This window comes from Herpetosiphon sp. (assembly GCF_003512625.1).
Classification (GTDB): Bacteria; Chloroflexota; Chloroflexia; order Chloroflexales; family Herpetosiphonaceae; genus Herpetosiphon; species Herpetosiphon aurantiacus.
The window spans coordinates 57672-115342 of the sequence record NZ_DOPT01000094.1; the positions used below are offsets into that span (position 1 = coordinate 57672).

A 57671-nucleotide genomic window follows, 5' to 3' on the forward strand; every position below is an offset into this window, starting at 1 on the left:
GTGAATCGTAAGTGGCTTCAGCAATTGAGTGTAATGAAGCTTGCTGCTCACGTCAAGCGAGGATTGAAGGGCGAGGGGTTGGGGTTCAGCAGCTAGCGGATTGAGCTACGAAGATCACAAAGGACTGCTATGAACCAATAAACTCCTGAATTAATCAAATCGCTGATTATGAGGCTCCATCATGAAGGAAATCGGCCATCAACAATTCTGCATACGCTCAAAAGCCTTGGAGTTGGCAGAGAAATGGCCGATTACCGGTATCTGCTGCTGGAGCTTAATCCTGATGCCGTTACCTATGTTTATGCTTGGTTTCATGGATCAAGCTCCGATCAGCGACTTGATTAATTGAACATGTAGCCCATCGGTAAATCACGGCTTGTAACGTAGGATCATGGGTTCAGCAAATTTGACAATACAATCAGATCGTGCTATAATCCTCACGGCTTACGAAACAAGCCAATATAAATATGGTGGCTGTAGCTCAATGGCAGAGCGCCTCACTGTGGCTGAGGATGTTGAGGGTTCGAGCCCCTTCAGCCACCCCACAGAAGCAAAAACCACGTCAATGAACATTATTCATTGACGTGGTTTTTGTTATCGGCGCAACTATTTTAATTGCGTTTAACCATAACAAAACGCGGATCAAAGCAAAGCTTTGACCCGCGTTCTTACACTGTACGATGAGATTTATTTAGCGACCAGTTTTAGCTTTGACTTCAGCGGTCAAAGCGGGCAAAACTTCATTGATATCGCCAACAATCCCATATGTTGCCACCTTGAAAATCGGTGCTTCAGGATCTTTGTTGATCGCCACGATGGTATTTGACGAGCGCATGCCAGCGAGGTGCTGAATTGCGCCGGAAATACCACAGGCAACATACAATTTTGGCGCAACAGTTTTGCCAGTTTGGCCAACTTGGCGCTCGTAAGCGATCCAGCCAGCATCGACTACCGCACGAGAAGCACCGTGGGTTCCGCCCATCACCCGAGCCAACTCAGGGATGAGTTTTTCGTAGTTTTCAGGTGAGCCAAGCCCACGACCGCCCGAAACGATCACGGTTGCATCGGCGAGGTTAACCGCGCCAGTACGTTGCTCAACGTTACGCACTTTGGTGCGAATGTTCACCGCAGGCATCGCCACATTGACCACTTCACCAGCACCAGCGCCAGCAATTGGCTTGCCAACTTGGCGACGAACCGAGGCAATCGCTGGGCGAGCAGCCCCAAAACTTAGGCTGTTGATCACATTTGCGCCGTGTGAAGGGCGCACAGCGGTCAATTGACCAGCTTCAACTCCAATGTTGGTCACATCAGGAGCAAGCCCAACACCCAATTCAGCAGCCAAGGCTCCCGTAAAATCGCGCATTTGCAACGATGAACCAGTCAAAAAGACTTCTGGTTGATGGGCTTCGATTGCAGCTTTGGCCGCAGCGACATAACCATCAGTGGTATATTGCGCTAAATTGGCATCATCAACCACATAGGCTTTGCTTGCACCAGCAGCAAATGCTTGCTCGACCAAGCTGGCGGTATTGTTACCAAGCACCAAGGCAGCTACTGCTTGACCAAGTGCATCGGCAATTTCTTTGCCTTTGCCCAATAATTCTTTGGAAATTGCCCCAACTTCGCCATTTTTATGTTCGATTAAGACCCAAACGCCACTAGCCATGAAAACACCTCATTGTGAAAGTCAAAAGTCAAAAGTCAAAAGTCAAAAGTCAACGTCAAGATCATCAATCATATAGCGCAAGTAGTCCATTGGTATGGGCTATTTTGCCTTCTGATTTTTGCCTTTTGATTTACTATAGGATTTGATTTTCAACCAATTTTTGCACTAAGCTGCTAACTTGGGTTTGCACGTTGCCACTCATCATCTCGCCAGATGGGCGGGCTGGTGGTGGTACACGATCAGCCACTTGGACATTGCCAGCAACATCGCTGCCGCTAAGCCCCAGATCGCTTAAACCCCAGGTTGGAATTGGTTGCTTGCTGACTTTGCGAATCTTCAACAATGATGGGTAACGTGGCTCGTTCAAATCCTTGACGGCGGTCACGACGACAGGCAACGAGGCTTCGACGGTTTCGAGGGTATCTTCCAAGGCGCGATCAACCACAATGCTACTTTCGGTTAATTCGTGCACTTTGAAAACATAGGTAAGTTGTGACCAACCAAGGAAGCGAGCCAAGGCTGGGCCAAATTGGCCGGTTTCGTCATCGGTGCTTTGCTTGCCACAAAACACGATATTAACATTATCGAGTTTCTTGATCGCGGCGGCAACAACTTTGGCAGCGCTTTGTGAATCAACATGTTCCAAAGCTGGGTCATTGATCAACACAGCTTCGTTAGCACCCATAGCCAAGGCTTTTTTGAGTGAATCAGTGGCATCATCGCTACCAAGGCTGATCACGGTCACTTGGCCATCGTTCTTTTCGGCCCACTGCAAGGCTTCTTCAATCGCATATTCATCAAACAAATTGATAATTGGATTGATTCCGTCGGTGTTAATCTGCTTATCGGCAGTGATTTTCACACTATTTTGTTCAGGAACTTGCTTAACACAAACTACTGCGTGCATTCAAGAAACCTCCGTTGGTTTGCTGAGTGGCTCCTTCACCACAAGCAGGTGCTGTGGCTTTGGCCATAGTATACCATAGACTCGCCGACCATGACGCACTGCGTTTAACCCAAAAACTGGCTTATTTTGTACAATTGCTGTGCATTTGGCTGGCGTATACTCATACTAAGCCATGATCTGCCTGCCACCGCCAGTGCTCTATGCCAGCACTTGGTTGATCGTGGCTGCCGAACAAGGAGTTTTTTGATGGATTTAAATGAATTTGAATCGGTGCGTAAGCTGCGCAAAACTGCGTTTAAATATTGCTGTGGAATTGCGTTGGGATTAACTATATATTCCATATTATTTGTCATCTTTGCCTATGATGAAATCAATTATGAAGTTATTGCTATGGCCATATTATATATAATTATGTTATTCTTTTTCTCTGAAAGATATTCATTTAAAGGAATTGTTTTAAGTATTACTGGATTCTTGTATGTTATCTATGTAGCAGGTGATGGAGATCGCTTAAATGGATTAATATCCGATCATACTATATTATTTTTATTACCAATTATTATGGTTGGATTAATTAGTGGCTCATTTAGAATGATTTTAAGTGGTTTTTTTAATATAGGATTAGTATTTATCTTTTTTTATATTTATCAAGCTGAAATTAGATCGATAACGTATTATAATTTACTTTTTTTAAGCATCGTAATTTTCCTACTCTGGTTGCTCGTGCGGGCACTCGAAAACGCTCTGCGCCAATCGCTTCATCTCCAAGCCAATTTGCAACATTTGGTCGATGAGCGCACGGCTCAATTAGCCACCAGCGTGCAAGAAGCCAAATCGGCTCAGCGCCTTGCCGAGCAAGCCAACCTGCGCAAATCACAATTTTTGGCCACCATGAGCCACGAATTGCGCACGCCACTCAATGCGATCATCAATATGACCGAGTTTATCGATTGGTTCGGCCCTCTCAACAGCCAACAAAAAAGCTACCAAGATCAAGTTCGCGGCGCTGGCGAACATCTCCTCCACCTCATCAACGACATTTTAGATTTATCGAAGATCGAAGCTGGCCGCATCGAATTACAATTCGGCCAAGTCGATTGTGGTGATATCGCCCAAGAAGTCTTGGAAACCGTGCGGCCTTTAGCCGAATCAAAAGGTTTACAAATTGCCTACCATCATGCCGATGGCACTGGCTTGGCCTGGGCTGATAGTAAAGCGATTAAACAAATCGTCTTGAATTTGCTCTCGAATGCGATCAAATTTACTGAAACTGGCCAGATTCGGGTGGCTCTGGAGTTTTCCGCGACAACCGTCAATATCAGCGTGCACGATACCGGGATTGGCATCGCCCGCGAACAACAGCAGTTTATCTGGGAATCGTTTCGCCAAATTCAAAGTGCCGATGACCGTGAATATGAGGGCACTGGCTTAGGCATGAGTATCACCAAACAACTTGTCGATTTGCATGGCGGCAACATTACCGTCGAAAGCGAGCTTGGCCAAGGAACCCAATTTCAAGTGTGTCTGCCCACCAAAGCTGCGTGGGAGCAGCGTCACAAAAGTTATGTCAAATCAACAAGCAATCAAACGATCTTAGTCGTTGATGATAATCCCAACACGGTTGCCGAATTTGGCCAGCAGCTCCAAGCTACCAATTGGAGCATCGTAAGTTGTTTGGATAGTCGCGAGGCGCTGGCGATCTATCAACAGGAAGAGCCAGCGATCGTTGTCTTGGATGCGACGTTAGCCTTTGTCAGTGCGCATAGCTTGATCGATGCAATCGTAGCCAGTAACCCCGATCAGGCGCTAGTAATCATCACGCCAACCAATGATTATAGTGTGGGTTTGGATGCGTGGCCAAGCATTACCCGCCCATGGCCTCACGCCTTGGATGATTTCCTGCACCAAACCCTTACGCAAGCCCAACAGCAGCAACAGCTCGCATCACAGCCCTAGCCGATAAGAGAACTCACGTTTTAGGAGGAAGAATAGAATGCTCACAGCAACAACCCAAATCTCAGCAGGGGTGATTGAAGATAACCCACAAAATTTAGAAATTGCGCGGGTTTGTCTGATTCATCAACTGCATGCCCATTATCAAGGCGGCTGGCGTTCCGGCCAGAGTTTCTTTACGTGGCACGATGAACACCCCAAGATTGGCTTCGACCTTTTATTATTGGATATTCACATGCCCAAGGAGAGTGGAATCAAACTCTATCAAGAGCTGCGTGAATTATTGCCAAAAACCAAAATTATTGCTTGGACAGCCGATGTTGTGCCGCAGCGCGTTGTCTTATACCAACAAGTTGGCTTTGATGGTATGATCGGTAAACCAATTAATACCAAACGTTTTCCATTACAAATCCAGCGGATTTTAGCTGGCGAAGCTGTCTGGGAGATTTAACTGTTATGTTGGATAATGCCGAACCAATTCTGCTGCTGGCTGAGGATGCCCAGACTGATGCCACGATTGTGCAAGTGATTGCCCAACGCTGTGGCTGGCAGGTTGTTTGGCTCAAAAGTCTCTTTGCAATGTGGCAATATTGTGTCAGTATGCTCGATCGTGAGCAGCCGCCGCTCAATTGCGTAATTATGCTCGATATGAAAATGCCTGATCCGGCATATCGCAATTTAGAAGGCTCAGTTTTAGCAACCTGGCTAAGCCATGCCATGCACGAACAGCGCCTCCAACAAGCACCAATTTTTGGCATGACGACCGATAAAACCTTACATCGCGAGTGGGAAGCAAAAATTGCTGGCTGTTATCAATTGTTTGAAAAGCCTTTGCGGCCTGAACATTTTCAGCGTTTACAGCAAAGTTTAAATAATCCAACACCGCCAGCCATCGACGGCGTTGATCAAATTGCGTGTGAGATTATTCGAAAACAACATTTGGATATTATGCACACGGTGATTGCGGCGTATCAAAATCAAGCAGCACCAAGCGCAAGCACCGATTGGTCATTGGATGAACTACGGGTGCTGTTGAGCCACCTCACCAATTCGATCTATTGCCCACGCCATTTGCAACAACAACGTGAGCAGATTCTAGAGCGAGCGGGTGGCTTGATGCAGCTTCAACGTTCAATCCGTGATTTTCTCACCAATCAACAACTCTCGACTTTCGAGCTAAAAATTCTCAATCGGATTTTGCAAGGCGTTTCGCAAGAGCGCATTGCGGCCCAAGAGGCGATTGGTCGGCGTAAACTTGAGGCAACAATTGAACATATTTTAGTAGCGTTTGGGCTTTTTCTCAGCAATTAATCCCCCCAAATGTACAATCTACATCCATTTGGGGGCTTTATACTAACAATTGAGCGATGAATAGGGGTTCTTTCAACGAAATCAGAAAGAACACACTCCACCGATGTGGAAACATATAGCGTAGCCATACTAAAGGGTTTAGGGTTGCTACGCTGTTGGTTTTTAACGATCGTTTTGGGGAAAATACCGATCAAGCCAAGCCAAATCAGCATGAGGATACAACCCGTCGTCATCGTTACTCTCTGCAAATTGGTTATGATAACGAAAATCTGCGTCAGCAGCTCGTGCTTGAATCGCCAACGGTGGTTTCTGACCATAAGGATACGAACCCAACTCGTGTAATGCTGGCAAACTTGCTAGCCAATTAAAATGGCTTGGATCTGCAAGATGCAGCTGTAGCCTATGCAATTTGGTTAATTGTAATAAACTGATTGGAACATGCTCAAACCGTGTACTATAAATTGACAAATCTTGGAGTTCACTCAATTGACCAATCCGCGGGTCAAGCAGTGTCCAATCTGGCGATTGCAAATGGAGTGATTGGAGTTGCTCAAGCTGCCAAAACCACGACGGAATATGTTCGTTAGAAAAGTCGCCATTGAGCCACAAGTAACGAAGACTCTTCAGCCACTCAGGCGTAGTGGGCATTGCAAGTAAATAGGCATCAACGCAACGCAATCCGCCTAAATTTCGACACTTCGCTAAATTCCGAACCTGCTTAACGTTTGCCATTTGAAGATCAAGACTCTTAAGGCTTGATAGAGCGTGATCGGCTAAAATAAGCTCACCTAACGATGATTCCGATAAGTTGATAAATTCGCATGGGCCATTGACCACCAACTCAGCATCGGCAAAATTGTTTTCACTAAGGTTGAGCGAGCGTAATTGCGGGTTGGATTGAATCGCCTGAGGAATAGAGGTTAAGTTGCAATGTTGCATCCAAACAGCAGCCAAGTTTGTTGGCAGATGCAGTTCTGGCTCAGAGAAGTTGCTATAGAATAAATTTAAAATGCGAAGACTGCTTAGTTCTGCGAACCAGGGTGGAATATGTAAATCATCAAGCCTCGAAAGATCAAGCTCTTGGAGTGGGTGCTGACGCAACTCGATCGGCAGCATTGTCAATCCAGTGTTGCTAAGATTCAAAATGCGTAAGCGGGTAGCAGGAAGCAAACGAAAATCGCGAATTGGGTTTTCAGCCAAGTCAAGCCGTTCGATGGCAGTATCGGCAATCAGGCGGGGAATGCTCTGAAAATGATTCTCCCGCAACAAAAGCTGTTTCAATTTCGGCATGCGCCTAACAATAGCTGGCAACTCGGTCATTTCGTTGGAGCTTAGATCGAGGATTTCGATTGAGCTTTGATCAAAATTTGCTGGCAATTCAACGTGAGGGCAACCAAAAAGCGACAATTCAACGAGCGGCAATTCAATTAACCAATCGGGTAACTGGCGTAAGTTATTACAACTCAAGCTTAATACCTTTAGTGGTAACTGGCGTAATACTGTTGGTACTTCGGTTAACTTACACTGAAATAAACCAAGGCTATTCAGGCTATGACATTGGCCCAGGAGATTCAGAAGTTCAGGGTTTGTTTCAAGTGGACAACAGCTCAGCAATAAGTTCGTCCATTGCTCGTCACGGGCAGTTGCTAAAACCAAGGGCCAATCATTGTAGCGGAGGAAATCTTCGGTCATGCTTCCCTCATTTAATTTATGCGCCCCGCAATGGCCTTGATTGCAGGGCGCGGTGCGATTATTTAGGCTTGCAAGGCTTGCAACTGGGCGTAGGCTCCGTGTTGGGCAATTAAGGTTTGATGACTACCAACCTCAACAATTTGGCCATGCTCAATTACCACAATCCGATCAGCGTTGCGCACGGTCGAAAGGCGGTGAGCAACCACAAAGGTAGTACGGCCTTGCATCAAGCGTTCTAAGGCCTCTTGAATTAAGCCTTCCGAGATGCTATCGAGCGCCGACGTTGCTTCATCCAAAATCAAAACCCGTGGGTTGCGAATCAAGGCTCGCGCAATTGCTAAGCGCTGGCGTTGGCCACCCGAAAGCCGCGTGCCACGTTCGCCAATGATCGTATCGAGGCCATCGGGCATGTCGAGCACAAACTCCAAGGCATTGGCATCGCGCAAGGCTTGCTCAATCGTCGCTTCGCTCACATCATTCAAACCATAACAAATATTGTCGCGCACCGAACCATCGAAGAGCAAGGTTTCTTGCGAAACAACCGAGATATGGCGGCGATAGCTGCGCAAATCAAGCGTTTGTAGATCATGACCATCAAGCAAAATGTTGCCAGCGCTGGGTTGCAAAAAGCCAATTACCAAATTAAGCAAGGTCGATTTACCCGAACCCGATGGGCCGACGAAGGCAATTGTTTCGCCTGGCTGCACTTCCAACGTCAGGTCGTAGAGCGATGAACGTTGGGTATCAGGGTAGCTGAAATGCACATTATTAAATTGAAAATGCCCAGCAACTTGATTGAGGCGTTGTTTGCCTTCGTTATCCTCAATATCATCGTTATCCAGAATTTCGCTGACCGACTGGACCGATTCCAAGCCTTTGCTAATTTGGGGTGCAAGGTTGGCTAATTCCATCACTGCGCCAGTCAAAATTGAGAAATAGCTGGTCATCAAAACCACATCGCCCACAGCCAAGGGCAAAAATTGGGTGTAGCAAGCCCAAGCAGCAACGACTAAACACAAGCCATTGAACAGATTGAAGCTGACCCATGAAGCCGCCCCAAATAGTGAATTGACCGCATCGAGGCGCAACCCAGCATGTTGAAATTGCACCAAGCGCCGATCAAGTTTGCGCATTTCTTCTTCTTCGGCGGCATGAGCACGAGTAATCGGAATCAGTTGGATCATTTCGCTCAAGCGTGCTGCCAAACGCTCAACTTGATGACGAAAGGCGCTATTGCTCGATTGAATGGGATTACGAGTGGTACGCAACACAATTGCTGCGAGCGGCACAGTTGCCACAAAAAAGACTAAAAACCATGGTGAACGAAAGGCCACCACAATAATTGCTGCCAGCAAATTTAAAATTGCCGCAGGGAAACTCTGAAACACATTGCGGGTTAATTGCTCGATAATTTCAACATCGCGCAGTACCTTGGCCTGCAACACGCCGCTACTACGTTGATTGTAAAAACCAATTGAAATTAATTGAAGCTGCTGCGCTAACATCGAACGCAATTTGCTTTCCATACGGCGAATTGCGCGGCTTAGCAAGCGAATATAAACATACTGAGTTGGAATATTCTGCAATAACACAATTAACAACAAAAATCCATCAAACCATAAACGCCCAAGCCCGATTTGGCCTTGACTGGCAATAATATTAATAATATCGGCAGTAATTAGCGGCATAATCCAAACTGGACTATGTTTAACAATATAGATCAGGCTAGCCAGCGCTAATTTACCCCAATCCTCACGATATAAGGTTAATAAAAGGCGCATGGGATTTTGAGCAGTTGATTTGGCTGCGGCAGATGAACGGCGGGCGGCAAGAGATTGATTGGTCATCGGCATAGCGATACCCTACGTTTGCAAAACAATGATCGGCGCGACATTGCGTAACCCTAGTCTACCGCATATGTAAAAATTCGCATAGCACCCAGGTTGGCAGGCGGCGAGCATGTTTTTAGCCAACATCAGCACGACCAAAATAGATTAACGTTGGCAGCTTAACCAGCTAACCTCATGATAAATAACTTAATATTCATGGTTGATCGGTTTAAGTAACCATTTTTTAATGCTTTATTTACCAAATTTCCTTAAAGTAGCTAAAAAAAGATTAAAAATCTGCTCTACTATTAGGATATGTCGTTTTTTTGATAAAAAGTTGACATTATTACAAGTTCTTGTTATGATGCCCTCCATACCGTAGTCCTACCTACTTTCTAGTCCTCTACACGGTAATCCCAACTCAATTGTGGCAAATAAACCATCGTAACCTTGTGGGTGCTCCCATAAGTTGCATTTGCTTTGCCAAAAGCGATATTTGGTTGCCACAAGCGAAAACATCACCTGATCGATATATTTAGGAATCAGCCAGCTCTCCCTCATTCACATTCCTAAATCGACCAGTAAACCCTTGGCAAATCTTGCCAAATCACACAATCCTTAATCAATAAATCGGATGGATGTTCGGCTAGGTGTCTCGTTAAATTATCTGAATTGGTATCAGTTCAGATATATTTAATCAAGTCATTCCTGATCAATTCAAGTCGTTAATCAAGGCTTGATAAGATTCTTTATAGCTATTCATCATAATAGTTTGAATTGCATGCTCGATAGGTATGCAGTGTAGTTAAGTTTGGCAAAAATTTAGCCTCTGGCTAGATTAAGTTCCAGCAGCCAGCTTAGCTAAGCTTTGCTATACCCAACATATCGAATCCTCTCAAAAAATTCATGTGGCGCTACAATTTAGCAAGGAGTCATCAGTGATCTTAATCATTACCAAGCTTTTAACCGATACGACTGTGGTTAGTGTCCGTGAGCTTTTAGAGGCCCAAGGTCAAGAGGTTGTGGTCTTAAGCCAAGAGGTTATGGAACAAAATGCCTCATTCCGAATCAATCAGAGTGCTGATGGCCACGCTCAGGCAATTTTGCGCTTAGGTGAGCGTGAAATAAACTTTGCAACTGATGTCAGCGCTGCATGGATTTGGCGTAGCTGGCGACCAGAGCCACTGCTTGAACGCTATCAGCAACTAGCCAAACAAACTGATGAATGGAATTTCTTTTCTAGCGAATGGGGTGCGTTATATAAAGGTATCGTTTTAGCGCTCAAATGTCATAACATTTTCTGTGTCAATCCACCACCATTTCACGAAGCATTTGAAGAAAAATGCGGTCAATTATGGACAGCCGCTGATATTGGCTTTAAAATTCCAGATACATTATTTACAGCGCATCTGCCATATGCCCAAGATTTCTATGAGCAACATGCTGATTCAATAATTTATAAGCCATTCCGTCCATTTTTCAAGATGATTCCACCAAAAGATCAAGAACCAAGCAAAATTGCCAAATTATTGACGAATCGGGTTTCTAAGCAACACTTCAGCAATGCTCGCAATGCAGTTCCCACCCCTGGTATTTTCCAACCCTACGTTGAAAAAGCCTTTGAATTACGGATTGTCGTCGTTGGTCGCGAAATTTTTAGCTGTGCAATTCATTCACAAAGCAGCGAACGTGCTCGCGAAGACTGGCGACGCTACGATATACCTAACACTCCGCATCAAATCTATGCATTACCCGATGATTTGGCCGCCAAGGTTCGCACCTATATGGATCGGCTCCAGCTGGTGTTTGGCAGCATCGATATGATTGTCACCCCCGAAGGCGAGCATATTTTTCTCGAAATCAACCCCAACGGCCAATTCGATTGGATTGATCGCCTGACAGGTATGCCAATTTATGAACATTTTGCAGCAATGTTACAAGCTGCCAGCATTGATTATCCAATTCCGTTGGCTCAGGAGGCTGTTAATGCTCAGTAAGACGTTAATTTACCGCCGCTTACCATGGATTCGTGCTTCAGAAGGCCGCGATTGCGGCCCCTCGGTTTTTGCATCAGTAGCGCATTTCTACAAGCATCGAATTACCTTGGAGCAAGCACGGTCTTTGGTTGGAGCCGATCGCAATGGTACAAGTTTGGCAGGTTTGCGTGATGGAGGCCGCGCAATTGGGCTTGAATCACGGCCTGCTCAAGCGATTTATAGCGCATTGCAACATATCCAATTGCCAGCGATTGCCCACCTCAAGGGTGGCGAAGGCCATTATGTGGTTATCCATAAATGGTCGCCAACCTCAGTGGTTGTGCTAGACCCTAGCCGTGGTCTGCGCACGCTCAGCAAAGCTGAATTTGAGGCCATGTGGAGTGGTTATTTAGTTGAATTTAAGCCTACCGCAGCGCTCAAACCTCGCGAGATCGATGTTAAGCCCTTCAAAACCCTGTTGCAGCTCGCCCGCCAACATAAACTTATGTTAGGAATTGTGCTCTTCTTCGCCTTGCTAGCAACCTCGTTAGGCTGGGTAACCTCGTTTTTTATGCAAATATTGATCGATTCGATTATCCCAAATCGTGATCAAGCATTACTTTTTGCCTTAGGTCTAGGGTTAATTTTGGTCAGTGTTTTCCAATCGACACTCCAATTTGGGCGTTTATGGCTTAGTGCCAAGGTTGGGCAGCATGTCCACCAAGCCTATTCAGCTCAGTATATTGATCGTCTGTTACGCCTACCAATGAAAGTATTTGATGTTCGTTGTATCCCTGGACTGGTGTTGCGGGTTACCCAAGCCGATGGGGTGCAATTAGCGCTTTCTGAAGGATTGATTACGATTTTGGCCGATGTAGCAATGTTTGTAACTGCATTAGGCATTATCGCATTCTATAACCCAATTGCGGCCTTGATCGCAGCAGCTGCCTTACCACTTGTTTGGTTTGTCTTATTCGCGTTGAATGATCGGGTGTATAACGCTCAATTAGCCGCAATCATTCGGATGGAAGAATTCACCTCGCAGATGGTCGATGTATTTGATTGTGTACGAACAATCAAGGTTTTTGGCGCAGAAGAACAATATAAAGCTTTACTCAACGAAAAATTGGCTAATTTCACAAAATCTCGTATGGATAGCCGAATTAATATCGCCCTGCCCAGCGCATGGAGCGTTTTAGCAACCTCATTAATTACTGCTTCAATTTTATGGTACGGCAGTAGCCAAGTATTTGCTGGGCGCATGACTCCAGGTGAGTTAGTTGTTTTGTTTGGAATGGTCGCATTTTATCTCCAACCAATCCAGCGTTTACCTGCCACAATTCTCAATCTGCGCACAGCGTTATTGGGCATTGAACGGATGGATGAAATTACCACCTTACCAGACGAAGCTTCACGAACCAGCGAACCAATCGCATTAGCTGAAGTCAAGGGCGAAATTAAGTTCAATGATGTGCATTTTGCCTATATGCGCAACAAAATGGTGCTAAAAAAGCTCAATTTTGAAATCAAGCCTGGCGAAACTGTAGCAATTGTTGGTGAAACTGGCTCAGGTAAAACCTCGTTGGCTAATTTGATCGCAGGTTTTTATCTCCCAACCCACGGCGATGTATTAATTGATGGCATTAGCACGCGCAATATCGACCCCGATGAATTACGACGCTCAATTAGTGCCGTCTTTCAAAATACGCGGCTGCTGCAACAATCAATTCGCGATAACATCACCCTGATGCGTGATACCGATTTAGAATTAATTCGCAATGCCGCCAAAATTGCTCAGGCCGATGAATTTATTGCAGGCCAAATGTATGGCTACGAATCGCAAGTGGCACGTGGTGGTGATAATTTCTCTTCTGGTCAAGGCCAACGCATAACGCTTGCCCGCGCATTGCTCAAAAATGCACCGATTTTAATTCTCGATGAAGCTACCAGCAACTTGGATAGCGCCACCGAACAAGGGTTTTTACAAGCCCTCGAAGATAATCGGGCTGGTCGCACCACCGTGGTGATTGCCCATCGTCTGAGCACCATTTTACGGGCCGACCGCATTTTGGTGATGGAGAATGGCGAAATTATCGAATCGGGCAGCCATGACCAACTTGTAGCCCAAGCTGGCCATTATTACAACTTGATCAAAGGCCAGATTACCAAGCCCGCTCCCGAGCCAATTGTCATGCCTGAAACCCATTTGAACCAACTCGCGGCCTAGGAAGTTACTGCGTAGCCTGCTACCTTAGCTTCAAGGTAGCAGGCAGGTTGAATGCGCCTAACATTGCTATCGGTCAAATATCATCAAGTAAGGATGGTACAGATTTTAACTCGCTATCAATAATTAAGCCTGATAGTGTGTAAACTTAAGAGTACTTTGATTAAATGAACAATTAAATTCTATTACTACCAATAAGTAGCAATTATCAATCAATTAAGCTATTTTTGGATATACTCATTTAATAATACAAGTAATTTTATAAAAGTAAATATGATTATAAAGTAACAAAAATACATAAATTAATCTTGACATATACAGAAATATTTCTATAATCATGCTCATTGCTGGAATTGAACAAGAATCTATTGTTCAATAATTAATCAAACTAACTTGAGGAGTATCAACAATGCGTGATCGTACAATGCTGGTAGAAAAGACCGAAGATGTGATTATTTTTGGCTTGACCTACCTCGAAGAAGAAGCTGCCGAAATTAACGATGTCGTTGGTTGTTTGATGCCAATTGATGGCGAAGGCTATACCGTGACTGGTTGCGATGATTCTGATGGCGGCAATCCAGGCGAAATGATTCCCTAATCGATTCAGATTGTATGGCTGTAGCTCATTTGCTAAAGGAGTAACACTTATGGAATTCAATACTATCAAAACTGAAGAACTGCCCATTATTTTCGGCCTAACCTACCTCGAAGAAGAAGCTGCCGAAATTAACGATGTTGTTGGTTGTTTGATGCCAATTGATGGCGAAGGTTATACCGTAACTGGTTGCGACGATTCAGATGGTGGTTATTTAATCCCATAACCTCATATTCAACATTTCGTAATTAATTCTATTCAAAGGAGTTATTCTGATGGAATTTGAAAACATTAAAACTGAAGAACTACCAGTAATTTTTGGCCTAACCTATCTTGAAGAAGAAGCTGCCGAAATCGATGATGTCGTTGGCTGCTTGATGCCAATCGATGGCTATTCAGGCACAAGTTGCGATGATATTGACGCAATTCCTTAATTCAAGCTTGATTCTTTCTGCTATCAATAATTGTGTGTAATTGTGTGTAAAGGAGTGACGTTCATGGAATTTGAAACCACCCAAATCAACGAAACGCCAATGATCTTCGGCCTGACATATCTCGAAGAAGAAGCTGCTGAAATTGACGATGTTGTTGGTTGTTTTGTGGTCGATGGCTACTCAGGCACCGGCTGCGATGATAGCGATATGCCTCCAGGCACTCAAATTCCTTAATTTCGCTAGCCAACAAATTTAGATTGTGTGTATAAGGAGTGACCTTGATGGAATTCGAGAACATCAAAACTGAAGAACTGCCAGCTATTTTTGGCCTGACCTACCTCGAAGAAGAAGCTGCTGAAATTAACGACGTTGTAGGTTGTCTGATGCCAATCGATGGCTACTCAGGCACTAGCTGCGATGATAGCGATCAAGGCTACGATATTCCTTAATCCTCATTAGGATTAATTTGGTACATTCCAGCAATCAAGCGAGCCATGGAAACCCATGGCTCGTTTTGCTTTAGTATCGATTCAATTTAGCTATAATCATATAAAGACCAAGCTTGGCTTTTCAGTAATTCTCGAATGGAATCATAGCGTTTCCATGGTTTATCCCACCAATTACATTTACGAAATAATAGAACTGTTTGATTAATATCAAAAAACTCAATTGTATAGCATTGATGGCCTAATGCTCGATGAATTCCAATTAACCTTGGTAAATCATAAGCACGATCCGGAAAATCGTAGCGTTTTTTCGAGCTAAGATTCGTTCACGCCGCAATTAAATCAAGCATTTCTATAACGATACTTGAATTTAAAAAATCAAATATTGAGCCTGAATTGCAAAATCACGGAGATTATCGCAGACAATAACCATTGAATATCCTTTATCCTGAAAATGTTGGCAGGAACCAACAACGGCAATGCATTTCATAACTTGCCGCTAGTTGTTGCATATCCAGCCAGCAAAAAATAATGCCACTATAAGTTATTGAATCAACTAGTTTAACTGGTTTTTCAGCCCATTCTGATTCCCAAATTGATTCATCATAATGTTGATGTTTTTGGGCTTTCTTATGCATTTTTGGATCAGTAAAGCCATGATCTGCCAGATGTACAAGTTTATGATAAATTTGAATAATTGGTTTCCATAGGCGGCAGCTTTGCCAGAAATCATAGTGAATGTTCATTCGGGCAAAAATTTGCGCTTGGTTGATTAATTCAGCATCTTTCAAATAGTCTAATCTAGCTTTTTGTTCCCGAAACACTGAAAATGCTGCCAATAGTTTAGCGCGTTTGGCATAAAATCCTAAAATATCGATTGTCAGATCATTATGTTCTAGGCGATTTTTAGTCGGAATAAAGATTGTTGTATGGATTGAATGATTAAATTGGCCAGCTTGGGCTGGCAAACTAATTTTATCAATATAATCATTTAGACAAACCCAAAAGACGTTTGTCGTTTGTTGATCAATCAATAATGCTAAAACGGGCCGACTCGCACCTAAACTATGAATTGTTTTAAGCAAACTGGTAGGAACATCCATCGGAATCACTTCCAATTGATTGGGCTTCAAGCTAAGCATAATTGAGTGATTCGGTGGTGGAATTTCCAAGATCTGTGGCTCGATTGGAGTTGTCCAATCAAGATAACAGGGTAACTCTTCACCAATCCAAGGCTGAATTTCGGCTTGATTGATAGCCATGCCAGCGATTTCAATTTTTATATGTAAACCGAGTTGTGGCAAATACTCGCTAATTTGCCACACAGGCGGCAAGGCTTGCCGCACGATTGCCATTATTGCTAGATTCAGTTTGGGATAGCTTGGCACTGCATGCCAGTTGATCGGCAAGGGTAAAGCTGGAATATGTGCACGAAATTCAGCTAATGGTTGAAGTTGATCAATGCAGGTTGGGCAAGTTTGAACAATCGTCCTCAGCCAAGCATAAATTGGCTCAAAACTGTGCGCATCCAAGGCCGAACAGCAAATAGGTTGCTGTGGCTGTCCATATGGATCAATTTTGGCCATCAATGGCGCTAGCAAATTCGCGCTTGCAAGATCAGATTTCGTGAGCACCCACAACCATGGCAACGTATCCCAAGCTTTATTAGATTGCCAAAAAGATTTAACAAAATCGACTAACTGGCGAGCTTGGCTCATTGGTGGAACCATCAACCAATGATCACGATCGTGGCCTGGCTCGATACAATAAATCACCCCAACGCAAGGGCGTTGCACGAAGGCTTCAAGTTCATCCTCAGGCTCAAGGGCATAATTGGTTATCCATTCAAATGTGATCGTATGTCCCTCAAAACCAAACTGGGCACGGGTACGATTATTTGGTTCATAGATCAGTGCAACAGGTTGTTCTACAGGTTGTTTTGCTTGAATTAAGGCCTGAATCAGACTATGGCGACCTGATCGAACATTGCCAAGCACTAAAATTGGGTGTGCCATACTGCGTCCTCACATATCAACGACCCTTCATGGTATTGTAACCCATCCCCAATCTAGAACGTCTAAAGCAATGCTGAATGGTACTATTTGGAGGTTTGGAATGCAACAGAAACGCTTAAGTTGGAATTGGGTTGGTGCAGGACTGGCAGGGGTTTTGTTGTTAACTGGTTGTGGTAGTCCGCAAAAAATAAGCTATGCAGCAGGCAACTCGATTACATCAAATACCAATATCAGTGGTTATAATTTTCTGGATTGGCAGGCTGGGATGCGGGTGCTGATGGTTTATGACGGCGCTTACCAGAAGGAAGACTGTGAATCAAGCATGGAGCTCAAGGGCACCACAGCAATAAATCAGTGTCGCATCGTCTTTAATGATGGAACGATCGTTGTATGGCGAATTGTAACCGATGATGGAAAGTCCGCCGAATTAATTATTAACGAAACCAGTTATCGTATTCCTGAAGCAGGCAATCTGGTTGTTATCCATCCTGAAAATGGTGTAATCCAGGTGCAACAACAACAACGCGAGCTTACAACCATAAGCTTTACCGAAAAATCTATTGATGCGTGGCTTAAAGCCGATCCACTGATCGCGCCGATTGTTTTCCCCAAAATCTATTGATGTGCTGATCGCGCCGATTGTTTTCTCCAGCCAACAATAATGACGAGTACTCACTTAATCTAGCAAGCCCACAGCGTGTAACTATGGGCTTGCCGAACCTATTGCAACGCACCAAACTTGCGCCAGTATGATCCAGTTATCAAACTCGCAACAAGCCACGAAACCCACGCGCCGCGTAGTACGAATCAGCGCCATTGTGATAGACAAACACTTGGTTGTAGCGTCGATCGCCAAAAATTGCGCCGCCAAGGCTACGAATTTCGCTAGGTGTGTGCAACCAACTTGATGTTTTGGTATCAAATGCGCCAAAGGTTTGTAAGCGGCGATAATCAGCTTCAGTCAACAGCTCGATACCCATTGCGAGCGCCAGATCGAGGGCATTGTGCGCAGGTGGATGCGCCTTACGCGATGTTTGGGCCGCACGGTCATAACAGGCGCTCCGCCGACCAGCCGGACTTTCAGCAGCACAATCAAAAAACAGATAGCTGTCAGACTGAGGATCGTAAGCAAGCACATCTGGCTCGCCGCCGGTTCGCTCCATTTCAGCAAGTGACCACAGTTTGGCGGGCTGTTGCTCGAGTTTTGCTTGAATTTTGGCCCATTCAAGCCCAACATGGCGCGACATATGTTGACTAAATCGTACCTGCAAATCGGTGATGAGCATTTCGCGCTGCTCAGGCAACAATATTTTTTCGTGGTCCATTAACATGACCTCCGGCAAGAGCAAGGATTGTTGGTGCTATGCAAGTTGAGCCATACCACCAACAATCTGGTTATTGAATAATTGCGCTACGGGTCATTTGTTGCAAAATAGCTTGGTTGGCAGCAAAGCCTGATTCGGGCACAAAGCCGACAATCACGCCTAAACTACCACCTGGGCCAGGCTTAACCGTAACGAACGCCTGAATTTTAGCCTCCTGACCACGCACAACCCGCACAAACTTAACCGTTCCTTCCGACGCATTAATAGCATATTCACGTTGGCTATTGGGTGCTGCTAGGATATTTATGGTCTCTTCGATAGCCGCTTGAATGCCAGCTACATCGTTGTTTTTACCAATCACTTTATTCGCCAAGATGCCTTGCTCGCCATCGACTGCGGTTGAGAAAAAAACAGCAAGGTTTTCGCCAATCACATATTCTGTCCAGGCTTGGGGGTGTGAAACACTCATATTGGTGTTCGCGTTGCGGGTTAAAATCACGCTACTTGGATCAATTGGCGTAGTTGGTAAATCGACAGGGCCAGCTGGAACAGCGGTTGAATCGGCGACAACCGGCGGAGGTGCGCTTGGTTCAGTCACAGTCGTAGCCAAAACCCAACCACTGGTACCTAACTCGGCTGCGGGCAAATCCATGTTTGCTCGTTCAAACAAGCGCACATTCCACCAAAGCACCCCACCAACCTCACGTGATTCGATATATTGCAGGCTATCATTTGGATTGACATTACCTTTGGATTGAGAGCGTTCATTTGGCTCAAATCGTAGCCCCGAGGTTGCCAGCGAACGCCCAATTGGCAAGTTAGGGGTCGCGGTTGGAATCGCATCTTGGGTTGCTTGGATTGAGCGTTGGGTGGCCCGCGCAAATATCGTTGGAGCAACTGCCGTAGCCGTAGCAGCATTTGCAGCATTTTGCTCACTCATAGTTTCATTAAGCAACCAAACCCCATAGCCTAATCCACCAGCAATCCCAAGCACTAACAAGGTTTGGAGTAAAACACCGAGTGGGCCTTGTTGACGCGGCCCCTTGGCCGAAAAGTTTGCATCCCAATCATTAGGGTCAATTTTACTTGGCACTGGTCGCCTCCCATGTGAACAATTGCACGCGCACCAGTATACGTTAAAAGTGCAAATTTGGGATAGCAACCAGCATGGCAGCATAGAATGCGTCGAGCCGCGATCATGATCACGGCTCGATTCAGCTTAAAGTGGTTGCCAAAGTGCTGGAACGATCTGTGGCTCCCAACCTGGTAACGAAGTATGGGCTTGAATACAACGATAGTTAATACCATTGTGCTGTACAAGGCTGCCAACGCTATAATTAGTATAGGCTTGCCAAGCACTCAGGGTTGGGGTGGCAGTCAATGGCGGTGGAGCCATGGTTGGCACAAGGGTTGGGGTGACGGTGGCAGGCACAATTGTGTTTGTCGGCGGCAAAATCGTTGGGGTAAGCGTCGCAGGTTGAGCAGCGAATATCACCGTCAATTCATGAATCGACCACCAATTAGCCGAACGAGCAGTTAGCTCAATGCGAACATAGCGAGCATTCCGAGCAGCAAAGTTGATGGTTGTGATTTGGCTTGAGCCGCTTCCTGTCGCCACAGTTGCCCAATCGCTGGTGTCGTCGCGAGTTTGAACAATAAACCCTGCTGGATAATCGCCACCTGAACTGCCTGCATCAAGTTTAATGCCTGAGATAGGCGTAACCCGCGGCAAACCGATATAAATCCATTGACCAGCTGCCTGTGGTAAGCCACTACTCCATCGGGTGTTGAGGTTGCCATCAAGCGCATAGTGCGTGCTACCGCCAGCTTCAGTCGATGAAGCATTCATAATGGTTTGGTCAGGCCGAGTAGTTGGGCTAACCACGGTTGGGCTGGCGGTGCGGGTTGGGCTGGCGGTCGGCGTACTGCCAGGCGTTGGCACAAAAGGAAACTGTTGATTTCCGGCGACATCACCCTCTGAGCGCAATGGAATAGTATTATCGGTAAAGACATTGCCATAAACATCAGTCAGGCGAAAGGTAAAGGGGCCAGTGCCCATTCCACCTGGCACCAGAAAATAATTATACTGGACGCGATCAACATTCTGGAAAATACCCTGAGGATTGCGATATTCAAACTTGGCAATTGCATTACGATGATTGCGGACTTGTACGCCAGCCCACCATTGGCTACTGCCTTCTTTATAGTTGTAGATAACGTTGCCACTGACATTTGGTGCGCTGATCAATTGCCAAGTAATTGGTACATTCCCCGCCTCAAGCGCTGCAATTCGCTCAAAAGCCTGCGGGCTAAGATCGATCCCGCCCACCACACAGCCAGGGCAACGATCAATAATTTTTACCGTAACGCTGCCCCGTGGCCCATTGACCGTCACATAGGCTCCGCAATAATCGGCCAAGCCATAATCGGTCGTATTCATGGCTGCCAAAAGCATATCGCTGGGCACTGGCAAACTACAATTACCCATACCTACCGTTGGATCATAAAACGTTGCCCGCCCGCTACGCAACGCCCATGGATCAGCAATCGTTTGCATACGTTGGGCGCTGCCTTGGGCAACAAATAGCGCTGAGGTTAACAATAAACTCAAGATTAAACCAAAGCTGAAAAAAGTGCCTTTACGCCAAGCCATAAAAATCCTCCAAAACTCGGGTAAAACATTGCTGTGATTTCATTTCAAGCTAGTTCGCATTAATAAGTTCAATGAAATTACAAACACACTTTAAGCAATTTTTTACAAAAGTCAAGATTTGAGATCAACATCTTACGATTGCCATCGAGCACGACTTGTTCTATAAAGGTATGAAATAAGCACAAGACAGAGGATTAGCAGATTATGAATACCACCCAAAGTTTTCTTGTAGCCCGTTGGATACGAGACGATATTCTACCAACCGATACTGAAACGAATACATACCAATCGTATCAGCAAACAATTGCCGATCTTGATCGTTGTGTGGCACAATTCGAACTCCTGCGTTCATCCCTCGATAAGTCCCTTTCGTCCGAGGCGGTGCTCCAAGCTATTCGCGATTTTGAAACGATTACCACCTTCATAAAACGACTTAGCGGGTATGCCGAGCTTTGGATAGCAGAGGATACGCAAAATCCGCATGCCCAAGCATGCGCAACCCTGATTGATATTGTGATTACAAAAGCAACGAATAAAACACTTTTTTTTCCCCTATGGTGGAAGAATTTGCCTGAGGATGTGGCTGCATCGATTCTTGGAGACATCCCCCAGTACGCCTATTGGTTGCGACAGATGCGAAGTGCTGTTATCCACACGCTGCCAGAACCTGTCGAGCAAGCTATTAATCTCAAGAACAGTACTGGTGTCACAGCGCTTCGTGCCTTGTACGATGCGATAACGAGTCGGTATAGCTTTACCTTAGAAGCCGATGGACAGATTCACCACTTAACTGATAGTGGTATTTGGGGCTATGCATCGCATCCTGATCCTGCTGTTCGCGATCGTGCTTTTGTTGAGCTGTACCGCGTTTACAGCCAAGATGCCTCGCTGCTTGGTCGTATTTATTTCACCCTCGTGCAGGATTGGTATCAAGAATATATTGAACTGCGTCGTTATAGCAGTCCCTTAGCGGTACGAAATCAGATGAATGATATCCCCGACGCGCTGATTGAAACCCTCTTTCGCGTTTGCCGCACCAATACCCCACTCTTTCACCGCTACTTCCGATTAAAAGCACGTTGGCTTGGAATGGAACGAATGCGCCGTTGTGATTTAGCGGCCCCGATTATTACCAAGAAACAATCCTATACCTGGAAACAAGCGGTTGAGATGACACTTGCAACCTTTGAGTCCTTTGATCCGCTTTTTTACCAGCTTGCGCATCGCATTTTTCAAGCAAATCATGTGGATAGTGAAGTGCGGAGTGGTAAGCGTCGTGGTTGTTGGTGTTTAGATTTTGGACCTACGATAACTCCATGGGTTCAGATTGACTTTAATGGTCGCGTCGATGACATTGCTGCCCTCATACATGAGTTTGGGCATGCTATTCATGGCATGCTCGCTGAACACCAATCGGTATTGCAATATGCTCCATCAATTCCCCTTGCTGAAGTTGGAGCATTGTTTTGTGAGTTACTTTTTGCCGATCATCTCTTACAACAAACCCATGATCCTGAGGTACGGATTGGGTTACGATTTAAACAGTTGAACGATTCTTTTGCCTTTCTCCATCGTCAAATCTATTTTACCTTTTTTGAATGCACAGCCCATGATTTGATTCAGCAGGGTGCTTCGATTGACGATGTTGCCCAAGCCTATCTTGATACGGTCAGAGAGGAATTTGGTGATACCATTGACATTCCTGATGCAATGCGCTGGGAGTGGACATTAATTTTCCATCTCTTCCATTATCCATTCTATATGTATAGTTATGCATTTGGACAACTGCTTGCTTTAGCGCTCTATCAGCAATATCGCCAAGAAGGAAATTCTTTTAAAGACCGCTTCTTTGAAATATTGAGGGCTGGAAGTTCTGATCATCCTGTCGCCATTTTGTCTAAGGCCGGGGTTAATATTGCTGATCCACTATTTTGGCAAGGTGGGTATGATGTGATTCAGATAATGCTCGAGGATATTGAACAGATACCAATTCCCTAAAATACATCTTTAATCCAACAAGCGATGGTATAATTGAAGCGGCCCTCAACTGCAATAAATCTGCTCCATGATGCTCTATGTAGTAGGCAACCACTTAGTTTGTAGAAGGAGTGCTTTGATGAAGCCTGAAGACATTGCCAAAAAAGTTCGTGAAGTTGCCGAAGAAACTTTGAAAAACGCCCATACCAATGCCTCAGATGATCAACTTGACCAAGCCAACGAGCCGCGTGATCGTCGCCCAGCCAAAGAGGCCGATGAGCATATTACCTTGCGCAAACGCCGCCGTCCTAGTGGCAACGATGATGATTAATCGTTAGCCCATGTTGTGTAATGTAGTCGATTTTTGCACTTTGTAGGAGTGTTGTATGCAGCAGATTGCGCCGCGACGTTGGCGTTTGACTCGTTTTAGCCTCATTTTACTCTTGCTCTTAGCCGCTTGTGCCGATCTCTCCGAACCAACTCCGGTGGCAAAACGCACTCCGATTGCTGGCCAAGCTACGCCCGCCGCCCCAACTCGCACCCCTGCTGGCCGCGATGATCAGAGTTGGCTGATTATGCTCTACTCCGATGCCGACGATGAGATTCTTGAAGAAGATATGCTCAACGACATCAACGAGGCTGAACTGGTTGGCTCAACCGATCGGGTGCGGGTAGTAGCTCAGGTCGATCGCTATGATGGCGGCTTCGATGGCGATGGTGATTGGACGAGCACCAAACGCTTTTACATCGAACAAGATGACGACCTTGAGCAAATGAACTCCAAGGAACTCGCCGACCTTGGCGAAGTCAATATGGCCGATGCCGATACCTTGACTGATTTTGTCACATGGGCCGCCAAAACCTATCCCTCGGACAAATATGTGTTAATTATGTCTGATCATGGGGCTGGCTGGCCGGGCGGCTGGAGCGACCCTGACCCTTCAACCACAGGTCGCCACGATATTCCGCTGGCCGAGAGCTTTGGCGATATGCTTTTTCTCATGGAAATGAGCGAGGCACTCGAACATATCATCGCTGAAACCAATATTGGCGAATTTGAGTTAATTGGCTTTGATGCCTGCTTGATGAGCCATGTTGAGGTCTATAGTGCGATCGCCCCCTATGCTCGCTATGCTGTGGCCTCGCAAGAAGTCGAGCCATCGCTGGGCTGGGCTTATGCTGCAATTTTGGGGCGATTAACCGATAGCCCTGAAATCGATGGCGCTGAGCTTTCGCGAGCAATTGTCGATAGCTATATCGAGCAGGATCAACAAATTCTCGATGATGATGCCCGCGCCAAATATGTTTCGCGCACCTACGATTTTGAGGGCAATGTTTCTGCTGAAGAAGTTTTAGAGCAAGAGCGCAAGGCCATCACCCTGACGGCAATCGATTTGGGCAAATTGCCTGCGGTGATCGATGCACTTGATCGTTTGGTGATTACTTTGGCCGAGGCCGAACGCAAAGACATTGCAGCGGCACGACGCTATACCCAAGCGTTTGAGAGCGTGTTTGATAGCGATCAACCTAAGCCCTACATTGATCTTGGGCACTTTGCCCAATTGCTCAAGCAAAAAGTTAATGTGCCCAGCGTCAACAAAGCCGCTGATGAGCTGATTGCAGCGATTGATCGCAGTTTGATCGAAGAGAAACATGGCGATGAAAAGGCTGGGGCAACGGGCATTTCGATCCACTTTCCCAATTCCAAACTGTATACCAGTGCCGATGCTGGCTACAAATCCTATAACATGGTTGCCGTAAACTTCGTCAACGATTCGCTGTGGGATGAATTTTTGGCCTTCCAATACGCCAAAAAGCCATTGCCAACCACCATTGAGCAACCAACCGCAACCGTCGAACGTCAGCCAACCCCAACGCCTGAGCCAATTGATGTGACCGAGGTTGAAGCACCTGGCTCCGAGCCAATTACGGTTGCTGCGATTGAACTTTCAAGCACAACCGCCAGTCTCGATCAGCCTGTTGTGCTCACCAGCAGCATCACTGGCGATAATATTGCCTTCGTTTATATCTTCATCGGCTACTATGATCAAGAGTCCGATTCAATTCAAGTTTTGGATATGGACTACCTTGACGCTGAACAAACCCGCGAAATCGGCGGAGTCTTTTATCCCGATTGGGGCGAGGCCTCGACGATCGATATTGAGTTTGAGTGGGATACGCAAGTTTTTGCCATGCACAACGAAACCACCGCAAGTCTAGCCTTGTTTAGCCCCGAAGATTATGGAGCATCGCCCGAAGATGCCACCTACACCGTCGAAGGCTTGTACACCACTGCCAAAGGCAAAAAGACTCGACGCGCGTTGTTGTTGTTCAGCAATGGCGAGTTGGTACAAGTGCTCGGGTATACTGGCAAGGAAGATACTGGTTCGTTGCGCGAAATCAACCCTAAGCGTGGCGATAAATTTGTGGTGCTCGATACTTGGCTTGAAGAATCACAACAAACTGGCGAGAGCGAATTTGTCAATTACGAAGGCGAAACCTTTGTGTTTGGCGATGACAACTTTACTTGGGAGCTTGAACCAGCTCCTGCTGGGAATTACCTCGTTGGCTTCTTCGCTGAAGATTTTGATGGTAATGTCTACTCAGCCTATGAAACCTTGATTATCGAGTAAACCTTTAAATCGTAAGGGCGCTGGTTTTGTACCAGCGCCCTGCTTTATTTTAGTTAGGTGGTCAATCTAAGGAACCCAAATCAACCACACCGCGCTATTGCCGTAAACCGAGCCAGCTACATCGCGGAAGGTGATGGTTAGCTCTTGATCAAGCCATGATGTCAACTCGCTGCGCGAAATCTCAACAACTTGGGGCGTTGTTAAGCTACGTTCGTACAACACCGCATTATCAGCCCAAACCGTCATTTGATCATCAACCCGAACTTCGGCAATCGCGTCAGGACGCGATGAAAGATAGAAGCGCCCAGTCGTTGGCAATGGAGTATTGATTGTTAATGTCGTGGTGTAATAAATTTGGCCTTGTTGAGTGATTGGAATCAACGGCTGAGCCACGGCATTAATCACGATTGGGAAGATTGGGCGACTATCAGTAACCAACGGCAAAAAGGTCGTTGAACTACCAGCAACCGGAGTCACGCTTGGTTGGCTCGTTGGCGTGGCCGTTGGTGTATTGGTTGCGGTTGGTGTGCTCGTGGCCGTCGGGGTTATGGTTGGCGTGCTGGTTGCAGCAGGAACTCGCCGTAACAAAACGCTGATACTATTGCCATAAAAGTTTGAAGTCGCAATATCAACCAAACCATCATTATTCAAATCGGCATAGATTAACGACGTTGGGTGCACGCCTGAGGTTACCAGTTGTGGGCTGCTAAAATTGGCATTGCCTAAGCCAAAATAAATACTGACCGTGCCAGGATCAACATCATTAACCGTATTGGTTGCCAGAATATCCAGCACGCCATCTCCATCAAGATCAGTTATTTCAATATCGCTTGGGCCTTGCAAGAAAATCGTTGGAGCAAGCGGCGTAAAGCTACCACTCTCATTATTGATCAAGCGAGTCATACTTTGTTCCCAACGATTAACCGCGATAATATCGTTATCATTATCGCCATCAATATCGCCAATCCCAGCGCTATGGGGAATATTGCCAACCCCATAATGAACCGCAGAACTAAACGTACCATTGGCATTATTAATCAACACGCTGACACTATCACTACCAGCATTGGCCACAACCACATCAGCATACCCATCGCCAGTTAAATCACCAACTGCCTCAAGCGTTGGCGAAGCCTGAACCGTGTAGATCGTTTGATTAGCAAAGGTTCCATTGCCATTGCCCAACAAAATACTAACCCCTTGACTATCTTGGTTGGTTATAACCGCATCAAGTTCAGTATCTTGATTTAGATCACGCAAGATTACGTCGGTTGGGCGTGCACCAGTGCTAAACGATTGGGCAATTTGGAACGTGCCATCGCCATTACCGAGCAATACACCTAGTTGATTTGAGGTTTGCTTGGTCACGACAATATCTAAATCGTTATCACCGTCAACATTACCGACATCGATGCCACAAGGAGTAGCAACACTATACGTGGTGTGCGTTGGGAAAGCGCCGGCTCCATTATTTAAAAATATTTGAACTTCGCTACTTGCCTGATTTGCCGTCGCTAGATCGACAAAACCATCGCCATTGAAATCACCACGACCCAATTCGCATGGGCGGCTTGGTGAACTATAGGTCACCACTGGATGAAAATCAATTGGATTAGGCAGCGTTTGGGCCAGCAAGCCTCGGCTATTGGCATTAACTACCAATAAACTGCTCACGACAATTGTACCGATGCTCGCCAGCACGGCACGCCGAAAAACCATTGTGGTCTTCATTGAATCTCCCATCAATCAACAAGCAGGGGGTATTTCTCTCTGCATCAATGTTACACCAGTATATCATAGACAATTTAAATATTAAGCGCTATTTTAGGCAGTACACGCGTTGGGCTACACTGATGGGCAAGCGAGGCGTAGCGATGAATCTCAATTCATTAAAAAAACTGCTCAAACACCAAGCCTACCACCAAATACTTGAGCATTTGCAAACTGGCCCAACTTGGAAGCAAAAGTCGCTTGATCATGCCCTCTATCAGCTTGCCAGCCAACCAGCTGAAACCCTGATCGCCACATTACTCAGCGCTGGCGCAAACCCCAACCAATCACTGCAAGACAACCGCTATATCAGCTTGCATCGGGCAGCAATCTATAATCGTTATGCGATCGCTGAGCTTTTGTTGAGCCATGGAGCCAACTGCCATGCCCAAAGCGCTAAGCAACAAACGCCACTACATTTGGCTTGTCTCAACGGCCATTTCGAGCTAGCCCAATTGCTTTGGCATAACGGCGCTGATCTGCATGCCCAAGCTGATTCAAACTTCACACCATGGTTATATGCAGCCAGCAGTGGCAATCTCCAACTACTCAGGTGGTTGTTAGACCAAGCGGTTGATATTGATCAAACGACGGCTAATGGCATCTCGGCCCTAACGTTGGCAGCGTGGAATGGGCATCAAGCAGCCGTCGAATGGTTGTTAGCCAATGACGCAGCAATCGAAGGCCCGCCAACCAGAACTCGCACCCCGTTGCATGCTGCATTAAGTAAAGGCCATATGGCAATTGCCAATTTGTTGCTTGATCACGGGGCAGCGGCCAACGCCATAACCAGCGAGGGCAATAGCTGCGTGTGTTTGGCTGCTTGGCACAATGCTACTGATTTAGTTGATCGTTTATTGCAGCTTGGCTCACCCATTAATTGTGCGATGGCAAAACCGCATGCGACCGCCTTGCATGCTGCGGCCCAACTCAATAACCCTGCGATGGCCCAGCAACTTTTAGCCAACGGAGCGAAGATTAATGCACTCAATCCACAAGGCTTGATGCCATTTCACACAGCGATCAGCACTATTTGCGCGACTAAAAGCGCCGATCTCGCGTTGATCGAGGTTTTTCTGCGGATGGGAGCCGATCCTAACCAGCCAAGTTATGCAATCAAGCAGCTTGGCAAGGAAACGCAGGTGCGCGAACATTGGCGACCCTTAGGCTATGTGTTGGCCCAAAAACGGCGTGATTTAGCCGAGTGTTTATTGGCTTATGGTGCTGAGCTTAATTTGCCAAGCTATGGCAAGTGGGCGATGGAGCAAACACCACTTGAAGTTGTGGCTAGCGCCGAGGTTATTGATCAAGAGGCTGGCGAATTGTTTAGCTGGCTCCTCAGCCTCAAACCGCAAATTCCCCCAAAGCTGCTGCCAAGCATGCTTATAACGCAAAAATTCGGCTTTGCCCAACAATTAATCGCGGCTGGAGCCGATCTGCATGCTCCCGATGTTTTAGGCGCAGCGATTACCGCTAAAAACGAGCACTATGTTCACGATTTTTTGGCACGAGGCGTAAATGTTGATAGCCCATATCGCAATTACACAACCGTGTTACAGCTAGCACTGAGTTCTTATCCCCAATTCGCGCTGCGATTAATTGAGGCTGGAGCCGATTTAACCCACTTGGTTGATGAGAACCCAAGCCTCAATTATCCAATGCTGATTCGCCAACAACGCTCAAATCGGCCAGCGATCAGCAATTTAATGCTACTCGATTTGATTGCCGAAGCCATGCTAGCCCAGCTTGAGCCTGCAAACCCAGCTTATCAAGCCTTGCTCGATCAAGAGTTTGCCGAGCGCGTTTGTACAGCAAACGAAACAACATGGCAGATTTGGCTGGCACGCGGAGCCAATATCCATGCGCTGAATCATGCTGGATTGTTGGGGTTCAGCCAGCTTTGCGTCCACGGCGATTTAGCTGGCGCTCAAACACTCTATGCCAACGGCGCAAATATCAATCAAACTGACCATTTTGGCCGCACTGCCTTGCACTGGGCAGTTGAGCGGCAACAGCTGGCAAGCATACAACAATTGCTGGCTTGGGCTGCGGATATGCATAGTGCAACGCCCTATGGCTACACGGCGTTGCACTATGCCGCCTTAGCCAATCGACTGGATCTGGTTGAATTGTTGTTGCAAGCCAAGGCTGATCCGACGGTGCAACTCACGACGGGGCGCTTACAAGGCTGGACGGCATTACACTGCGCCTATGCAGTCGATAATCAATCATTAATTAAATTGCTGCACCCACTAACGCCCACAATCACGCCGCCAGAGCCAGGTTCGCAGCATATTCAAGGAACCTACGACGTAACAATGGCGCATAACGGCTGGCACAAACCACGCCCAATTAGCCAGCAAACCCAACGTTGCCCCGCTTGCGCCGAGCACATGCTCTACAACACTGCTCACAGCTTCGATGGCTCAGGCCAACTAGCCGATCGAATTGAGATCTATCGCTGTGGGAATTGTCAGGCCGTATTTTGGGAGAATAGTATGGCTACGTGGCGCTCACGTTTGCAGCCATGGTCAAGTTTTGTGCCGGATTAAAGATGTCAGCCTATTTTGTGATCAGCGCCTACAACCCACAGGCCAGCATCGATGACCAAATTGATGCAAGCAGCCTTGCTGATCAACTCCAGATTAATTGGGTTGATTATCGCCATGCGCTGATCAACGATTGGCCAGCGATCAGCTTTAATCATCAACCTGATTGGGCCTTAGAATGGATGCTTGAGCCAGCGGGCATGCTCGGTCGCTTATGGCACGCAGGTCATAGCCTTGAACATCAGGTTGCTGGGAGCCTGACTGCGGCCTTTATTGCTTGGCATCGAAAGTATATTGATTTACGCTACCCGCTCTATCTCTTCCGTCCACCACAGCGAGTCTGTTTAGAACTTGTTGGATCAACCAGCCTAACCACGATTCAAACATGGCTCGATCAATCGCTTGACCACTATCGACGTGGTGCTTAAATTTGCGATAAAAATTAACAAACCTCAAAATTAATTAAATAATTTAATGTATAATAGCTGGGTATCCACTTCTACCCCTAGGAGGTTTGGCATGCCCGGAAAACGTTCATCGCTGGTGATCGTTGCAGCCTTGGTGGTCGCATTATTGAGTAGCTTTGCCGCCGCCACTCTCGTCACTCCTACCGCCGCTTCGTCCGATGGTTTTTGGCAAGATGTGAAGGAAAGTCGGATTGCCCAAAAAGGTGCTCGCCAAATTGTGCCAACGATCTATCGCACCGTTGCACTTGATGTCGCTGGATTGAGCCAATATTTGGCCAAAGCACCACTAGAGCAAGATCAGTCGGTGGCAAACTCGTTGTATACCCTGCAATTGCCCATGCCCAATGGCAAATTCGAGCAATTCCGCGTTGTCGAATCGCCGATTATGGAGCCAGAACTAGCGGCAAAATTCCCCGAAATTCGCACCTACTTAATCCTTGGGGTGGATACTCCCAATCTGAGCGGGCGCTTGGATCTGACCCCCGCCGGCTTTCATGGCTTAATTCTAGGCGATCAAGGCCGGATTTTCATTGATCCCTACAGCGCTGGCGATACTCAACATTACATCGTTTACGATAGCAAAAATTTTGTGCCCAGCAGCCAAAAATTGGCTGATCGCCAAGTCGAAGATTATGTGATCGACCTACCATTGACCGATGATGGCTTGGCAGCACCCAAAGCGGTTGGCGATAAATTGCGCACCTACCGTTTGGCCATGGCCGCCACTGGCGAGTACACTGCCTATCATGGTGGAACCGTTGCCAAAGGCTTGGCGGCAATCACCACCAGCGTCAATCGGGTTAACGCAGTGTACGAACGCGAAGTTGCGGTACGCATGGTACTTGTTGCCAACAACAGCAATATCATTTACACCAACGCCAGCACCGACCCCTACACCAACAACAATGGGGTTACGATGCTCAGCCAAAATCAGACCAATGTTCGCAATGTAATTGGCAATGCCAATTATGATATTGGTCACGTGTTCAGCACTGGCGGCGGCGGGGTAGCCTCGTTAGGCTCAGTCTGCTCGACCAACTACAAAGCTCAAGGCGTAACTGGCTCATCGGCTCCAGTTGGCGATCCATTTGATATTGATTATGTGGCCCACGAAATTGGTCATCAATTTGGCGGCAACCATACCTTCAATGGCACAACTGGTAGTTGTGGTGGTGGCAATCGCGCTAGTAGCGCCGCCTACGAGCCAGGTAGCGGCTCGACAATTATGGCCTACGCAGGGATCTGTGGCGCTGAAAACTTACAATCCAACAGCGATCCGTATTTCCATTCCAAGAGCTTGAACGAAATTACGACCTTCATCACAACTGGCGGCGGCTCAAGCTGTGGCACAGCAACCAACACTGGCAACACCGCTCCGGTGGCCAATGCTGGGGCCGATTACACGATTCCACGCAGCACACCATTCGAATTAACCGGCACTGGCAGCGATGCCAACGGCGATAGCATGACCTACAACTGGGAGCAATATAACTTGGGCACGGCTGCGCCACCCAACACCGACAACGGCTCACGCCCAATTTTCCGTAGCTTCAACCCAAGCACCAACCCTAAGCGCTCGTTCCCTAAATTGAGCGATATTTTGAACAATACCGCGACAATTGGTGAATCATTGCCAACCACCAGCCGCACCATGGTTTTCCGGCTGATTGTGCGCGATAACCGGGCAGGCGGCGGCAGCTATGCGATTGATAGCGCCAATGTGACGGTCAGCAGTGCGGCTGGGCCATTCGCCGTAACCTCGCCGAATACCGCCGTCACTTGGACTCGCAACAGCAGCCGTACCATCACTTGGAATGTTGCCAGCACCACCGCTGCACCAATTAGCTGCGCCAATGTTGAAATTTTGTTCTCAAGTAATGGTGGCAGCAGCTTCAGCAGCTTGGTTAGCTCAACCCCCAACGATGGCAGCCAAGCCGTTACCATCCCCAACACCGCAACCACCCAAGCACGAATCAAAGTACGCTGTGCCAACAACGTCTTCTTTGATCTTTCAAATGTGAACTTTACCGTAAACTAGTTAAAGCTTGTGCCCTTCGTGGATCAATTATGATGATCCACGAAGGGCACAAACCATAAATCAATGCTGATCGCTCCTCTTTCAGAAGCTTTATTCAGCCTCGACCGCTTGCCATTCAATTTTGAGTTTTTCGCGAAAGGCAAATTGCTCAAAATGTTCATCCATAATGTGTTGGATGGCTCCAATAGCCTCACTGGTCTCTGCATCAATCACAAAAATCAAGCGTTCAGCTTCAGCTTGCATTGCACATGTGCCCATGGCAAAATAGGCCGTACCTTGTTGATCGTCGTATTCGACTTTGATTTTGTGGGCGTAGTGCTTGCACAATTTTTTGATGTAGCTCGAACCAAGTGCGGTCGGAATGGTTGCCTGAGATTGCATGAAATGCTCCTTATACAAAATAGTCGTTGATTGATCCACGAAGGACACGAAGGATGAAACCACGAAGGACACGAAGGGCACGAAGCTATATTTAGCCACAGATGAGCACAGATTTGTTTGATTATGGTTCTTCATCCCTCATAATTCATCCCTTATCCTGCTTAACTCTGCGCCTCTGCGTAGAACCTAGCCCTTTTGATTTTTGCCTTCTGACTTTTGACTTTTCTGCACCCCAACAATAATTGGCGTACCGCTAATTGGGTCGGGGATTAATCGACAGTGCACACCATAGAGTTGATGGATTAATTCGGGGGTAACCACGGCGTTTGGCGCTCCAGCAGCGATGATCGAGCCAGCACACATGGCGATCAGATGGTCGGCGTAGCGACAAGCACTAGCCAAATCATGCACCACCATCACCACGGTTTTGCCTTCAGCCGCCAATTGGCGAATCAGCTCAAATACCTCGATTTGATGCCCAAGATCAAGCGCAGCGGTCGGCTCATCGAGCAGCAGCAATGGCGTTGATTGGGCAAGAGCCATGGCGATCCAAGCGCGTTGGCGTTGACCACCCGAAAGCGTCGTCAAGGGTCGATCAGCCATCGCCATCAAATCAGCAGTCGCAATTGCTGTCACCACCGCCTGTTGATCTTCTTTAGACCACTGACGCAATAAACCAGTATGCGGATGGCGACCAAATCGCACCAAATCGGCTACGGTCATGCCGTCGGGAGCAACACCATCTTGGGGTAACAAAGCCAAGGCTTGGGCCATCTCTCGCGGCGAAAGACGGGCAATATCTTGGCCATCGAGCAAAATTTGGCCTTGCTTGGCTGGATGCAATTTGGCTAAACCCGCCAGCAAAGTTGATTTACCACAGCCGTTTGGGCCGATAATCGCCGTAACCTGGCCATGGGGAATCGAGGCATTCAGCTGATCAATAATCGTTGTGCGTTGGTAGCCCAAGACCAAATTTTGGGTTTGCAACGCCGCTGGGGGAGAAACACTCATAATTGTTTGCCTCGCGGGGTTCGCAACAGGAACCATAATAAGTAAGGGCCGCCAACTAAGGCTGTAACAATGCCCACCGGAATTTCAGTTGGGCTGAACAAAGTGCGGCCAAGCAAATCAGCCAGCATGGTAAAGCATGCGCCAGCCAAGGCCGAAGGCACAATCGGCACAGTGCGCGGGCCAGCCAAGCGCCGCCCTAATTCAGGTGCCGCCAAGCCAATCATGCCAACAGGGCCAGCAACCGCAACCGCAAGGCCGGTCAAGCTGCCCGCCAACAAAATCGTGAAGAAGCGCAAGCGATTGACCCGCACCCCCAAACTTTGGGCAACCGCATCGGGCAAGCGCACCAAATTAAGGCGTTTACCCACGATCGCAGCCAGCGGGAGTAATATCACCACGCCCCAAGCCAGCAAACTTACAGTAATTCCCGAACGATCGTTCAAGCTGCCAATTGTCCAAGGAAAAGCATCGTTGGCAGCATCAATTGGGGCACGTGCTAGCATCAAATTGGTGGCAGCTCCACAGATTGCGCCCAAGCCCAGCCCAGTGATTAAGAAACGATAGCCACGTGTGCCAGCCCCGCCACTCAAGGCAAAGGTTAAGGAAAGCATGGTGATTGCGCCAATCAAGGCCATGCCTGAGGGCGCGAGAGTTGTGCTAACTCCCACAACCGAGGCAACCGCAAAGGCCGTCGCAGCATTATCGATCCCAATCGTATCGGGGTTGGCCAGCCGATTGCGACTGAGCGTTTGCAACAAACAGCCAGCCATACCCAAAGCAGCGCCAGCCATGCCACCTGCCAAAACCCGCGTCAGCCGTAAATCGCGCACAATAAAGATATTTTTGGTTTCGCCTTGATTAAACAAAGCTGCCAAGGCATCAAGTGGGGCGATTTTGACTGTGCCACTGCCGAGGCTCAGGCCAACCAAAACTACCGTCGCAAGCAGCAAAAGCAAACTTGCCAGCCAAGCCCGTCGATCCAACAGCAGGCTCAAACGGCCAAAGCGCAGCAACCACAAGCCAGTTGGTTGGCCTGTAAATGGCTGAGCTAGGTTTAGCTCGTGAGCAGCACTCGTGGTTGGGTTCAGCGAAAGTCGATCCATGCCATTCTCCTAGAGCGCTGGTAAGCGTTGGCTGCGCACAATCAGCACCAAAATTGGCGCACCAATTAATGCTGAAATCACACCCAGCGGGGTTTCGGTTGGTCGCGCAACAATCCGCGAAAGCACATCGGCCAACAGCACAAAACTTGGGCCAAGCAGCACCGCCAATATTAACGCTCGCCGAATATCTGGCCCAACCATCGCACGAGCCGCAATCGGCACCACTAGCCCAACAAAGCCAATCGGCCCAGCCATCGCCGTGGCCGAACCAACCAATAAGGCGACGCTGATCATCACGCCTGTTCGGACTAATTTGGGACGTTGACCCAGCCCACTGGCAACTTTTTCGCCCAGTGCCAAGGCCGCTAATGGCCGTGCTAGCAGCAAGGCAACCGCCAAACCCAGCAATAATACGGGAATTGCCGAAGTGATGCTGCTTAAATTACGGCCAGCAATTGCGCCAATCGTCCAAAAGCGCACTTCATCAGCGGTGCGTTGATCGGTCAACAGAATTACTGAGGAAACCGCCGCCAGCATGCTGCTCAAGGCTGCTCCCGCCAGCACTAAGCGAATTGGATCATCACCGAGGCCACTCATGCGGGCAACGCCGAGCGCGACGCTACAGCCAATCAACGCCCCAAAAATGGCAACGCCAACTTGTAAATTATTCAAGCTGGCTCCAAGCGCAATCGATACGACCACAGCTGTTGCCGAGCCTGCGCTTACTCCCAACAAACCTGGTTCAGCCAAAGGATTACGGGCAGCCGCCTGCAATAATGCACCAGCCGAGCCAAGCGCCACGCCGACCAAAACGCCAATAATCGTGCGTGGTACGCGCAAATCGAGCACGGTCAAACGGGCTTGATCATCACCAGCGCCTTGGAGCACAGCAAAGACTTGGGCCAAGCCAATTGCATTATCCGAGCCAACCCCAAGGCTCAATAAAATAACAATTGCCAGCAAGCCAAAGGCTGCCAGCACTCCAATCAGCATGCGTCGCGAGAGCAAAGTTGTAGCCATAATACATTTCCCAAGAATGTTTTAATTGGGGCAAGAAGAACATAGAGCATAGAACATATCCCCTCACCCCAACCCCTCTCCACTGCGGCGGGCGAGGGGCTTTTAGTTTAATGGTTCCCCCTCGCCTGCTGGGCGGGAGCGGTGGGGTCGTTCCCTCACCCCAACCCCTCTCCCACTGCGGCGGGCGAGGGGCTTTTGGTTTAATGGTTCCCCTCGCCTGCTGGGCGGGAGAGGGGGCTAGGGGGTGAGGGCATGCAAACGAACCGATCCCCGATCCCCAACAACAACCCCACAATAACCTATTGTGCCGCAGGAACGCCAGCGACAATATCGCTCAAAATTGCATCGGCAGCCAATGGACCAAACGCGCTGCTCCAGAGTTGAGCGCTAACCGCCACAACTTGCTTGGATTTTTCAGCCTTCAATTGGCCAAACGCTGCTTGTTCGCGGGCGGTTGCCAAAGCGCCATCACCTTCAGCATTGAACGTGGCCACAAACAACCAGTCGGTATCAACGGTTGCCAATTGTTCCAAGCTCAAAACATCAGTGTGTGGTGCATCAGTGCCCAAATCGATCGCCACTTGGGGCAAGCTCAAGCCCAATTCTTCGATCAAGACAACTGCTGGCAACAAGCGACCCATCACCAATGGGCCTTGGGGCATCCAGCGGATAACTGCGCCAGTCGTGCCTTCTTTGATTGCCAATTTGGTTTTGGCATCAGCAACTTTCGCATCGAATTCTTTCAACCAAGCTTCGAGTTCGCTGGTTTTGCCCAAGGCTGCGGCATATTCGCCAGCGGCATCCTTCCAAGCGCCAATGCCGTTGGTTGGCACAATGGTTGGAGCAATTGCGCTCAATTTTTTGTAGGTTTCTTCGTCGATGCGGTTGTGGGTCAAAATCAAGTCGGGGGTAGCAGCAATCACTGCTTCGAAATTGATTTCGCCAGGGTTACCAACAATCGCAATCCCAGGCACTTTATCGGCGATATAGGGAGCAACGCCTTCGCTCAAACGTGAGCTAATGCCACCAACTGGGATAATGCCCAAGGCCACGGCGGTATCCAATGCGCCTTCATCAAGCGTTACCAACCGAGCAGGAGTTGCTGGCACTTCGACCGTGCCATAGCGGGTTTCAATGCTGCGTGTGCCGCTAGCACTGGTTTCTGTAGTTGCTTCGGCGGTTGGCGCTTCGGTCGCGGCTGGTACTTCGGTTTCCGCTGGCACTTCGCTTCCTGCTGGAGGAATGGTTGCCGCAGAAGCTTCGGTGGCCGCTGGGGCGGTGGTGGCAGTTGGAGCCGTAGTCGAGCCACAAGCAGCCAAGGTCACAAGCGCGAGTAAGGCCAATAACGAACGAAAACGAACTGAAAGGGATGTCATTGGTGTAATTCCTTTGTATGCTAAAAATTTTAGCGAATACCAATACTAGTCTGGCGTAAATCGGGTGCGGGCAATAAACCCGTTCGAATACACCGCTCAAGATAGCCAAAGAAGCGCTCGCGATCGATCACAGGCACAGCAATGCCATGCGCTGCAAGCGTTTGCAGCAAGCGTTTGTTTTCAATCGTACCAATTGCGCTGGGCAGTTCCCCACCATCAGCCTGGCGCTCAAAGAAGGTCAGAGTCGCCTGACTCATCGCATCGTCGGCGTTACGCAACGCTTGATACCATTGCTCAACCCTGCACAATTGCACGGCATAGCCATACTCGCCAACCCAGCCCAAAAGTTGGGCAAAGCTGATTGGTTCGTTGGGAGCAAGGTTATACACGCGCACGCCGCGATGATTATGGCTAAATTGCACGATTGTCTGTGCAGCAAAATCAACTGGATTCCAGATTTCCTCGACAGGCAGGCTGGGCAATAAGCCACGCGGCACACCTGCTTGGACAATCCGCCAAAATAAATCATCTTGATTGACGAAATTGCTTTGATTTGGGCCAACTACCCGCCCCAAACGATAAACAGCAACCGGCAAACCACGGGTAGCCGCTTGTTCGAGCAAGCGTTCGGCAACCCATTTGCTTTGGCTATAGCCATCGCGTAGGCCAGCATGCGCCGCCACAAAATCTTCGGGCACGCGGTGCATCACGCTTTGCGGTGGTGAAACTGCCAAGGTCGAAACGTAATGCACTGGGGTGCAATGCACCGCTGCCAAACGCAAAATTTCGCTGGTGGCGTTGACGTTGACCGCCCGCAAGCTGCTATACTCGCGAACCACGCTGACCATCGCCGCATTGTGATAAATCAGATCGCAACGTTCGATCAAGCTTTGCCATTGCTGATCGTCAAGCCCAAATTGGGGCTGAGCCAAATCGCCCTGCCAAGCTTCAACCTGCTCGGCAAGCTGCTCGCTTGGCAATTCGTAGTGTTGCAAACTTGCTTGCAACCGCTCAAAGGCTGCCGCATTCGAGCCAGCTCGCACCACACAAATCACGTTGGTGGTGGTTGTGCTAAGCAATTCGGCCAACAGATGTGCCCCGACAAAGCCAGTTGCCCCAGTCAACAGCACGGTTTGGATTGGCCGTGGCTGGGCATTCAGTTGTTTGGGCACAATCTGCTCAGGCAAATTGGCATCGCTCAAAAATTGCGGCGCTGCCTCAGGAGCCTGCTCAAATTCAGGGTCGAGCGCTTGGCTCAAGCCCGCAATCGTGGGATAGCGGAAGATCAAGGCGGCGGTTACTTCGCGACCCAAGGCCATACCCAAACGATTGGCAACCTGAATGGTTTGCAGCGATTGACCGCCCAAGCCAAAGAAATCGGCTTCATCGTTGAATTCAGTTTGGCCCAAAACTTCGGCCCAAACTTGACGAATTAATGCTGGCGTATCGTTGATCGCAGCATTCACCATCACTGGTGCTGGCGCTAAGGCCGCCACAGCCTTGCGATCGATCTTGCCTGCACTGCTGCGCGGCAAGCGTTCAACAATCGTGATCGCCGCCGGAATGACCGCCGCTGGCAGATGTTGGCTGGCGTGATTGCGCAATTCAGCCACGCTCAAACTAGCATCGCTGACAACGACTGCTGCAAACAAGCGCTTGCTCGCATTGCCAAGCTGCTGGCCAATCACCGCTACTTCGCGCACCGCTGTATGCCGCAAAAAGACCGATTCAATTTCGGCAGGCGTAACACGCTGGCCGCTAATTTTGAATTCGTCGTCGCTGCGACCCACAAACTGTAACTGACCTGCGAACAAACGCACTCGATCGCCAGTGCGATAGGCGCGGGGCGCATGCGGCAATTGGCTAAGTTGGCCAAAATTCAGCGCATCCAAATCGGGGCGTTGATAGTAGCCAGTTGCTAAGCCATTGCCCAGCAGATATAAATCGCCAACATCGCCTGCAAAAATTGGCCGCTGGTCGCTGCCCAAAATGGCTGCTTGCACCCCAGCCAATGGTCGGCCAATCGTAATTGGCTGGTTGGGGTCGCTCAATTCGGCCACGGTCGCCACCACGGTCGCCTCGGTTGGGCCATAGGTGTTGAACAAACGCACATTCGGCGCAACCACGTTCAACCAGCCTTGAACCCGCTCTGGCAGAGCCGCCTCGCCCCCGATAATTACCACCCGCAAACATTCGGGCAACTGCACCGCGCCTTGGGCCACACTATCGGCTAATTCATGCCAAAAGGCGGTTGGCAAATCGAGCACACTAATCGCATGCGCTTGGCAGGCGGCCACAAAGCGCTGTAACGATTCGAGCATGGCATCGTTGCGCAACACCAAGGTCGCGCCTTGGCAAAGCGTCACAAAAATTTCTTCAACGCTAGCATCAAAAGCTAATGGGGCAAATTGCAGCACCCGATCAGCGGCGCTGATTGCGTAACGCTCAGCCGCAGCCTGCACAAAACCCGCCAAGGCTTGATGGCTAATCACCACACCTTTTGGCTCGCCAGTCGAGCCAGAGGTATACATGATGTAGGCTGGTTGGGCCAAATCGACCCGTGCCTCGAACCATGCATTGGCCTTGCTCAACTGCTCGACCAACAACAAATTGGGCAGATCAAAAGCTTGCTGTGCCAAAACTAGCACTGGTTGGGCTTGCGCCACGACACTCGCCAAGCGGCTTTGCGGCCATTGCGGGTCAAGTGGCAGATAGGCTGCCCCACAACAAAGCGTCGCCAAAATTGCGACAATTGCCTCGCGGCTACGCGGCAAAGCCACGCCAACCACGCTGCCAGCAGTTACCCCGCGCTGCACCAATTGGCCTGCCCACGCATGGACGTGGCTCGCCAACTCGGCATAGCTCAGTTGCTCAGTGTCGGTAACCAAAGCCAAAGCGTGCGGCTGTTGCCTGGCATTATGTAAAATTCGCTCGATCACGCTGGTCAGCGGCAAGCGCAACTCGCCGCCATCAAGCACAAGCGGCGCTGGCAAAACCTGCTGCTCAGCCACAGGTATGCTTGGATTTGCCAGCCATCCATTTAATAGGTGTTGAATTGCCGCAAAATGATATTCAAGCGCTGCTTGGCTGTAGCAAGCCGGATTGGCCTCAAGCGTCAGATAGAGTTGGTTGCCGCGCAAAATCACGTTGAAGGCCAAATCTTCGACTGGGCCAGCGGTGAGTGTAGTGCTCTGGGCTTGGCAATCACCAAAATTCAGCGGATGATCGAAGGGCATAATATTGACGACAGGCCCAAACAAGCGCCGCCCAGCGCCAACAAAGCCCAAATCGCGGCGCAACTGCTCATAGCGATAGCGGCCATGCTTGCGGAAGGCATTGCGTTCGGCTGCCACTACCGCAGTTAATTGGGCCAAATCATGCTCAGCCGCAACGTTAAGACACAGCGGCACAATATTCATGGCCATACACGGCACACGCAACGCCACCGAACCCAAACGGCTCATCAAGGGCATGCCCAAAACGACGCTCTCGCTGTTGTTCCAGCGGGCGAGATAGGCTGCCACCACCGCCATCAAGGCATCGGGCCATGTGCTACGGCTGGGCTTGGCGATTGCAGTCAATCGCTCGATCAAGTCGTTCGCTAAAGCCGTGCTCAAGCGAATGCTGCGCGGCTGCGATAGGGCAGTTTGCTGAGTCAGGCTGACCACTTGCGGATTATCTGCAAAGCGATTAACCCAAAATTCGCGATCAAGCGTGGCCTGAATTGAGACTTGATAGGCGTGATCTTCAGCAATTACTGGGACCAATTCGCCAAAGCTTGGGCTGAGCGTGGCCTTGGTTTGCAATGCCGAGTAAATTTCGGCGACGCGCTTGGTGAGCAAAGCAAAACTATAGCCATCTAAGGCAATGTGATGCGCTCGCAAATACCACCACACCTGATCATCAGCAAGTTGCAAAATCGCCGTGTTGAACAACGGGCCGGTTGCTAGATCGACCACATTGCCCAAATCGTGCTGCATCCAAGCTATGGCTCGTACTTCAGCATCGGGTAAATCACGCAAATCATGCACGGTCAAGTTAATTGGCTGTGGCTCAACCAGCGCATACGGCTGATCATGCTCAAGCCCAAAACGCAAATGCAGGGTTGCGGCTTCAGCAAAGGCCTGCTTAATCGCAGCGGTCAAATTGGTAAGCTCAACCGCACCGCGCAGAGCCACATATTCGGCTGTGTTATACAGCGGACTACTCGGATCGAGCTGTTGACCCAGCCAAATGCCATGTTGTGCCGCCGATAGCGCCAGCTTAGCCATGAGCTTGCTCCAGGAGTGGTGCGGCAAAACGGCGTTGCCACCATTCGGCTAAAGTTGGGGTTTCGGCCAATTCAGCAAAACCAACTTCACAGCCTGCTGCCCGCCAGCGCTCGGCCAAGGTCATCAAGCGCACTGAATCCAAGCCCCAATCAAGCAAATTATCATCAGCGCCGATGCTTTCAACATCATCAAGCAAATCGTGCAATTCGCTGCGTAATTGGTTGTAGCCCAATTCGCGTACCAATTGTTCGGTCGTGGTGACCACAGCACAACGGCCAGCGGCGTATTGCAAAGCCATGCGATGCTCGTCAAGCGTAAAATCGGCGACAGCATCGGCCACGAAAAATGGCTGAATATCTTGCATAAAGGCATCGCAGGCGGTCAACAAGCAGCCGAGATGGGCATAAACCCCACACACAATTAGTTGATCGCGGCCTGCTTCACGCAACAATTCACGCAACGGCGTGCGTTGAAACGCGCTGTAACGCCATTTGGTAATTACCTGATCGCCAGCCTGCGGCGCAAGCGGCGCGACAATCTCTGGTGGCGTGCCAGTGCTCAAACCTTTGCCCCAAAATGTGCTCAACAAGCCGCGATCTTCGGGCGCTTGGTCGCCTGGTTGGGCTGAATAAAACACCGGAATGCCCAGCGCATGCGCGTGATCGCGCAAGCTGGCAATCGAACGCAACACGCTGCTAATTGGCTCCTCGCCAGCAGGAAAAGCATCAATAAAATAATTTTGCAAATCGTGAATTAACAAGGCTACGCGCTGTGGCTCAGCCGCCCAATTAGCGCGGTTGGTTGGTAATTCGGTTGGAATTGCATAGGCCGCAATTGATGGTAACGCCATAATCTATCCTTCTAGGCTGGCACACGACCAGCACTTAATTGCTCACGTAACAGCCGTTTGTTGATCTTGCCAACCCCAGTTTTGGGCAAACTCTCCACGATTTCAACCCGATCTGGCAATTTGTATTCGGCAAGCCCACGGCTGCGCAAAAATTGCAACACTTCGCGGCGGTTGATATTCACACCGTTGCTGACAATCACCGCACAAGTGCGTTCGCCCAAAAATCGGTCGGGCAAGCCCACCAGCGCCACATCGTGAATCGCTGGGTGATTGAGCAAATGTTGCTCGATTTCTTCGGCAGCGACTTTTTCGCCACCACGATTGATTTGATCTTTGGCGCGGCCTTCGACTGAAACATAGCCAGTGGCGTTCAAGCGTGCCAAATCACCAGTCCGATAAAAACCGTCGCTGGTAAAAGCCCGTTGATTATGTTCAGCAGCGCGATAATAGCCGCGAATCGTGTAGGGGCCACGGGTAATCAGGTGACCAAGCTCGCCCAACGGCACATCATTATCTTCATCATCGACAATCCGTACCTCATCCAAGGGCGAAATTGGTCGGCCTTGGGTGTGGCAAATCAGCTCAGCCGCATCATCAAGCCGTGTGTAATTAACCAAGCCCTCAGCCATACCATAGACTTGTTGCAATTGGCAACCAAGCTCTGGCTGCACGCGGCGGGCGGTATAAGCACCAAAGGGCGCACCACCAACCAAAATTTGCTTGAGGCTTGATAATTCGGCCTTGCGATTTGCCGCAGCATCGAGCCACAGCAATGCCAGCGGCGGAACCATGCCAGTAATCGTCACACCTTCGCGAGCAATCAAGGGAAAAGCCACATCGGGGCTTGGTTGCGGCGCAAGCACCACCGTGCCGCCCGCCGCCAAAGTTCCCAATGTTCCAGGCGAACTCATCGGAAAGTTATGAGCCATCGGCAAGACGCACAAATACACGCTGCTGGCATCCAACTTGCAGATTTCAGCACTCGCTCGCACCGAATACAAATAATCGTCGTGGGTGCGGGCAATCAATTTGGGCACGCCCGTGCTACCGCCCGAAAGCTGGAACAAAGCCACCTCGGCAGGGTCAAGCGTTGGAAATTCGCTTGGCTCAGCATCGACCTCAGCCAAAGCAGTAAACGGCCCAGCCTCACCAACCACCAACACATGTTCCAAGGTTGGCGCAACCGCTTTGACCTCAGCTGCCAAATTGCGATAATCGAAACTGCCAACTTTATCGGCAATCACATAGGCCACGGCTTCGCTGTGTTGGCAAAAATAGCCAATTTCAGCCAAGCGATGGGCGGGCAGTGCCATCAACGGAATTGCACCAACCCGAAAGAGTGCAAAACAAACCACAAACCATTCGGCGCAATTGGGCAATTGCACCACCACCCGTTGTTTTGTTTGGATGCCGAGCTGTTGCAAGCCCGCTGCCAAGCGATCAACCCGTTGATCAAGCTCGCGGTAGCTCCAACGGCGTTCACCACATACCACAGCGGTGGCATCGCCCGAGCGTTGCGCCCACTCGCGTAGTGCTTCGCCAAAGGTCTGATCAACCCAATAGCCAGCCTTACGATAGCGTTCGGCAAACTCGGCGGGCCAAGCAGTTGTGCCTTCAAGGCCAAGCGTCAGCTCAGCCATTAGGCCACCTCGCCTTCGCTATCGATGCCCATCGCCAACAACATCGTGCGGAATTTCGCCGCAGTTTCGGCCAACTCGGCTTCAGGAGTCGAGCCTAGTACCACCCCAGCACCAGCAAATAAACGCAACGATTGATCAACAACTTCGGCACAACGAATCGTCACAATCCATTCGCCATCGCCTTGGGCGTTGCACCAACCAACCATCCCCGTGAAAAAGCCGCGATCAAACGGCTCGATTTCGCGGATGGCGGCGCGGGCGACCTCGGTAGGCGTACCACAGACCGCTGGAGTTGGGTGCAAGGCCAATGCCAAACCCAACGATGAAGGTGCATCAGGCTTTAATTCGCCAACCAAGGTTGTTGAGAGATGCCACATCGTCGCGGTGGAAATAACGGTTGGTTGCGGCACATCAAGGCTCAGACAGAATGGCGCTAAGGCCGCCGCAACCGCCTCAATTACAACCTTATGTTCATGCAAATCTTTGGGCGATTCGAGCAAACCTGCTGCCCGCCGCGCATCTTCTTCAGGGTCGGCGCTGCGCGGAATCGAACCAGCTAAGGGATTGGCGATCACTTGATTGCCATTACGCGCCAGCAACAATTCAGGGCTAGCCCCAACCAACGCGCGGCGGGTTGGCAACGGCACCGCAAAGGTATAGCCAGTTTTGTTGTTACGTGCCAAATTCGCCAGAATCAAATTCACATCAAGCGGTGCTTCGGCGGTCAATTGCAACGAGCGTGAGAGCACAACTTTTTGCAAATCGCCAGCCTGCATTTTGGCCAAGGCTTGAGCCACACCCTGTTTGTAGTGTTCGGGCGCTGGCATTGGCTCGATGCTGCAATGCGGCAAACGCTGGTTATGCCAATAGGGTTGGGCTTCGGCGTGCAATGGGCCAGCCCAAACCACCCGCGATGGCAAGGCCAAATAAGCCGCCGCATCGGGAGCAAAAGGCAATGCCCCAACCACGACTGGATTAACTTCACCACCACGTTCAGCCCGTTGCAGCGCCTCGTTAACTCGTTGCTCAAGCTCAAGCAAGGCGGTTTGGCTGATCAAATCAACATAGCTTAATTGGCCCAACAAGGTATGATTGGGCGATGCAAAGAAAAAGGCCGATTCTGCTTGATAGTTGTCTAGCAATTGCCACGCCGATTCGCGTAGCCGTTCTTGTTCAAAACTGCTCATGATCGTCATCCTTAATTGCCTGCTACACAGCCTTGGCTTAGTTCAAACCCACTTCCCGCGCAACTGGCTGGGCGGATTGTTGATTGATTTTTTCCATCAAATCAGCAAAATGTTCGTGGTTCAACGATTGAGGGCCATCGGAGCTAGCATGATCAGGATCATGGTGAACTTCGATCATCAAGCCATCGCCGCCAACCGCCAAGCCTGCCAAGGCCAAGGGCGCAACCAAGTACCATTTGCCAGTGCCATGGCTGGGGTCAACGATCACCGGCAGATGGCTGCGATGTTTGGCCATTGCCACAGCATTCAGATCGAGGGTGTTGCGGGTAGCATTTTCAAAGGTGCGAATGCCACGCTCACACAAAATCACATTGGGATTGCCGGTTGCCAACACATATTCGGCAGCCAATAGCCATTCTTCAATCGTGCCAGCTGGGCCACGTTTGACCATAACTGGGCGGCCAGTGCGACCAGCAGCTTCGAGCAAGGCAAAATTTTGCATATTGCGTGCGCCAATTTGAATCACATCGGTGTATTCAGCCACCAAATCTAGATCAGCGGTGTTGAGCGCTTCGGTAATAATTGGCAAGCCAGTTTCGGCGCGAGCTTTCGCCAAAATCTTCAAGCCTGCTTCGCCCAAGCCACGGAAGGCATAGGGTGATGTGCGTGGTTTGAAAGCCCCGCCGCGCAGCATATGAGCCCCAGCTTCGGCCACTGCATAGGCCGTGTTGAGCAATTGGCTTTCTGATTCGACTGAGCATGGGCCAGCCATGACAACTGGTTGGCCACCGCCAATTTTGACCGAACCAAGATCCACAATTGTGGCTTGGTGAGCATCGGTACGAGCAGCAAGTCGATACGGCGCGGGCTTGGTCGATGCGTTTGCATTGCTCATGAGCGAGAGATCCTTGTATCTAAGCACCGAGCGTTGCCCCACCATCAATGCGCAAATCGTGCATGGTGATGTGGCGAGCACGCTCGGAGAGTAAAAAAACAACAGCGTTGGCAATATCGGCAGGCTCGGCAATCCGCCCAAGCGGAATCCCCAAGCGAAATATTTCCAATGCGCCAGCAATCACCCGTTGCGGGCCAGTTTCGTCGTGCCACAACATGCGTTGCATGGCGGTGTCGGTCGAGCCAGGTGAAACGACATTACAGCGAATCTTATGTTGTGCTAATTCAAGGCCCAAGCACATGGTGAAGGCAGTTGCGGCAGCTTTAGAGGCAGCATAGGCCGCCATCTGCATGCGCGGCACGCCAGCGGCATTCGAGCCAACCGTCACGATGCTGCCAGCTTGGCGGGGAACCATGCGTCGAGCAACCGCCCGCGTTAGGTTGAACACACCTGTCGCATTCACATCGAGACTGGTTGCCCAATCCTCATCGCTCAACTCAACGACTGGAGCCATGCGCAAAATACCAGCAACATTTACCAGCAGGCCAATCGGCCCCGTCTGCTTTTCGATAGCATCAACCAATGTTTCAACCGCTTGGGCCTTGCGCACATCGATTGTGTGAGTGCTAAGCTGGCCTGCGCTGGTTTCTAAGCGTTGTTGCAACGCCTGCAAACCAGCAGATTGAACGTCTAACGCCATCACATGTGCACCGTGACGACATAATTCTTGGGCAACTGCGGCCCCAATACCTTGAGCAGCACCTGTTACTAGGGCTACTTGGTTTTTCAGTTCGGGGTATTCTGAAAATTGCACAAACGCTCCCTAACCGATCAGGCCTTGCCTGCAGTTTGAATGGCAATAACTGACGATGACAGTTGCTCGTTTTAGCTCAATTGTTCAGCTAAAAGCTTGCAAAATCTATCACCAACAAGTTGATTATGTCATTAACACAATTTAGTCGGATATAACTGTTTTTATTCAAGGCGCAGTATACGCAACAGGCTCAGATTTGTCAAACGCAGGTTAATGGGGATCGGTTGTCGGGGGCTGGGGATGAAGAGCATAGAGCATAGAACATAGAGCATAGGAGACTCAGGACGAGGGTTTAACTTAGAAGAGCAGAGGTTGGAGGGCGATTGGCTGAAGGCTACGGGCTAGTGGAGCATGCTGTGGTATTTCAAATGCCACTAGCCCATAGCCAATACTCGTACAACTGGCAATAGAAATTTTTGAGTTTACAAAGCCTGAAGCGCAGAGTTCATAATTATCGTTTTTGATAATGTTTGTCAAATTCTTTAATAATTTCAGTACTATAAAACTTCTTATGAGTTCCCTTTTTAGTTATAGAATTGAGATATCGGATACAACAATAACGTTCACCATATATTTCTTGATTCTCTAAACTCTTTCGTATCTGATGATATCGTTTATTAGCCTTGAAGTCAATATATCTACTAGCAAGAATTTCTTTTAGACGATTAGAATCTATTGGATATTGATTCTTAATTTTTTCATCTTCATCAATATAAACTCTAACTGCTGTATCTTCTTTATTTGTGGTTATACTAATATTTGCTGTAGAAACTTTCTTGAATTTAACTTCGTAGGCTAGTGTAATACTATAATCTGAGTCTTCTTCATATTTATTATTCAATTCTTTATTATATATAAAAGAAATTAACTTATTCAATTCCTTATCGCTAGAAAAAATATTATTCCTTGTTTCATCTACATGAAAGAAAGAAATCGGCATTAAAAAGAAATTGTAATGTGACAGATCTTCATCAAACCATTCAAGTATAATAGAAACAAAATTTTTAAGACTAGCTGTTCCTAATTCTAGAACTTTTTTTGATAATTCAGTATTTTTATTAATAAAATGTATAGAATTATCTCTTAATTCTACTAGTATTACTAGATTATCAGTACAAAACTTATTAATTTTACCTTGAGAGCTTAACATATTTAACGCTTTTATTATATCTATAGTCATAATATTTCCAGACCGAGTCTGTTTTGGAAAACCACTAGAATCGAAAACCTGAATACTAGAAATCTGATTATTATTATCAGCCATTATCTTTGATTTTAGTAATAACTCCCAAGCGTTAACTAATAAAATAGCAAACGTTTCTTCTCTATATCTAAAATCTGGTTTATTATAGATCTCAATCGATGATATGACTGCGGCCAAAGCTTTAGAAAGCAGAGCTTTCGCTCGTCCTCCGACCTTAATTTTATGCGGATCAAAGCTTTCAATACTTCGACATTGAATTCCATCTTGATTCTGATATTGAAATTCTGATGGATCATTTGGATTAGATTTAAAAACAAATCCTTTATCTCTAAGTGATCGTACTATACCAGCAGGTTGATCACTTACTCTTTTTAGTATAGATACAGGACATTCTTGTTTATATGTAAGTATCAAGAATGCAAGTGTTTTTTTCGAATGTTTTGAAGGAAAGTAACTTAATGTTAATAGTTCATACGAATATTCAGTATCTTCAGGAAAGCCAAATGAAATTAAGCATTGTCGAACCGATTCCTTGCGTTCAGTAACAATACTACTCGTAGTCATGGACTAGCCTCATATAGTAAGAAGTAAATATTAGTACTATAGACAAGTCAGGCTTATTATTTTACAGATCATTATTTAATACGTTTTCATACTGCATAAAATTCATTACTATCAGATTTGGGTGGCAATCATTGTTAGGGCCAGTATAATCAGCCTGTCAAGCCCAAAAAGCTATAAACAAAGTCCATAACCGATAACTTTCAAACTCCAAACGATTATGCTTTATGCTCAAGAACTCGGAGCTACACGCATTCAGATGGTTGCGAGATAGTTTTTGCTCCTGCTAAACTCCTTGGGGATCAGGTCATTTAACTCAAGGATAGCTCATGCAAGTATTTCGCGCAGTTGTATTGTTTATCTTGGCGGGCTTGGCCGAAATTGCTGGCGGTTATTTGGTTTGGCAGTGGCTGCGTGCCGATCGCTCGATCTGGTTTGGGGTACTAGGGGCAATTTTGTTGGTTGGCTATGGGTTTTTACCAACGCTTCAGCCGCAAGTTTGGAGTTTTGGGCGGGTTTATGCAGCCTATGGTGGGGTGTTTATTGTGCTCTCGCTCGCTTGGGGCTGGCTGATCGATCATAATCCGCCGGATCAGCCAAGCCTAGTTGGAGCCTGTTTAGCCCTAGTTGGTGCAGCAATTATCTTGTATTGGCCACGATAATAATTGGGGCAGGATTCAGAGATCAGGGGCTAGGGATCAGGTTCTGGACAGAGAAGCCTTCGTGTAACTTCGTGCTCTTCGTGGATCGAAGAACATCATGTCAATAATCCACCACGTTCCCTAAACCCTAGCCTCTGATCCCTAATCCCAAACTCGTTACCAGCGCTCGTGCACTAACGGGCGAATCAAACGATCATAAATCGCTTGGGCTTGGGCCATGGTTGCCGCATCGAGCGGGGCTAGCTCGGCAGCAGCAGCGTTGGCTCGCATTTGTTCAGGCGTTTTGGCCCCAGGAATTGCCGTCGTCACCGCATCGAACATCAAAATCCAGCGCAAGGCAAATTGGGCCATGCTGACATCGATTGGCACTAAAGCGTGTAATTCCTCAACGGCTTGCAATCCGGTAGCATAATCAACCCCTGAGAAGGTTTCACCTTGATCAAACGATTCGCCATGGCGGTTGTAATTGCGATGATCGCTAGCTTCAAACGTGGTTGCAGCGCTGATTTTGCCTGATAGCAAACCGCTGGCTAAGGGAACCCGCGCCAGAATACCAACCCGCTTGGCTTTGGCCGCCGCAAAAAATTGCTCAATTGGTTTGTAGCGAAAAAGATTGAAGATAATTTGCACGCTTTGCACATTGGGATATTCAATCGCGGCCAAAGCCTCATCGACGCGCTCGACACTTACACCGTAGTAACGCACCTTGCCAGCTCGCACCAAATTATCAAGCACCTCGAAGACTTCGGGCATTGAATAAACGTCGGTTGGTGGGCAATGCAGTTGCAGCAAATCGAGGGCTTCGGTATTCAAATTATGCAAACTACGTTCAACAAAGGCAGTTAGGTTTTCGCGATTATAGCCAGCCGCTGTATGCGGATTCAAACGGCGACCAGCCTTGGTTGCAACGACAATCTCGCCTGGACGTTCACGCAATACTTGGGCAATCAGGCGCTCGGAATGGCCATCACCATAGACATCAGCAGTATCAATAAAATTCACCCCAGCATCAATCGCTGTGTGAATTGTGGCCAGCGAGGTAGCATCGTCGGTTTTGCCCCAAGCATCGCCGCCAATCGCCCATGCCCCAAAGCCAATCGTCGAAATCTGCCAGCCAGTTCGACCTAAATCACGATAATCCATGCACGCTCCTCGGAAGTAATGATGAGCTATTTTAACATGGATAGCCAATTGCTCGATGCGTTGATACAAACTACTAGAACAAAACCAGCAATACTTGGGTTAGTAGGCATTTTCATCGCCACGAATCGCATTATAGGCGGTACGAATAATAATTTTTATGTCAAACATTGGTGACCAATTTTCGATGTAGTAGAGATCGTAGCGGGTACGCTCCTCGATTGAGGTATCACCGCGAAGACCATTAACTTGTGCCCAACCAGTAATACCAGCTTTTTCACGGTGCCGATGCATATAACGGGGGATTTGTTCACTAAATTGGGCAACATAGCGCGGCTGTTCAGGCCGTGGCCCAACCACACTCATATCGCCCAACAACACATTGATAAATTGTGGCAATTCATCAATCGAAAAGCGCCGCAAAAATGTGCCTAGGCGGGTACGGCGATCATCATTCGGGGTTGTCCAAGTACCAAGTTTTTCAGCATCAAGCCGCATCGAACGATATTTAATCATTTTAAATGGCCTGCCGTCGCGGCCAACCCGCTCTTGAATAAAAAATGCTGGACCTGGCGAATCAATCTTGATCAAAATGCCAATGAGCAGTAACAATGGTGCAAGCATGACCAAGGCTGCCGCTGAAACCGCAATGTCCAATAAACGCTTGACCGTGCGGTTTAACTGACGGTCAAGTGGCACAGCCCGCACGGTGATCAACGGCAAACCACTTAATTCGCCAACCGAAACCTCGTTATTGGTAATCAGTTGAAACGCATCAGGATAGATTTTGATCGAAACGCTCTCATCCTCAACTTGCGAAATCAACGCAAAAACATCGTTATAAGAAGCCCCGCTGAGCGCAATAATCACCTCGTCGATCGCGCAGGTGCGCACCGCTAAACCAAGTTTGGCCCGTTTGCCCAAGACTGGAACATCATCGACAACTTGCTGACCCGTTGGTACGTCATCGGAGAGAAAGCCAATAATTTGGTAGCCAAGACTTGGTGCTTTGCTCATTTGGCGATAGACCAATTGGCCAATTTCCCCAGCACCAATAATCAAAACCCGCCGTGTATCATAGCCGCGCAAGCGTAATTGACCAATCGCCCGATGATAGATCAAGCGCAAGATTGTCGTGCCAATTGTTGCCAAAATCCAGCCATAAACAAGGGTTAGCGTGGTGATATTAATTATCGGAAACAAGGTATTCAGGGCGATAAACATGATGGTGCCGATCGAAATCGCCCGAAAAATATGGTAGCCTTCGTCGATCCGCGAGCCACCGCGCTGCATACGATACAGCCCGTTCGCCGTGAAGAGCGTGCCAAATAAAGCATTCAGCACGGCCAAGGTCAGCAACACCTGACCAACGCTTGGTGGCTGAAATTCGCGCACAATCGCTTCAAGATTAAGGTAGTAGGCCAGAAAAAAACCGCCGTTCACGCCAATAATATCGCAGCCCATCAGCAGCAACAGCACAACATAGCGATAACGACGCGTAACAACGGTTGTTTGATTAAGCATTGTGGTTGTTGCCATGGGTTGCTCGTCGTGAGGCTAATGGGCGCAATCGATTACGCACCAGCGCTTGCCATTCTTTTAGGGTAATTCCAAGGTAAATCAGCCAATTCAATGGGGCCAATGTAGTTGCTTCATAATGTTTGCGGTGAAAAATCCGCATGGCATCATAAAAAGCCCGAATTGATGGCACGGCGCGACGAGTGCTCGAAACCCGTTTATAGTGCAAAATCGTCACCCGTGGATCATACCAAACTTGCCAGCCATAGCTTTTTGTTCGATAGCACCAATCAATATCTTCGCCATACATAAAAAAGGCTTCATCGAGCAAGCCTACATCGCGCAAAACCTCAGTCCGCAACAACATCGCCGCCCCAACAATCGAATCAACCTCGGTGGCTTGATCAGGGTCGAGGTAGGTCATGTTGTAGCGGCCAAAGCGCGGCGAACGGGGAAATAGCTTCGATAAACCAATCATACGGTAGAGTGCTACCTCGGCTGAAGGAAACGCCCGCCGACATGCTAAATCGAGCGAGCCATCGGCTAGCACCAATTTTGGCCCGACAATGCCTGCTTTTGGGCGTTCAACTAAGGCCTCAACCATGCCCGCAATACCATTCGTTGGCACAACCGTATCGGGGTTAAGCACCAACACAGCCTCAGGAGTTGGAGTTTCGGCCAAAATCTGGCGCAAAGCAAGATTATTGCCCGCCGAAAAGCCACTATTTTGCGGCGAGGCAATTAACCGCACCCATGGAAACGCCTCGCGCACCATGGCCACGCTCTCGTCGGATGAAGCATTATCGACCACCCACACATCAAGCCGACCATTCCAATCTTGGTCGGCAAGTGAGGCTAAACACGGCTTCAGGACATCGCCCGAATTAAAATTGAGAATCACAACAGCAATATGGTTCATAGCCTGCCAATTATACTGCAAAATAGCGTGGTCAATTGTATCATTCGGGTAACAAACCCCAGCAAAATGCCTTGATTCTGCTTTGGTATAATGGGCTGCGTACCAGCCCCTAAGCGACGCTTGATTAAATGGAGCTAGCAGTGGAAAGGATCTTTTCGTGACAACGCAATTTTTACCAACCGAGCAAATCCCTGGATGCCCAATCTGCCAGCATCCTGAGGCTCGTTTCGTTGGGCATTTTCCCGAACCACATATCGAAGAAGGTTTATCGGTGCATCAATGTCTGAATTGCTCAATCGTCTACCTTAACCCACGGCTTACCTTAGAAGGCATCCATATGCTTGAAGATAGTAGCGAAGTCTATCTGTATGATGCTGAACAACAAGCCAAGGCCGTCCATGATCGCGAAGGCATTATTGCCTGGCTTGAATCCATGACTCAGCTTAAACCAGGTTCAATTCTGGATGTTGGCTGTAATCGCGGCTATCTATTGGCCGCTGCGGCTCGTCGTGGCTGGCAACCATTTGGAGTCGAGCTCTCGCAAGTTTCAGCGGCAGAAGCCCGACAACGCTTTGGCTTACCAATTTATTCGGATCTCGAATCGTTGCCGCAAGGCCAATTATTCGATCTGATTACCTGTTGGCATGTGGTTGAGCATCTGCACCATCCCGTCCAAATGTTACGTCAACTTGGCGAGTTACTTACGCCCGATGGCGTTGTGGCAATTCAAGTGCCTGCCTATCGCTTTGCCGATGAATATATACGCCAAGGCAATGGGTTGCACATCTTCTGTGCCTCACACCCATTTCATTACACCGCCGAAACATTAACCATGGTCTTGGAACAAGCAGGTTTGCAGGTATTTTATTGCGACGAATCACCTAAATATTTATTTTTGACCATTTATGCCGCTAAACCGTCACGCTCTATCAATGCCAATCAACAAGCACAACTCGCTGCTCAACGTGAGCAAACCAACCAAAAACTCGCTTGGTTCGAGCACGATCATGCCGCAATTGCCCAAACGCTCGAAAGCATGAATGCCTATGTACAGCATCTCGAAACAACCCTCAAGACCAAAAATGAACACATCGCCCAGCTTGAGCAGCATTTACAAACAATCAATAATGGTCGGATTATGCGCATCCTCAAACGGATTAAACGCTAACTATGTTGAGGCTTAATCTATTTGCGCTACAATAAGCCTAACTCAACTAGAGCCAATATAGGAGTTCCGCGATGATTGATAAAAAGACCCAAGCCACCGAAGCCAAACGGATCTTGGCGCTGAATCCGCGTGATCTTGCTCAAGAGTTAGCCCGTTTAGCCGCCCAAACTGGCTTACCTCAAACCAAAATCCTCGAATTATTGCGTCGTCAGGCAGCTGAAGGCGAACAAAAACGCTAAATAATTGAACTCAAGCGATCTGATTGCGATTAACCACGCAAGCCCAGATCGCTTGAGCTGGCCAACCGATCATGTTTTTGGGCCAACGCATATTGGTTGTTAATATAGTTCTGTTCAGCTCGCTGCAAGTTTGGACTAATTCGATAAAGCTCCCTGGCTGTGAAAATCCAAACCAACCCAAATGAACATACTAAAAGGATATTCAACCATGTAGTTGAGCCATTCCAGGCAAGCATGCAGCCCAACCCCAACAAGGCAATGCCAATCACTAACACCATCCACGTTTTCATAGGTAGCGGGTAGCTCACCTCATCCTCATTAGCAAGTTGCCTATAATGATAATGCTGATAATAGGGTTGAATATTACGATATCGCAGCCGCTCTACAACCCAACGTTGTTCTAATTGAACTAATTCGCTAAGATAAGCTTGTTCAGACTTCGGGGCATCAACGATAATCTTTTGAATTGCCGCAGCATAGGCTTTATCACGCTTTGGTTCGGCATAATGTAACTCTTGCAAGGTGTAAATTTGAGTTTCAGCCGCAGTCCATTGCGCCGATTGAGGATTTAATGGCGAAGAGATGCGGTATGAATATTGTAATGGTTTTGTTTGTGCTAATGCTGGAAGCGTATGGAGTAATTTAGCTCGCTTTTTTAAATAGCGCCTTTCAGCTAATCTTAAGCGAATAATTGCATGAAGCCCAAAACCTAAAACTAAACTAAAGCCAAAAATTAAAAGCGTTGCTAAGAAAAATTGAACATCGCCTTGATTAATGCCCTCTTTTAAAAACGCTGCTCCAGCCAGAATAAAGAAAAATAAAAGTGATCCGACAACTGATAAACTCGCAATCTTGATCCGTCGATCAGCGTTATGCACCCCAACATAGCCAATTCGCTCTTGGTCCCATTGTCGATCGAGTTCGGCCAAAGGGTCATGATCATTGGTTGTTTTTTGCATCAGATACACCTCATCGAAAGCATTAACAACGATAATATCTTTAGTTTTAGCGCCCATAATCGTGGCTAATTCGTTGGCGTTGGGCAAAATAGTGTTGCTCAGCCTGATCAAGCTCTGTCGCTTGCTTACGGATCGTTGAAAAACTTAGCACCATAAGCAGGCCAAAAGCACAACACAGCATCGGATAGAGCAATTTATGCCCTTCAACAGCCAACATCACACCAAAACCAACCAACCCCAAGCCTAATCCCAATACAATCCAAGCCCCAAACAAGCTAGGTGATTGATAATATCTCGCTCGATTATCATATTCTAGATAACTAAATCGCTGCTTAACCCAGCGCTGCTCTAGTTGGGCTAGTTCAGTGAGATACCGCTGATCGGGTGCAGGTGTATGGGCAATCAGTCGCTGAATTTGCTCATTATAGGCTTGATCACGCGTTGAAACATCATAATACTCAGCTTGCAGCTCATGAAATCGCGTTTCAGCTTCTGATCGGCTATTTTTCGGCCATGAATAGCCTAAACGTCGCGTTGCAACTGGCAACTCAACAATTAAAGTAGGATCACCATACTGTTTGATCAAGATAGCTCGTTTTTTTAAGTAACGTCGTTCAGCGAGCATCAGCATGATTGCATTACGCAGAGCCCAAAGGATTAACAAGCTCGTCAAGATAAAAAAGATTGATACACAATAGAACATGCTGATTGGAAGCCTACTCGCTTCAATCCATAACATAATGCCTGCGCCAAAACACATGAAGAAAAATATTACTAGGGCAAGTGGATTCCCCATAGAACGAGAATGATCAAGATAATAGACCCCAACATATTTTGCACGCTCTTGTCGCCATTGTTGGTCAAGGTAAGTCACAGGATCAACATTTGGGTCTGGCTCAAGGGCTTTTTCAGCTTCGCTATTGGCTTCGATTGCTTGGTCAATCATTTCGTGGATTTCAGATTTCTTCAACATATTCCTAACCTCATAATCGAATGTTTTTCGGTCATTTAAACAACAAAAACCTTCCTGTTATTTCATACGTTGCCCTAGCAGGAAGGTTACGTTATTCATTTTGTAAACTTATGCGTCCAGCATTAGAAAGGTGTTCGATTGCGAAAGCGGCTTTGCAATTGGTTGCGTTTTTCGGCGTAATATTGCTCTAATTCACGATATTTTTTGGTATTTTTAGTTGATTGAATTGCCACAATTGCAATCACACTAGGAATGGCAATCCAAATACTCAAGTTAAACCAGTTGCCAGATGGGAAATAGCTTAAAAATCCAACAGCCGCAAAAACAACACAAACAATCAATATAAGCCATTGATTCATTGCTTGTGGAATTCTTTGTTCACGACGGCCATTTTCAAAGCGAATATATTTAAGTCGCGCTTGAACCCATTCAGCTTCGATTGCCGCCAAAGCTCTGAGATAATCGCGCTCGTGCTCAGGGGCGTTGGCAATAATGCTTTTAACTGAACGGCGATATTGTTCTTGATCGTGAATTCCATGATAATGATGTTGCAGTTGGCGAATTTGCGATTCCGCCGAAAGCAATGGAGTACGATGAACCAGCGGTTTTTCTACGACTGGAGCTAACGGAACTTGCTCAGGTTTTAAACCCAATTGGGCAATTAATTGGGTACGCTTAGCCAAATAATCCTTTTGCGCCTTGGCAAAACGCAATTGATGCCGCACACCAAACAGCATCAGAATGATGAACGGCAAGAAGAAAAAGCTAATACAATAGACTTTAAATACAACCAGTATGCTCGTAATTACAATAAAAACGAGCGTGAATCCCATCAGCATAAATGGCTGAGGCTTTTGTTTGACTGCAATCCCAAATTGTGATCGCTGTGATGTTGTATATTTTATGCTTTCTTTAGCCCATTGCAGATCAAGCTGGGTTAATGGGTCAGCGTTAGGGTCTGGTTCTAAGGCTTGCATTGCGGCATCATGTTCGCGTTTGGCAAGATCAATAAATTGGCGAATTGATGGCCGTTGGCTACTGTGAATATCCCATTCTTCATTCATAATCAACCTCTGCTTTTTGTACTGGTTAAATAATCAATAGCGTAACGTTCTTGTTGGATACACGTATCACACGGCAAGAACGTTACGCTATTGATCAAAAAAGACAGCTTATTCGGGCAGGCTGGGATCACTTGAATTAAGTTGCAGCAGCACCTCGCGAATATAGTCGGCCTCAACTGGCTGGCGTAACTTGGCCTGAAATTGGCCATGAACCAGCAATTGAATCTGCCATTGATAGCAATCGCTGGCCGCT

The 57671-nt window shown here is 48.0% G+C and carries 48 protein-coding genes and 1 tRNA gene (1 of these 49 only partly in view); 21 read left to right on the forward strand and 28 right to left on the reverse strand.

Features of this window, described 5'->3' with window-relative positions; all coding sequences use genetic code 11:
- Nucleotides 1-470: 470 nt before the first annotated feature.
- Nucleotides 471-545: transfer RNA gene (locus DEF47_RS20510), tRNA-His, on the forward strand.
- 146 nt (nt 546-691) lie between these two features.
- On the opposite strand, the gene DEF47_RS20515 is transcribed toward DEF47_RS20510, so the two are convergent.
- Both DEF47_RS20515 and DEF47_RS20520 read right to left on the reverse strand, forming a co-directional pair.
- A complete protein-coding gene (locus DEF47_RS20515) occupies nt 692-1669 on the reverse strand; it encodes an electron transfer flavoprotein subunit alpha/FixB family protein (RefSeq protein ID WP_012189384.1) in 978 nt (325 codons plus the stop codon).
- Nucleotides 1670-1802: 133 nt separating this feature from the next.
- Nucleotides 1803-2576, reverse strand: coding sequence for an electron transfer flavoprotein subunit beta/FixA family protein (locus DEF47_RS20520; RefSeq protein ID WP_012189383.1), 774 nt, complete (start codon nt 2574-2576; stop codon nt 1803-1805).
- 723 nt (nt 2577-3299) lie between these two features.
- Here DEF47_RS20520 and DEF47_RS20525 point away from each other — a divergent pair.
- From DEF47_RS20525 to DEF47_RS20535, 3 genes are read left to right on the forward strand one after another with little or no spacing between them, the layout of a single operon-like run.
- On the forward strand, nt 3300-4532 hold the full coding sequence (locus DEF47_RS20525; protein WP_287045323.1) for a hybrid sensor histidine kinase/response regulator: 1233 nt from the start codon (nt 3300-3302) through the stop codon (nt 4530-4532).
- 37 nt (nt 4533-4569) lie between these two features.
- Entirely contained in the window at nt 4570-4980 is a 411-nt protein-coding gene (locus DEF47_RS20530) for a response regulator (RefSeq protein WP_012189381.1), read from the forward strand.
- Between the two features lie 5 nt (nt 4981-4985).
- Nucleotides 4986-5840, forward strand: a complete 855-nt coding sequence (locus DEF47_RS20535; protein ID WP_012189380.1) for a response regulator — start codon at nt 4986-4988, stop codon at nt 5838-5840.
- Between the two features lie 162 nt (nt 5841-6002).
- Here DEF47_RS20535 and DEF47_RS20540 read toward each other — a convergent pair whose 3' ends face one another.
- The gene (locus DEF47_RS20540; protein WP_012189379.1) at nt 6003-7532 is read right to left on the reverse strand and encodes a leucine-rich repeat domain-containing protein; all 1530 of its coding nucleotides are present in this window, start codon (nt 7530-7532) and stop codon (nt 6003-6005) included.
- Nucleotides 7533-7594: 62 nt separating this feature from the next.
- Nucleotides 7595-9379, reverse strand: a complete 1785-nt coding sequence (locus DEF47_RS20545) for an ABC transporter ATP-binding protein (protein ID WP_287045324.1) — start codon at nt 9377-9379, stop codon at nt 7595-7597.
- A 920-nt stretch (nt 9380-10299) separates the two neighbouring features.
- Between DEF47_RS20545 and DEF47_RS20550 the strand changes: the two genes are divergently transcribed.
- The 7 genes from DEF47_RS20550 (at nt 10300) to DEF47_RS20580 (ending at nt 15039) form a co-directional block, all read left to right on the forward strand.
- A complete protein-coding gene (locus DEF47_RS20550) occupies nt 10300-11358 on the forward strand; it encodes an MvdC/MvdD family ATP grasp protein (RefSeq protein ID WP_012189377.1) in 1059 nt (352 codons plus the stop codon).
- Nucleotides 11348-13564, forward strand: a complete 2217-nt coding sequence (locus DEF47_RS20555) for a peptidase domain-containing ABC transporter (protein WP_012189376.1) — start codon at nt 11348-11350, stop codon at nt 13562-13564. Before DEF47_RS20550 ends, DEF47_RS20555 begins: the two co-directional genes overlap by 11 nt.
- Before the next feature lie 406 nt (nt 13565-13970).
- Complete coding sequence (locus tag DEF47_RS20560) at nt 13971-14159, forward strand: herpeto-tandem family RiPP (protein WP_012189375.1); 189 nt, start codon at nt 13971-13973, stop codon at nt 14157-14159.
- A gap of 49 nt (nt 14160-14208) precedes the next feature.
- Complete coding sequence (locus DEF47_RS20565; protein WP_012189374.1) at nt 14209-14382, forward strand: herpeto-tandem family RiPP; 174 nt, start codon at nt 14209-14211, stop codon at nt 14380-14382.
- 49 nt (nt 14383-14431) lie between these two features.
- On the forward strand, nt 14432-14590 hold the full coding sequence (locus DEF47_RS20570; RefSeq protein WP_012189373.1) for a herpeto-tandem family RiPP: 159 nt from the start codon (nt 14432-14434) through the stop codon (nt 14588-14590).
- Nucleotides 14591-14653: 63 nt separating this feature from the next.
- A complete protein-coding gene (locus DEF47_RS20575; RefSeq protein ID WP_012189372.1) occupies nt 14654-14824 on the forward strand; it encodes a herpeto-tandem family RiPP in 171 nt (56 codons plus the stop codon).
- Nucleotides 14825-14871: 47 nt separating this feature from the next.
- Nucleotides 14872-15039 (forward strand): herpeto-tandem family RiPP, encoded by a 168-nt coding sequence (locus DEF47_RS20580; protein WP_012189371.1) that lies wholly within the window; start codon nt 14872-14874, stop codon nt 15037-15039.
- A gap of 440 nt (nt 15040-15479) precedes the next feature.
- Here the strand turns inward: DEF47_RS20580 and DEF47_RS20585 are convergent, their stop codons facing one another.
- The gene (locus DEF47_RS20585; RefSeq protein ID WP_012189370.1) at nt 15480-17051 is read right to left on the reverse strand and encodes a GTPase domain-containing protein; all 1572 of its coding nucleotides are present in this window, start codon (nt 17049-17051) and stop codon (nt 15480-15482) included.
- Between the two features lie 100 nt (nt 17052-17151).
- Between DEF47_RS20585 and DEF47_RS20590 the strand changes: the two genes are divergently transcribed.
- Nucleotides 17152-17673, forward strand: coding sequence for a hypothetical protein (locus DEF47_RS20590; RefSeq protein WP_012189369.1), 522 nt, complete (start codon nt 17152-17154; stop codon nt 17671-17673).
- A 139-nt stretch (nt 17674-17812) separates the two neighbouring features.
- Here the strand turns inward: DEF47_RS20590 and DEF47_RS20595 are convergent, their stop codons facing one another.
- The 3 genes from DEF47_RS20595 to DEF47_RS20605 form a co-directional block, all read right to left on the reverse strand.
- Nucleotides 17813-18376 (reverse strand): DUF4256 domain-containing protein, encoded by a 564-nt coding sequence (locus DEF47_RS20595; protein ID WP_012189368.1) that lies wholly within the window; start codon nt 18374-18376, stop codon nt 17813-17815.
- Nucleotides 18377-18446: 70 nt separating this feature from the next.
- Nucleotides 18447-19469 (reverse strand): hypothetical protein, encoded by a 1023-nt coding sequence (locus tag DEF47_RS20600; protein ID WP_012189367.1) that lies wholly within the window; start codon nt 19467-19469, stop codon nt 18447-18449.
- A gap of 126 nt (nt 19470-19595) precedes the next feature.
- A complete protein-coding gene (locus DEF47_RS20605; protein ID WP_012189366.1) occupies nt 19596-21029 on the reverse strand; it encodes an expansin EXLX1 family cellulose-binding protein in 1434 nt (477 codons plus the stop codon).
- Nucleotides 21030-21233: 204 nt separating this feature from the next.
- Here DEF47_RS20605 and DEF47_RS20610 point away from each other — a divergent pair, with 204 nt between their 5' ends.
- The 3 genes from DEF47_RS20610 to DEF47_RS20620 all read left to right on the forward strand — a co-directional run bounded on the left by DEF47_RS20610 (nt 21234) and on the right by DEF47_RS20620 (nt 25639).
- A complete protein-coding gene (locus DEF47_RS20610) occupies nt 21234-23027 on the forward strand; it encodes a M3 family oligoendopeptidase (RefSeq protein ID WP_012189365.1) in 1794 nt (597 codons plus the stop codon).
- Between the two features lie 118 nt (nt 23028-23145).
- Complete coding sequence (locus DEF47_RS20615; RefSeq protein ID WP_012189364.1) at nt 23146-23337, forward strand: hypothetical protein; 192 nt, start codon at nt 23146-23148, stop codon at nt 23335-23337.
- Nucleotides 23338-23392: 55 nt separating this feature from the next.
- Nucleotides 23393-25639: a clostripain-related cysteine peptidase gene (locus DEF47_RS20620; RefSeq protein ID WP_012189363.1), complete on the forward strand. Its 2247-nt coding sequence runs from the start codon at nt 23393-23395 to the stop codon at nt 25637-25639.
- A 66-nt stretch (nt 25640-25705) separates the two neighbouring features.
- On the opposite strand, the gene DEF47_RS20625 is transcribed toward DEF47_RS20620, so the two are convergent.
- On the reverse strand, nt 25706-27370 hold the full coding sequence (locus DEF47_RS20625) for an FG-GAP repeat domain-containing protein (protein WP_012189362.1): 1665 nt from the start codon (nt 27368-27370) through the stop codon (nt 25706-25708).
- 143 nt (nt 27371-27513) lie between these two features.
- Here DEF47_RS20625 and DEF47_RS20630 point away from each other — a divergent pair, with 143 nt between their 5' ends.
- The 3 genes from DEF47_RS20630 to DEF47_RS20640 all read left to right on the forward strand — a co-directional run bounded on the left by DEF47_RS20630 (nt 27514) and on the right by DEF47_RS20640 (nt 32463).
- Complete coding sequence (locus tag DEF47_RS20630) at nt 27514-29961, forward strand: ankyrin repeat domain-containing protein (RefSeq protein ID WP_012189361.1); 2448 nt, start codon at nt 27514-27516, stop codon at nt 29959-29961.
- A gap of 2 nt (nt 29962-29963) precedes the next feature.
- Nucleotides 29964-30386, forward strand: coding sequence for a hypothetical protein (locus DEF47_RS20635; protein WP_041304344.1), 423 nt, complete (start codon nt 29964-29966; stop codon nt 30384-30386).
- A gap of 91 nt (nt 30387-30477) precedes the next feature.
- The gene (locus DEF47_RS20640) at nt 30478-32463 is read left to right on the forward strand and encodes a reprolysin-like metallopeptidase (protein WP_012189359.1); all 1986 of its coding nucleotides are present in this window, start codon (nt 30478-30480) and stop codon (nt 32461-32463) included.
- Between the two features lie 90 nt (nt 32464-32553).
- Here the strand turns inward: DEF47_RS20640 and DEF47_RS20645 are convergent, their stop codons facing one another.
- The 12 genes from DEF47_RS20645 to DEF47_RS20700 all read right to left on the reverse strand — a co-directional run bounded on the left by DEF47_RS20645 (nt 32554) and on the right by DEF47_RS20700 (nt 48779).
- Nucleotides 32554-32844 carry a DUF2218 domain-containing protein gene (locus DEF47_RS20645; RefSeq protein WP_012189358.1) on the reverse strand — a complete coding sequence of 97 codons (291 nt, stop codon included), beginning with the start codon at nt 32842-32844 and terminating at the stop codon, nt 32554-32556.
- Nucleotides 32845-33030: 186 nt separating this feature from the next.
- Nucleotides 33031-33855 carry an ABC transporter ATP-binding protein gene (locus tag DEF47_RS20650; protein WP_012189357.1) on the reverse strand — a complete coding sequence of 275 codons (825 nt, stop codon included), beginning with the start codon at nt 33853-33855 and terminating at the stop codon, nt 33031-33033.
- Complete coding sequence (locus DEF47_RS20655; protein WP_012189356.1) at nt 33852-34958, reverse strand: FecCD family ABC transporter permease; 1107 nt, start codon at nt 34956-34958, stop codon at nt 33852-33854. The genes DEF47_RS20650 and DEF47_RS20655 overlap by 4 nt, the downstream gene beginning before the upstream one ends.
- 9 nt (nt 34959-34967) lie before the next feature.
- The gene (locus DEF47_RS20660) at nt 34968-35978 is read right to left on the reverse strand and encodes a FecCD family ABC transporter permease (RefSeq protein ID WP_012189355.1); all 1011 of its coding nucleotides are present in this window, start codon (nt 35976-35978) and stop codon (nt 34968-34970) included.
- 299 nt (nt 35979-36277) lie between these two features.
- On the reverse strand, nt 36278-37354 hold the full coding sequence (locus DEF47_RS20665) for an ABC transporter substrate-binding protein (protein ID WP_012189354.1): 1077 nt from the start codon (nt 37352-37354) through the stop codon (nt 36278-36280).
- Nucleotides 37355-37383: 29 nt separating this feature from the next.
- Nucleotides 37384-41625: a non-ribosomal peptide synthetase gene (locus tag DEF47_RS20670; protein ID WP_012189353.1), complete on the reverse strand. Its 4242-nt coding sequence runs from the start codon at nt 41623-41625 to the stop codon at nt 37384-37386.
- Nucleotides 41618-42475, reverse strand: a complete 858-nt coding sequence (locus DEF47_RS20675; RefSeq protein ID WP_012189352.1) for an isochorismatase family protein — start codon at nt 42473-42475, stop codon at nt 41618-41620. The genes DEF47_RS20670 and DEF47_RS20675 overlap by 8 nt, the downstream gene beginning before the upstream one ends.
- An 11-nt stretch (nt 42476-42486) precedes the next feature.
- Nucleotides 42487-44115, reverse strand: a complete 1629-nt coding sequence (locus DEF47_RS20680) for a (2,3-dihydroxybenzoyl)adenylate synthase (RefSeq protein WP_012189351.1) — start codon at nt 44113-44115, stop codon at nt 42487-42489.
- Nucleotides 44115-45302 carry an isochorismate synthase DhbC gene (dhbC, locus tag DEF47_RS20685; RefSeq protein WP_012189350.1) on the reverse strand — a complete coding sequence of 396 codons (1188 nt, stop codon included), beginning with the start codon at nt 45300-45302 and terminating at the stop codon, nt 44115-44117. Before dhbC ends, DEF47_RS20680 begins: the two co-directional genes overlap by 1 nt.
- A gap of 37 nt (nt 45303-45339) precedes the next feature.
- Entirely contained in the window at nt 45340-46197 is an 858-nt protein-coding gene (aroF, locus tag DEF47_RS20690; RefSeq protein WP_012189349.1) for a 3-deoxy-7-phosphoheptulonate synthase, read from the reverse strand.
- Between the two features lie 19 nt (nt 46198-46216).
- On the reverse strand, nt 46217-47011 hold the full coding sequence (locus DEF47_RS20695; RefSeq protein WP_012189348.1) for a 2,3-dihydro-2,3-dihydroxybenzoate dehydrogenase: 795 nt from the start codon (nt 47009-47011) through the stop codon (nt 46217-46219).
- Nucleotides 47012-47462: 451 nt separating this feature from the next.
- Complete coding sequence (locus tag DEF47_RS20700) at nt 47463-48779, reverse strand: DUF3644 domain-containing protein (protein WP_012189347.1); 1317 nt, start codon at nt 48777-48779, stop codon at nt 47463-47465.
- Between the two features lie 326 nt (nt 48780-49105).
- On the opposite strand from DEF47_RS20700, the gene DEF47_RS20705 reads away from it, so the two are divergent.
- Nucleotides 49106-49438 carry a YnfA family protein gene (locus DEF47_RS20705; RefSeq protein ID WP_012189346.1) on the forward strand — a complete coding sequence of 111 codons (333 nt, stop codon included), beginning with the start codon at nt 49106-49108 and terminating at the stop codon, nt 49436-49438.
- 156 nt (nt 49439-49594) lie between these two features.
- On the opposite strand, the gene DEF47_RS20710 is transcribed toward DEF47_RS20705, so the two are convergent.
- The 3 genes from DEF47_RS20710 to DEF47_RS20720 all read right to left on the reverse strand — a co-directional run bounded on the left by DEF47_RS20710 (nt 49595) and on the right by DEF47_RS20720 (nt 53015).
- Complete coding sequence (locus DEF47_RS20710; RefSeq protein ID WP_012189345.1) at nt 49595-50581, reverse strand: aldo/keto reductase; 987 nt, start codon at nt 50579-50581, stop codon at nt 49595-49597.
- 99 nt (nt 50582-50680) lie between these two features.
- Nucleotides 50681-52117: an undecaprenyl-phosphate glucose phosphotransferase gene (locus DEF47_RS20715; protein ID WP_012189344.1), complete on the reverse strand. Its 1437-nt coding sequence runs from the start codon at nt 52115-52117 to the stop codon at nt 50681-50683.
- The gene (locus tag DEF47_RS20720) at nt 52095-53015 is read right to left on the reverse strand and encodes a glycosyltransferase family 2 protein (protein WP_012189343.1); all 921 of its coding nucleotides are present in this window, start codon (nt 53013-53015) and stop codon (nt 52095-52097) included. The genes DEF47_RS20715 and DEF47_RS20720 overlap by 23 nt, the downstream gene beginning before the upstream one ends.
- Before the next feature lie 157 nt (nt 53016-53172).
- Between DEF47_RS20720 and DEF47_RS20725 the strand changes: the two genes are divergently transcribed.
- Both DEF47_RS20725 and DEF47_RS20730 read left to right on the forward strand, forming a co-directional pair.
- Complete coding sequence (locus DEF47_RS20725; RefSeq protein ID WP_012189342.1) at nt 53173-54183, forward strand: class I SAM-dependent methyltransferase; 1011 nt, start codon at nt 53173-53175, stop codon at nt 54181-54183.
- A 71-nt stretch (nt 54184-54254) separates the two neighbouring features.
- A complete protein-coding gene (locus tag DEF47_RS20730) occupies nt 54255-54422 on the forward strand; it encodes a hypothetical protein (RefSeq protein ID WP_012189341.1) in 168 nt (55 codons plus the stop codon).
- Nucleotides 54423-54451: 29 nt separating this feature from the next.
- Here DEF47_RS20730 and DEF47_RS20735 read toward each other — a convergent pair whose 3' ends face one another.
- The 4 genes from DEF47_RS20735 to DEF47_RS20750 form a co-directional block, all read right to left on the reverse strand.
- Nucleotides 54452-55438 carry a hypothetical protein gene (locus tag DEF47_RS20735; RefSeq protein WP_012189340.1) on the reverse strand — a complete coding sequence of 329 codons (987 nt, stop codon included), beginning with the start codon at nt 55436-55438 and terminating at the stop codon, nt 54452-54454.
- On the reverse strand, nt 55428-56354 hold the full coding sequence (locus DEF47_RS20740) for a hypothetical protein (protein WP_012189339.1): 927 nt from the start codon (nt 56352-56354) through the stop codon (nt 55428-55430). Before DEF47_RS20740 ends, DEF47_RS20735 begins: the two co-directional genes overlap by 11 nt.
- Nucleotides 56355-56476: 122 nt before the next feature.
- Nucleotides 56477-57418, reverse strand: coding sequence for a hypothetical protein (locus DEF47_RS20745; RefSeq protein ID WP_012189338.1), 942 nt, complete (start codon nt 57416-57418; stop codon nt 56477-56479).
- Between the two features lie 108 nt (nt 57419-57526).
- Nucleotides 57527-57671, reverse strand: partial view of a hypothetical protein gene (locus DEF47_RS20750; RefSeq protein WP_012189337.1) — the 3' portion only. It continues 401 nt past the right edge of the window; 145 of the gene's 546 nt are visible here — the last part of the coding sequence; its start codon lies beyond the right edge, outside the window; the stop codon is at nt 57527-57529.

Bases quoted from the DNA above. Each gene is read 5' to 3' on its own strand.
- DEF47_RS20710 (WP_012189345.1), bottom strand. From the start codon at position 50,581: ATGGATTATCGTGATTTAGGTCGAACTGGCTGGCAGATTTCGACGATT.
- DEF47_RS20580 (WP_012189371.1), top strand. From the start codon at position 14,872: ATGGAATTCGAGAACATCAAAACTGAAGAACTGCCAGCTATTTTTGGC.
- DEF47_RS20700 (WP_012189347.1), bottom strand. From the start codon at position 48,779: ATGACTACGAGTAGTATTGTTACTGAACGCAAGGAATCGGTTCGACAA.
- DEF47_RS20655 (WP_012189356.1), bottom strand. From the start codon at position 34,958: ATGGATCGACTTTCGCTGAACCCAACCACGAGTGCTGCTCACGAGCTA.
- DEF47_RS20630 (WP_012189361.1), top strand. From the start codon at position 27,514: ATGAATCTCAATTCATTAAAAAAACTGCTCAAACACCAAGCCTACCAC.
- DEF47_RS20660 (WP_012189355.1), bottom strand. From the start codon at position 35,978: ATGGCTACAACTTTGCTCTCGCGACGCATGCTGATTGGAGTGCTGGCA.
- DEF47_RS20520 (WP_012189383.1), bottom strand. From the start codon at position 2,576: ATGCACGCAGTAGTTTGTGTTAAGCAAGTTCCTGAACAAAATAGTGTG.
- DEF47_RS20735 (WP_012189340.1), bottom strand. From the start codon at position 55,438: ATGGGCGCTAAAACTAAAGATATTATCGTTGTTAATGCTTTCGATGAG.
- DEF47_RS20615 (WP_012189364.1), top strand. From the start codon at position 23,146: ATGAAGCCTGAAGACATTGCCAAAAAAGTTCGTGAAGTTGCCGAAGAA.
- DEF47_RS20640 (WP_012189359.1), top strand. From the start codon at position 30,478: ATGCCCGGAAAACGTTCATCGCTGGTGATCGTTGCAGCCTTGGTGGTC.
- DEF47_RS20675 (WP_012189352.1), bottom strand. From the start codon at position 42,475: ATGGCGTTACCATCAATTGCGGCCTATGCAATTCCAACCGAATTACCA.
- DEF47_RS20535 (WP_012189380.1), top strand. From the start codon at position 4,986: ATGTTGGATAATGCCGAACCAATTCTGCTGCTGGCTGAGGATGCCCAG.
- DEF47_RS20705 (WP_012189346.1), top strand. From the start codon at position 49,106: ATGCAAGTATTTCGCGCAGTTGTATTGTTTATCTTGGCGGGCTTGGCC.
- dhbC (WP_012189350.1), bottom strand. From the start codon at position 45,302: ATGAGCAGTTTTGAACAAGAACGGCTACGCGAATCGGCGTGGCAATTG.
- DEF47_RS20605 (WP_012189366.1), bottom strand. From the start codon at position 21,029: ATGGCTTGGCGTAAAGGCACTTTTTTCAGCTTTGGTTTAATCTTGAGT.
- DEF47_RS20740 (WP_012189339.1), bottom strand. From the start codon at position 56,354: ATGTTGAAGAAATCTGAAATCCACGAAATGATTGACCAAGCAATCGAA.
- DEF47_RS20720 (WP_012189343.1), bottom strand. From the start codon at position 53,015: ATGAACCATATTGCTGTTGTGATTCTCAATTTTAATTCGGGCGATGTC.
- DEF47_RS20595 (WP_012189368.1), bottom strand. From the start codon at position 18,376: ATGGACCACGAAAAAATATTGTTGCCTGAGCAGCGCGAAATGCTCATC.
- DEF47_RS20570 (WP_012189373.1), top strand. From the start codon at position 14,432: ATGGAATTTGAAAACATTAAAACTGAAGAACTACCAGTAATTTTTGGC.
- DEF47_RS20590 (WP_012189369.1), top strand. From the start codon at position 17,152: ATGCAACAGAAACGCTTAAGTTGGAATTGGGTTGGTGCAGGACTGGCA.
- DEF47_RS20635 (WP_041304344.1), top strand. From the start codon at position 29,964: ATGTCAGCCTATTTTGTGATCAGCGCCTACAACCCACAGGCCAGCATC.
- DEF47_RS20565 (WP_012189374.1), top strand. From the start codon at position 14,209: ATGGAATTCAATACTATCAAAACTGAAGAACTGCCCATTATTTTCGGC.
- DEF47_RS20730 (WP_012189341.1), top strand. From the start codon at position 54,255: ATGATTGATAAAAAGACCCAAGCCACCGAAGCCAAACGGATCTTGGCG.
- DEF47_RS20665 (WP_012189354.1), bottom strand. From the start codon at position 37,354: ATGACATCCCTTTCAGTTCGTTTTCGTTCGTTATTGGCCTTACTCGCG.
- DEF47_RS20670 (WP_012189353.1), bottom strand. From the start codon at position 41,625: ATGGCTAAGCTGGCGCTATCGGCGGCACAACATGGCATTTGGCTGGGT.
- DEF47_RS20585 (WP_012189370.1), bottom strand. From the start codon at position 17,051: ATGGCACACCCAATTTTAGTGCTTGGCAATGTTCGATCAGGTCGCCAT.
- DEF47_RS20560 (WP_012189375.1), top strand. From the start codon at position 13,971: ATGCGTGATCGTACAATGCTGGTAGAAAAGACCGAAGATGTGATTATT.
- DEF47_RS20515 (WP_012189384.1), bottom strand. From the start codon at position 1,669: ATGGCTAGTGGCGTTTGGGTCTTAATCGAACATAAAAATGGCGAAGTT.
- DEF47_RS20555 (WP_012189376.1), top strand. From the start codon at position 11,348: ATGCTCAGTAAGACGTTAATTTACCGCCGCTTACCATGGATTCGTGCT.
- DEF47_RS20645 (WP_012189358.1), bottom strand. From the start codon at position 32,844: ATGCAATCTCAGGCAACCATTCCGACCGCACTTGGTTCGAGCTACATC.
- DEF47_RS20625 (WP_012189362.1), bottom strand. From the start codon at position 27,370: ATGAAGACCACAATGGTTTTTCGGCGTGCCGTGCTGGCGAGCATCGGT.
- DEF47_RS20610 (WP_012189365.1), top strand. From the start codon at position 21,234: ATGAATACCACCCAAAGTTTTCTTGTAGCCCGTTGGATACGAGACGAT.
- DEF47_RS20530 (WP_012189381.1), top strand. From the start codon at position 4,570: ATGCTCACAGCAACAACCCAAATCTCAGCAGGGGTGATTGAAGATAAC.
- aroF (WP_012189349.1), bottom strand. From the start codon at position 46,197: ATGAGCAATGCAAACGCATCGACCAAGCCCGCGCCGTATCGACTTGCT.
- DEF47_RS20540 (WP_012189379.1), bottom strand. From the start codon at position 7,532: ATGACCGAAGATTTCCTCCGCTACAATGATTGGCCCTTGGTTTTAGCA.
- DEF47_RS20620 (WP_012189363.1), top strand. From the start codon at position 23,393: ATGCAGCAGATTGCGCCGCGACGTTGGCGTTTGACTCGTTTTAGCCTC.
- DEF47_RS20715 (WP_012189344.1), bottom strand. From the start codon at position 52,117: ATGGCAACAACCACAATGCTTAATCAAACAACCGTTGTTACGCGTCGT.
- DEF47_RS20650 (WP_012189357.1), bottom strand. From the start codon at position 33,855: ATGAGTGTTTCTCCCCCAGCGGCGTTGCAAACCCAAAATTTGGTCTTG.
- DEF47_RS20745 (WP_012189338.1), bottom strand. From the start codon at position 57,418: ATGAATGAAGAATGGGATATTCACAGTAGCCAACGGCCATCAATTCGC.
- DEF47_RS20680 (WP_012189351.1), bottom strand. From the start codon at position 44,115: ATGGCTGAGCTGACGCTTGGCCTTGAAGGCACAACTGCTTGGCCCGCC.
- DEF47_RS20575 (WP_012189372.1), top strand. From the start codon at position 14,654: ATGGAATTTGAAACCACCCAAATCAACGAAACGCCAATGATCTTCGGC.
- DEF47_RS20545 (WP_287045324.1), bottom strand. From the start codon at position 9,379: ATGACCAATCAATCTCTTGCCGCCCGCCGTTCATCTGCCGCAGCCAAA.